The following is a 55,230-nucleotide window of genomic DNA, read 5'->3' on the forward strand; positions in this document are numbered from 1 at the left end:
CGCTGCCGTCGAGCGGGCGCGGGACGGGGAGCGGGGCGATCGTGGCGCTGGTGCTGGCGGTCGTCGCGGGCCTGACCGCGAATCCGGCGGCGGCGGTCGGGATGGTGTGCGTCGCGCTCGTGCTGGCGGGGCTCGCGCTGCACCAGGCGACTCTGCGCGGACGCGTGCCGACCGGACCGCCGGCGCTGGAGCGGACAGCGCGCGCGGTCGCGGAGGCGTACGTCGCGCTCGGCGAGATCGCACCGGCCAGCGCGGCCAGCCTCGCCTTCGCGCCGCGGCTCGGCGGGCGGATCCGCGTCGCGCTCGCCGCAGGCACGAGCGAGGAGAACCGCCGCTTCGCCGGCGCGCTGGAGGAGGCGATCGGCAGCGCGACCGCACACCGCTACCTCGTCAGCCGCCCGCTCCCGCGCCCGGCGCCAGGCACTCGCGCCACCCGCCCGCGCCCGGCGCCGGATCATCGCGCCACGCGTCCGCGCCCCGCGTTCGCCACTCGCGCCACCGCCGCGCAGCCTCACTCCGCGCTCTCCACCGCCATCCGCGCCGCCCGCGCGATCGCCGGGCGGGAGCAGCCGGAGCTGCACTGGCATCCGGTCCCGTCCGACCTCGGCCGCAACCGCGCCCGCGCGGACGCCTATGCGAACGCCTGGCGCGCGCAGGTCGCGCCGGAGGGGACGCTTCAGTACACCGGCGGCAGCGAGGAAGGGCGCGCGCTGCTGCTGCGAGCAACGGACGAGCCGGCCGCGTACGCGGCCAGCCATCGCACCCTCTGGGTCTGACCAGGAACGGCTAGGCCGTGCGGGGACCGGGCGGGTCCGTGGGGCGCAGCTTGCGGCGGGCGTCCTCGGCGGCGCGGCGGGCGAGGCGGCGCTGGGCCAGCTCGTCCATCGACGTCGGCGCGGGGGCGGCCGTCGCACGCACCTTGCGGGCGCGCTCGATCGCGGCGGTGATCTCGGCCGAAGAACGCCCGGCGTTCCGGCTCCAGGCCTCCGGCATGTCGCGGTCGGTTCGCATACCCGCGGAATCGGCAGCCGCTCCACAATCCTTGAATCGAGACCGGAAAACCCGCAAACGTCCGTCCTGACGGCCGGATGCGCGATGCTTCCGACCATGCGCAACGGATCGGTCCGCCGCCTGAGCCGACTCGCCTCGGTCACGCTGCTCGAAGCCCTGCTGCTGCTCCTGCTGGCGGAGGTCCTGCCCGGCTTCAACGCCGACGGCTTCGGCGCCGCGCTGGCGCTCGCGATCCTGCTCGGGCTCGCGAACGCGCTGCTGTGGCCGCTGCTGATCCGGGTCGCGCTGCCGTTCACGGTCCTGACGCTCGGCCTCGGCGCGCTGCTGCTCAACGGCGTCGTGCTGCTCGCGATCGCCGCGATCGACGAGGGCGTCCACGTCCACGGCGTCGGCACCGCGGTCGTCGTGACGCTGGCGCTGACGGCGCTGTCGGCGATCTCGAACGCGATCCTCGCGCTCGACTCCGGCGACCTCTGGTACCGCCATGTCGTCCGCCGGCAGCTGAAGCGGACCCAGCTGGCGGTCGACAGCGACGTGCCGGGGATCCTCTTCCTCGAGATCGACGGGCTCGCGCACGAGATCGCCCAGCGCGCGCTGCGCGACGGCAACGCGCCCGCGCTCGCCCGCTGGCTGCACGACGGCAGTCACGAGCTGAAGCGCTGGGAGACCGACTGGTCGTCCCAGACCGGCGCGTGCCAGGCGGGCATCCTGCATGGCAGAAACGACGACATGCCGGCCTTCCGCTGGTGGGAGAAGGAGCACGGCAGAGCGATCGTCACCAACCATCCGAAGGACGCCGCCGAGCTGGAGCGGCGCGCCTCGGACGGGCGCGGCCTGCTGCACGCCGACGGCGCCAGCCGCGCGAACATCCTCTCCGGCGACGCGCCCCACTCGCTGCTGACGATGAGCACCGTGCTCGACCGCAGACGCCAGGGCCGGCTCGGGCAGGACTACTTCGCCTACTTCGCCAGCCCGTACGGCGTCGCGCTGACGTTCATGCGCTGCCTCGGCGAGATCGTCTCCGAGCGCTGGTCGGCGATCCAGCAGGTCCGCCGCGACGTGCGCCCGCGGATCGACCGCGGCGGCAGCTACCCGCTGATGCGCGCCTTCGGCACCGTGATCCAGCTCGACCTGCAGGTCGCCGCCGTCACCGCCGACGTGCTCGCCGGCCGCCCAGTCGTCTACACGACCTTCCTCGCCTACGACGAGGTCGCGCACCACTCGGGCGTCGAGCGGCCGGAGACGCTCGCGGTGCTGCGGCGGGTCGACCGCGCGATCGCGCGGATCGCCGCCGCCGTCGAGCACGCGCCGCGGCCGTACAGACTGGTCGTGCTCGCCGACCACGGCCAGAGCCAGGGCGCGACCTTCCTGCAGCGCTACCACGAGTCGCTGGAGCAGCTCGTCAGACGGACCTGCGGCGACGGGTCGGTCGCTGCCGCGACGAGCGCCGAGTCCGACGAGAGCCGCGGCCAGCTGCGCGCCGGCATCGCCGAGCTGGGGACGCGGCCCGGCGTCACCGGCAGGGCGGCGAGAAGGCTCGCGGACAGACAGACCGAGAAGGCGCAGCTGGAAGCGGGCGAGCAGCCGCCGGAGATCGCCGTGATGGCCTCCGGCAACCTCGGCCTGATCTCGTTCCCGCGCGAGCCCGGCCGCGTCACGCTGGAGCAGATCGAGCAGCGTCGCCCGGGCCTGCTCGACACGCTCCGCACCCACCCCGGGATCGGCTTCGTGCTCGTCAGATCGGAGCGGGACGGCGCCGTCGTGCTCGGCGCCGACGGCCGTCACCTGCTCGACCGCGGCGTCGTCGAGGGGGAGGACCCGCTGGCGCCGTACGGCCCGCGCGCCGCCGACCACGTCCGCCGCACCGACCGCTTCTCGACCTGCCCGGACATCGTCGTCAACAGCACCTACTGGGCCGACACCGACGAGGTCGCCGCGTTCGAGGAGCTGGTCGGCTCCCACGGCGGGCTCGGCGGCACGCAGGCGCAGCCGTTCGTGCTCCACCCGGCCGAGCTGCCATGGCCGGCCGCGCGCGGCGAGGACGTCGTCGGCTCGGAGACGATCCACCGCATCTTCTGCGGCTGGCTGCACCAGCTCGGCCACGACGGCTACGACGCTTTCACCGGCTAGGGCAGCTCGAAGGACGCGCCGGGAGCGAGCGTCTCGACGCGCGTGCCCGGCGCGACCCGCGCGACGGCGGTCGCGAAGTCGCCGGCCGGCGAGGTCAGCAGGCCGCCGTGGCGGCGGGCGAGGCCATAAGGGAGATAGGTGCCCCAGTGGATCGGGATCGCGACCCGCGGGCGCACGAGCGCGACCGCGCGCGCCGCGCCGCTCGGGTCGAGGTGGCCGGGGCCGAGTGACGGGCCCCAACCCCAGATCGGCACGAGCGCGACCTCGACGCGACCGCGCAGCTCGCCCATCCGCTCGTCCAGGTCGGTGTCGCCGGCGAACCAGATCCCCTCGACCAGGTAGCCGAGCGCGTCGAGCTGCGGCGAGCGCGGCCAGCGTCTCGTCGGGTGCCAGGCGGGGACGACCTCGACCTCGGCCGCGCCGGCGCGCAGCCGCACGCCGCTGCCGACCTCGCGGACCGCGCCGAAGCCGAGCCCGCCGACGAGCTTGCGGCCGCCGAGCGGCAGCACGACCTCGGTCTCGCGCGCGGCGAGCGTCCGCAGCGAGGGGCGGTCGAGGTGGTCGTGGTGCACGTGCGAGACGAGCACCGCGTCGAGCGCCCCGAGCGCGGCGGCGTCCGGCGGCGCCGGCGCGTGCCGCCGCAGATGCGCGACCCGCCCGCGCAGCAGCGGATCGGTCAGCAGCCGCGCGCCGCTGTCGGTCTCGATCAGGACGGTGGCGTGGCCGAGCCAGGTGATCCGTCGCACGCGCCCACTCTCGCAGGCGGCGACGCGGTGCGCAGCGGGTCGGCCTCTGGGGCGGGCGCGTCGGCGGGCTGCGGCGGGGACGCGGCGCGCAGCGGATGAGCCTCCGGCGCGGGCGCGTCGGCGGGCTGTGCGGGCGGCTCCGGATCGCGGAACGGCCGCGCGCCGCCGAGCCAGCGCGTCAGCTCCTCGCCGCTGACGGCCAGCTCGGGCACGCCGCCGCGCAGCGCCCGCCGGCCCAGCTCGGCCAGCGGCAGCAGGCCGGCGGCGGCGCCGAAGACGACGACGTTGCCGCCCTGGCGGCCTCTGATCGTCTTGCGCGTCGCCATCACCGCGGCCTGCTCGAAGACTTCGGCGGCGGCCGCCGCGACGCCGCGCGCGACCTCCAGCGGCGGCACGTCGATCACGTTCGCGGCGAACGCGCCGCCCGGTCGCAGCGCCCGCCGCGCGGCGGCGACGAACTCCAGCGTCGTCAGGTGCGACGGCACGTTCGTCCCGTGGAAGGCGTCGAGCACGACGAGGTCGGCGCTGGCCGGGTCGCGCCGCTCCAGCAGCTCGCGCGCGTCGAGCACGCGCACGCGCAGCCCGCGCTCGCTGCGCAGCCCCAGCTCGGCGCGCGCCAGCTCGACCAGGCCCGGGTCGATCTCCGCCACCTCGTTGCGCGCGCCCGGCCGCGTCGCGAGCACGTAGCGCGGCAGCGTGAAGCCGCCGCCGCCGAGATGGACGACGTCAAGCGGCTCGCCGCGTGGCGCCAGCAGGTCGCAGAGGTCGGCGAAGCGGCGCACGTAGGCGAAGTCGATCGCGGTCGGGTCGCGCAGGTCGACGTGCGAGCAGTCCTCGCCGTCGAGCCGCAGCAGCCGCCGCCACGGCCGGCCGGCCTCGGGGATCACCTGCGCGAGCGCGAACGGCGTCTGCAGCTCGACCGGCTCGCCGGACCAGCGGCGGTCGTCGCGCTCGTGACGCGCGCGAGAGCCGGAGCGGGAGCGGGAGCGCGAGGCCATTCCCAACAGGATGCACGACGGCGGCCGATCGGCCGCCGTCGACGCGGGCGCCGGATCAGGCGACGGCGGCGGCCGCGGCGACGGCGAGTCTGTCGGCGCGGTCGTTGAGCGCCTTGTGCTCGTGGTCGGAGCCGGTCTCATGACCGCGCACCCAGTGCCAGCGGACGTTCTCGTGGCGGGCGATCTCGGCTTCGAGCGCCTGCACGAGGTCCTGGTTCTTGACCGGGTCGCCGCTGGCCGTCTTCCAGCCCTTGCGCTTCCAGCCGGCGATCCATCTCGTCATCGAGTTCAGCATCAGCTGCGAGTCGGTGACGATGCACACCTTGCTGCCGGCCGGCAGCGAGCGCATGCCCTCCAGCGCGGCGGTGTACTCCATCCGGTTGTTGGTCGTGGCAGGATCGCCGCCGGAGTACTCCAGCGGCGAGCCGCCGTCGGCGGGGACGACGATCGCGGCCCAGCCGCCAGGGCCGGGGTTGCCCTTGCAGGCTCCGTCGGTCCACACGAGCGCCTCGCCGAGCAGCTGCTCGACGGGGGTCTCGACCGGTTTGCTTCGTCTGGGGCGGCGGCGGGGAGCTGGTGACATCGGCGCGGAAGGGTAGCGCGCCGGTCGGTCGGCGCGCCCGGCGGGAACGAGACGGACCCGCCCGCCCCCGCCGCCGCCGCGATCAGGCGGGGACGAGGTCGCCGCTGCCGCCCGACCAGCTGCCCGGCTGCGTCGAGCCCTGGTCGTCGCTGTCGGATCTGTCGCTTCTGTCGGCTCTCGGCGCGGGTCTGCCGGCTCTGTCGCCCGGTCTGCCCGGGAAGCCACGGCCGCCCGGGCCGCCCGGCCCGCAGCCCGGCGCGCCGCGGAAGCCTCTGCCCGCTCTGTCGCCTCTGCCCGGGAAGGCGGGCGGTCTCGGCAGGTCGGCGTTGACGAGCGCGGTGATCCGCTCTCTCAGGTCTCTGACGAGCTGGTCGCGGCCTCTCTCGCCGAGCCAGCCGTCGGCGACCGCTCTGTCGAGCCGCTCCGTCGCGGCCGTCACGAGCGCGTCGATCAGGCCGTCGACGTCCTTGCCCTGCGCTCTGGCGACGTCGGCGAGCGATCTGCCGTCTCTCAGCTGCGTCTGCAGCTCGTCCGCGCTGAGGCCGAGGTAGTCGGCGGCGGTTCTGCCGACGTCACCGAAGCCGCCGAAGCCGAAGCCGCGGCCGCCGTGTCCGGGGCCGCCCGGTCCGCCGGGGCCGCCGGGGCCGAAGCCTCTCGCGCCGTCCGGCCCGCTCGGCGGCTGCGGCGCGCTGTTGGCGTCCGGTCTCGACGGGGTGGTGCTGCCGTTGTTGCTGGCTGCGACGGCGACGCCGCCGCCGGTGAGCACGAGCGCGGCTGCCGCGCCGGCGAGCGCACGGCCGGTCAGTCTGCGATTCACGGGGGTTGCTCCTCCGGTTGCTTGCTTGCGTTCCATGGCACCAGCCGGATCTGAGAGCGGCCTAAGAACGCTGAGAGGGTGCTCAGGGATCCCTGGCAGGAGGCTCAGGGGACGAGCAGCGGCGCCAGCTCCTCGAGCTGCTCCAGCTGGCCCTCCAGGGTCGGCGCGAGCGGCTGGATCGCGACGTGGTCGGCGCCCGCCTCACGGTGGGCGCCGAGCTTCGCGACGACCGTCTCGGCGTCGCCCCAGGCGACGAGCGCGTCGACGAGCCGGTCGCTGCCGCCGTCGGCGAAGTCGCGCTGCGCGAAGCCGAGCGTCTCCAGGTTTCTCGTGTAGTTGGGGAGCGTCAGGTAGAGCTTCAGGAAGCCGCGCCCGACCTCGCGCGCCAGCTCCGGATCGCTCTCCAGCACGACCGCGTGCTCGGGCGCCAGCAGCGGCGCGGGGCCGAGCAGCGCGCGCGTGCGGGCGGTGTGCTCGGGGGTGATCAGATACGGGTGCGCGCCGGCGGTGCGATCGCGTGACAGCTCGACCATCTTCGGCCCGAGCGCGGCGAGCACGACCGGCACGGGCGGGTCGGCCTTCGGGCCGGCGTAGCTGGCGCCCGCCTCCGTCATCCCGTCGAGGTAGGCGGTCATCGCGGCGAGCGGCTTGGCGTAGTCGTGGCCGCGCATGTTCACCAGCGGCGCGTGGCTGACGCCGAGCCCGAGCAGGAACCGCTCCGGGTAGGCCTCGCCGAGCGCCTCGGCGGCGTTGACGGTCGCGCGCGCGTCACGCGCCCAGATGTTGGCGATCCCGGTCGCGACCACGAGCCGCTCGGTCGCGCTCAGCAGCAGCCCGGCGTGCGTGTACGCCTCCTTGCCGACCGGCGTCTCGCCGAACCACAGCGCGCCGTAGCCGAGCCGCTCGATCGTGCGCGCCGCGGCGGCGCCCTCGGCGGCGGAGACGGTGGCCAGCGACGACAGCCAGACGCCGGTGGCGCCGATCCGGTCGCGGGCGGTGGGCACAGCACTGGGTTCGCTCATGTGACCCAGTCTAGTTCGACATACGTCGAAACGTCAAAGCCCCAACGCAAAGCGCCCGCATGGCGCGGGCGCAGGGTGCGTCGATGTGACTGCCGTCTAGCGCGCGGCGGAGGGGCGGCGGCCCGCGCTGCTGCGCGGGGTCTGCGTCCTGATGCGATCGCTGACCGCGACCGGGGAGGTGTCGCAGGGGCGCTCGCCGGTCCAGCTCGCGAGCCGCAGGTGCTGCTCGAGCTTCGGCGAGATCGCCGCCAGCAGGTGGTCGGCCTCGTCGGCGATCTCCTCGGCGGGGATCGTCGTCTGCGTGCGCAGGAAGCGCTCGACGACCGAGCGGCGGCGGCGCATCGCGGCCGCCTCGTGGCGGCCGGCGGCGGTCAGCTGCCAGCCGCGCTGGGCGGCTCTCTCGATGTAGCCGTCCCGCGCGAGGCGACGGAGCATCTCGTGGACGGTCGGCGCTGAAAGGTCCAGCGCACGGGCGACGGCGGCCGCCGCAACGGTGTGACGATCGCCTCCAAGCTGGGCGATCGTCTCGAGGTAGCGCGACTCGGCGCGGCTAGGGGACGTCGTCTGCTCCGTCATGGCCCGGAATGATAACGCAAGGCGCTAAAGATAGCCAGCCGTTAAACACAGTCGCGGGGTCGGAATTACGGTCGCCCTAACTTCTGCGGAGTCGCTCAGGCGAGCCCTGCGCGCGCCCCTTCGATCAGCTCGACGATCGTCGCGACGGCGACGTCGATGATCGCGCGGCCCTTGTCGGCGGTCGCGAGCGTCGGGTCGCCGAGCACGGGCGAGTCGGGCGAGAAGGTGTGCCACGGCGTCGGCGAGACGTCGATGTCGGCCGGGAGCGTCGGGCGGTTGGGTCTCGCCAGCTCGATTCTCACGTGCTCGGGCGCGAGGTGGAGCATGTACGACGTCTCCAGCTCGCACGCGTGGAAGTAGGAGGGGTGGACCCGCTGCTCCTCCAGCACCGCCCGCGAGATCTCGCCGATCCCCGGGTAGGTCAGCGACAGCACCTTCATGCCGTGCTCGTCGTGGAGGCGGCGGGCGGCGAGCTTCATCGCGTCGAGGTTGCCCATGTGGCCGTTGACGAAGGCGAGCAGCGGCACGCCCTGCGCGAACAGCGAGGCGCCGATCTCGTAGAGCGCGTTGACCATCGTCTCCAGCGTCAGCGAGATCGTGCCGGCGTAGGCGCTCGTCGACCAGACCTGGCCGTACGGCAGCGCCGGCAGCACGACGCTGTCCGCGACGCGCGTGGAGACCTGGCGTGCGACGGCGTCGGCGAGCAGGTTGTCGGTCGACAGCGGCAGGTGCTCGCCGTGGTTCTCGACCGCGCCGAGCGGCAGCAGCGCGACCGGTCTGCGCGCGAGCAGCTGCTTCACCTCGCCGTCGTTGAGCAGCTCGTAGGAGACGGCCGCGGCGCTCACGCCGTCACCCCGCCGCGGGCCGCGGCGACGGCGGCGACGAACGCCTTCGAGCGCTCCGTCACCAGCTCCCAGTCGCCGTCGCGCAGCGCGGTGGCCGGGGCCAGCTCGCCGCCCGCGGCGACGGCGAGCGCGCCGGCCGCGAACCACTCGCCGACATTGGCGGCGCTGACGCCGCCGGTCGGCAGGAACGACAGCTGCGGGAACGGCGCGCGCAGCGCCTTCAGCAGGGCCGGGCCGCCGAGCGAGCCGGGGAACAGCTTCACGACGTCGACGCCGAGGCGGCGGGCGCGCATCACCTCGGTCGGCGTCACGGCGCCGGCCATCACGACGCGGCCGGTCGCCCTCATCGCCGTGACCAGCTCGTCGTCGAGGCCGGGCGAGACGAGGTACGCGGCGCCGGCGTCGGCGGCCTCGGCCGCCTGCGGCGGGTCGAGCAGCGTGCCGGCGCCGAGCACGACCGTGTCGCCATGGCGCGCGCGGATCCCAGCCAGCGCGGCCGGCACGTCGGGCGTCGAGTAGGTGATCTCGATCCCGCGCACCCCGCCGGCGACGAGCGCGTCGGCAGCGTCGATCGCGGCCTGCGCGGAGGGGGCGCGGACGACGGCGAGCACGCCGGCGGCGCGCAGCGCGTCGAGGGTCTGAGCGTGGTCTGCAACGGCAGCGGCGGTCATGCGGAGACGGTCTCCTCGGGGGCGGTGGTGGCGGGGAGCGCGACGGCGGCGCGGCGCGCGGAAGAGCGGTAGATCGCGTCGAGCACGCGGATCACGTCGCGCGCCTGCAGCAGCGACGCCTGCGACGGCGCGGCGCCGGAGCGGAGGCGGTCGAGCAGCGCGTCGAGCTGGCGGTCGTAGGCGGGGTCGGGGACGAGCGTCAGCTCGTGGCCGGCGGGGCTCGGCCAGGTCTGCTCGTGGCGGCCGGCGGCGATCCCGGCGGCGGCCGTGCGCAGCTCCAGCGTCAGCGACGGCGGCACGGGGCGGACCTTCAGCGTGCCGTTGACACCCTGGAACTCCAGCCACCAGTTGTGGACCCAGTCGCTCGACTCCCAGGCGGTCACGTCGAGCGTCGCCAGCAGCGTCGGGTAGCGCAGCAGCGCGCCGCCGACGTCCTCGTACAGCAGGCGGCCGACCGCGGCCGTGTCGTCGGGCAGCGGATCGGCGAACAGGTCGCGCTTGACGACGTCGGAGCGGACGACGGTGCCGGCCGGCAGCCGCTCGACCATCCCCATCACCTCCGACGGGACGCCGAGCGCGTCGACGATCAGCTGCAGCATGTGGCAGCCCTCGGTGAAGACGACGCCGCCGAGGTCGCCGGGGACCGACTGCCACAGCTCGTCGCCGCAGCCGATCGGGCAGCCGCAGTTGAAGCGGGCGAGCGTGATCTGGCCCAGCGCGCCGGAGGCGAGCAGCTCGCGCATCCGCGCGATCGAGGGCGAGTGGTGCAGCTGGTAGGCGATCTCTACCTCGACCTCGTGCTGGGCCAGGCCGCTGACCATCCGCTCCATCTCAGCGAGGCCGGACGCGCCCGGCTTCTCCAGCAGCAGTGCCCGCACGTGCGGCGCCGCGGCGAGCGCGAGGTCGGGCAGCTCGGTGTCGAGCGCCTCGCTCACGAGCAGGTCGGGCTTCAGCGCGAGCAGCTCGTCGAGTGATGCGAAGCGCCGCAGCCCGGTCTCCGACGCGAAGCGCTCCGCGAGCCCGGCATCGCTTTCGTGAAACCCCAGCAGCTCGACGTCCGCGCGCGCCCGCAGCTGCGCGACGCGCACGAACACGTGCGGGTGGCGGATCCCCGCGACGGCGGCGGTCAGGCCCATCAGTACGGCGCCGTGAAGCTGAAGTAGCGGCGCGGGTTGTGGACCAGCAGCGTCTCCACGACCTCATCCACTCTCGCGTCGGTGTACCCGCGCTCGCCCAGCTCCGAGCGCAGCCGCGGCACCCACGTCTCCAGCACGAATCTGAGCCCCGGCCCGCGCTCGTAGGCGTACAGGTCGGACTGGCGCGCGAGGTCGCCGCCGAGCAGCAGCTGCTCCAGGTGGCCGGCCTCGATCAGCGCGATCGTCGCGTCGACGCGGTCAGACTCCGGCCCGTACTTGACCTTCGACAGCTGGTCGAAGGAGAGGAAGACGCCGGTCGCGGCGACCTGGCGGTGGTACCAGGGGTCGACGTTGCGGGTCAGGTGCGCGACCGCGAGGCGGCGCACGTCGACGCCCTCCTCGCGCATGATCTCGACCTGCTCCAGCGCCATCGTGCCGGCCTCGGTGTGCGAGTGCAGCGGCGCGCCGGTGCGGCGGTGGGCGCGGGCGGCGGCGCGCGCGACCCGCTCCTCGGCTTCGGAGATCGAGTTGTAGCCGGTGCCGAACTTGATCACGCCGCCGCGCACGCCGGTGTCGCCGATCCCCTCGGTCACCTCGCGCACCATCAGCTCTTCGTACTGCTCGGTGCTCCAGTCGCCGGCGCGGTCGCGGAACCAGAGGCCCTTGTTGAAGCCGGCGGTGGCGATGATCTGCACGCCGGTCCGCTCGGCGATCGTCTTCAGCGCGGCGGCGTCGCGGCCGTAGTCCCAGGCGCTCGCCTCGTACATCGAGACGCCGCCGGCGGCACGGAACAGCTCCGTCTCGAGGATCGCCTTGTCGAGGTCGAGGATCACGAGGTCGGGATCCTTCTCGGCCATCCACTGCGGCGGGGTCGCGATCAGGTGCTCGTGGGCGTAGGTGACGCCGAGCTGCTCGGGGGCGATGTCCCCGGTGACGGTGCGGATCATCAGACGGTTCCTTCGGGTGCTTGCGAAGAGGAGGAGTAGGCGAGCGCGAGCGCGCGGGCGGCGGCGTAGCGCTCGCGGCGGGCGGCCCAGGCGGCGGCGTGCCGCGGCCGCGGGGCGACCGCGCCGGCGACGCGGCCGACGGCGCTGGCGGGCAGCGGATCGCCGAGCGCGTCACGCGCCAGCAGCGCGGCTCCGACGGCGGAGACGTCGTGGCTGGAGAGGATCTCGACCGGCGCGCCGAGCACGTCGGCGAGCGTCTGGACCCAGGCGCCGATGTTCGCGCCGCCGCCGGTCGCGACGACGCGGGCGGCGGCGTCGGGGCCGACCAGCTCGGCGATCGTCTTCAGCTCGAAGGCGATCGCCTCGAACAGCGCCAGCGCGATCCGCTCGCCGCGCACGTGCGGCGTGAGGCCGAGCAGCGCGCCGCGCAGGTGCGGGGCGAAGGCGGGCGAGCCGGCGCCGGAGAGCTGCGGCACGAAGACCAGCTCGTCGTCGGGGTCGGGGATCACGGCGTCGCCGTCCGGCAGCGCCAGCGTGCCGCCGACGAGCGTCCGCAGCCAGTTGAGCGCGAGCCCGCCGGTCAGCAGCGAGGCGAGCGCGAAGGCGCCGCGGCCGCCGGGCAGCGGGTGCAGCGTCAGCTTGCCGATCCAGTCGTCGTGGAACGCCTGCGGGCTGGCGAGCGGCGCGATCGCGGTGACGGAGGTGCCGAGCGACAGCGCGAGCGTGCCGGGCTCGACGGCGCCGGCGCCGAGCGCCGCGGTCGCCATGTCGCCGCCGCCGACGGCGACCGGGATGCCGGCGGGGAGGCCGGTCGCGCGCGCGGCCGCGTCGGTCAGCATGCCGCGCACCGCGCCGCCGTCTGCGAGCGGCGGGAAGAGCGCGGGATCGAGCCCGGCGCGCGCGATCAGCTCGCGGTCCCAGTCGCCGCTCAGCGCGTCGTGGACGAGCGCGTTGTGCGCGTCGCTGCCGTCGCTGACGAGCGCGCCGGTCAGGCGCAGCCCGATGAAGTCCTTCGCGTGGACCCAGACCCGCGCGCGGGCGAAGGTCGCGGCGTCGTGGTCGCGCAGCCACAGCAGCGCGGCGAGCGACGACATCGTCGTCACGGGGTGGCGCGAGCGCGCGGCCAGGTCGGCGCGCAGCGCCGGGTCGAGCGCGGCCAGCTCGGCGGCGCCGCGCGGGTCGGCCAGCAGCGGCGCCGGCCGCAGCGGCTCGCCGTCGCCATCCAGCAGCACGACGCTGCTCATGTTGCCGGAGAGGCCGACGGCGGCGATCTCGCGCAGCGGCGTGCGCAGCTGCTGCAGCGCGGCCAGCGTCGCCTCCCACCAGCCCTGCGCGTCGGCCTCGACGGCGCCGGGGGTGGGGACGAGCGCGTGCGCCGTGCTGACCGACTCGACGACGCTGCCGTCGCCGGCCAGCACGAGCGCCTTGACGCTGGAGCTGCCGACGTCGATGCCGATCACTCGCCCTGCGGGCTCGGATCGGTCGCGCGAACTCGCCGGGGGCTCCTTCGCGCCGCGCGTCACGTGGCCCCCGTCGCGGGCAGGTCCGCGCGCAGCTCGACGTCGCGCGCCGGGGCGGCGTCGCCCTCGCCCGGCAGCAGCGTCACGCGCACGCGGTAGGCGTCGGCGCGCATGTACGAGCGCACCAGCTCGACCGCCTGCCCGTCGGCCAGGTAGGCGACACGACGGGAGCGCAGCAGCGCGCGGTCGACCGGCACGTGCAGCCTCGTCGCCAGCTCGGCGGTCGCGTTCAGCGCGCTGTACTCCTCGTCGGCCCAGGTCGGGCGGCCGGCGGTCCCGTAGCGGGCTTCGAGGAAGGCGTAGAGCGAGCCGGCGGCGATCGCGTCGCGGTCGATCTCGGGGTAGCGGTCGGCCCGCAGCGCGGAGGCGATGTGGACGACCGGCCGCTCGTCGGCCAGCACGGTCCGCTCGATCGCCCATATCGCGGCGCCGGGCTCGATCCCGAGCGCGGCGGCCGTCTCGTGGTCGGCGGCGCCGCTCTCGCAGCGCTCGATCCGCTCGCGCGTGCTGTGGCCGGCGCGCTCGAGGTCCTCGGAGAACGACGGCAGCTTGCCGGCGTCGAGCGAGCGCGTGAAGGAGCCGGGGGAGGGGCTCGCCTTGAACGTGCCCGACCCCTGCACGCGCACGACGAGGTCGCGATGCTCCAGCTCGCGCAGCGCCTGCACCGCGGTGCCGCGGCTGACGCCGGCCCGTCTGGCGATGGCGGTCTCCGACGGCAGCCGCGTCCCGACCGGCAGCGACTCCAGGTGGGCCGCGAGCTGTTCGGCGATCTGGCGGTAGATCGGCACGCCGCTGGTCGTGTCGACCGGAGCGAGCGCCTCTGCCTGCAGCGTTGCCGTCGGATGCTCCATCGATCCCTCCATGTCGATCCGGCGAGCGAGCGCCCGCCGGCGATTCTCAGCGCCCAGCACTGCCGGACCCCCGTCCGGACAAGCGGCGATTCACCAGCATCATCCCGATCAGGACGGCGCCCTGGACGACGTACTGGACCGCCGAGTCGACGTTCAGCGTCTCGAGGATCGTCGTCAGGAAGACGAGCACCGCGACGCCGGCGAACGCGCCGGCGAGGCGGCCGATGCCGCCGCTGAAGGCGACGCCGCCGATCACCGCCGCCGCGACCGTCTGCAGCGTGTAGCTGTCCGCGCCCGAGACCGACGGCGAGCCGGTGTAGGCGGTCAGCGCGACGCCGGCGATCGCGGCGCAGATCCCGCTCAGCACGTAGGCGCCGACGACGTAGCGCGAGACCGCGACGCCCGACAGCCACGAGGCGCGCGGCGAGGCGCCGGCCGCGTAGAAGCGGCGGCCCCAGGTCGTGCGGTAGAGCAGGAACGCGACGACCGCCCAGACGGCCAGCCACAGCACCAGCCACCAGGGCAGGATCGAGCCGAAGACCTTCGCGTCGGCGGCCGACTGCAGGCCGGGTGCGACGCCGCCCTTCGGCTGGCCCTCCGTGTAGACGTAGTAGCCGCCCTGCACGATCGTGCCGACCGCGAGCGTCGCCAGCAGCGGCGGGATCTTCGCGCGCGCGACCAGCAGGCCGTTGACGAGGCCGACGAGGCCGCCGGCCGCGAGCGCGACCGCGATCCCCTGCACGATGTTGCCGTCCTGGCCTCTCATCTGCGCCGAGGATGTGACGGACGCGAGGTTCATGACGGGGCCGATCGAGAGGTCGAGGCCGCCGGACAGCAGCACGACCGTCTGCCCGATCGCGGCGATCCCGAGCTGCGCGTTCTGGCCCAGGATCGTGAGGATCCGCTGCGGTTCCCAGCCGCCCGGCGTCGCGACCGCGAAGGCGGCCAGCAGCGCCAGCGCGAGCGCGTAGGAGACGAGCAGCTCGCGGCTGCGCAGCAGCCTGCGGCGGAGCGCCCCGCGCCGCTCGCTGCGTTCGGGCGGAGCGGTGACGGCGCTCATCTCGCACCGTCCTTGTCCGCGCCGGCGCCCTTGCGCCAGCCGCCGCGCGCCATCGTCAGCAGGCCGCTTGGCCGCCCGGCCGCGTGGTAGGCGGCAAGCGTCGCGATCAGGATCACGCCCTTGGCGATGTACTGCCAGTAGGAGAAGACGCCGGCGAGGTTGAGCAGGTTGTCGGTCAGCGCCAGCAGCAGCACCGCCGGGATCACCGCCAGGACCGAGCCGCGGCCGCCGGTGACGGCGATCCCGCCGATCAGCGCGGCGGTGATCGCGTCGAGCGCGAACGGGTCGCCGACGTTCGGGTCGCCGGAGTAGATCCGCGCGACCAGCGCGAGCCCCCCGAGCGCGGCGAACAGGCCGGAGACGGAGTAGGCGATCAGCAGCGTGCGGCGGACCGGCAGGCGCGCGCGGCGGGCGTGGCCCTCGTCGCCGCCGACGGCGAACAGCGCCCGGCCCCAGCGCGTCTCGGCGCTTGCCAGCCACAGCAGCGCGACGCCGGCCAGCGCCAGCAGGAAGGTCAGCGGGACGTGGCCGAAGACGGTCGTCAGCGGCGTCAGCAGGTCGGCGGGGACGACGCCGCCGGGCTGGCCGAGCACGAGCAGCGCGACGCCTCTGAAGATCGCCATCGTGCCGAGCGTCATCACGAGCGGGTTGACGCCGGAGACGACGCCGACCCCGTTCAGCAGGCCGCCGGCGATCCCGACGGCGAGCACGATCGCGACGACCGCACCGGCCGAGCTGGAGGAGGCGGCCGCGAGCACGGTCGCCAGCGACATCATCGAGCCGACCGAGAGGTCGATCCCGGCGGTCGTGATGACGACCGCCTGGCCGGCCGCGACGAGCAGCAGCGGCGCCATCTGGAACAGCAGCGACTCGACGTTGGTCGAGGAGCGGAACGGCTCGGAGACGACGGCCGCGACCACGACCGCGAGCGCCGAGACGAGCGTGATGAACAGCGCCGGCTTGAGCCCGGCGAGGGTCGTGGTGCCGAGCGGGGTGGAGCGCCGCGCGGTCGCGTGGGTCAGCGCGCTCATCACGCCGCCCCGGCTGCAAGGGTCATGATCTCTTCCTCGGTGGCGGAGTGCCCGGGCACGCTGCCGCGCACGGCGCCCTCGTACATCACGTGGATCTCGTCGGCGAGCCCGATCAGCTCGAGCATGTCGGTCGAGACGAGCAGCACGCCGACGCCTCTGTCGGCCAGCTCGCGCAGGACGCCGTAGATCTCGGCGCGGGCGCCGACGTCGACGCCGCGCGTCGGGTCGTCGAGCACCAGCAGGCGCAGGTCTCTGACGAGCAGCCAGCGGCCGAACAGGACCTTCTGCTGGTTGCCGCCCGACAGCTCGCCGACGCGCTGCTCCAGCTCCGCGAAGCGCAGTCTGAGCCGCTCGACGACGGGCTGGATCGCGCGCTTCTCGTTGCCGTTGTCGAGCAGGCGGGTGGGGTGGAGGCGATGGGCGGCGGCGACCGTCAGGTTCTCGGCGATCGACAGCGGCAGCATCAGGCCGGAGGTGCGGCGGTCCGGCGGCACGAACGCGACGCCGGCGGCGATCGCCTCGCGCGGGCTCTTGAAGCCGCCGTTCGCGCGGGTGGAGCCGTCGAGCACGAGGCGCCCGGCGCGCGGCTTGCGGACGCCGGCCGCCAGCTCGGCGACGACGTGCTGGCCGTGGCCCTCGAGGCCGGCGATGCCGACGATCTGGCCGGGGCGGATCGCGAAGCTGACCTCGCGGACGCCGTGGCCGCTGACCTGCTCGAAGCGCAGGACCGGCTCGGCCTCGGGGCGGTCGGCGGAGCGCTCGGGGTAGAGCTGCTCCAGCTCGCGGCCGACCATCGAGGCGACGAGCGACTCGCGCGTGTAGTCCGCGGCGGGGCCGGCGCCGACGAGCGCGCCGGAGCGCATCACGGCGATCTCGTCGGCGAAGCGGAAGACCTCTTCGAGCCGGTGCGAGACGAAGATGACGGAGGTGCCCTGCGCCTTCAGCCGCTCGGTCGCGGTGAACAGCAGGTCGACCTGGCTCGGCTCCAGCGACGAGGTCGGCTCGTCGAGGATCAGCAGGGCCGGATCCAGCGCGACGGCGCGCGCGATCTCGACCAGCTGCTGCTCGGCCGGGCTGAGCCGCTCGACGACCGTGTCGACGTCGAGCGCGACGCCGATCCGGTCCAGCGCCGCGCGCCCGTCGGCGCGCAGCCTGCGGTTGTTGACGGGGCCGCCGGGGAACAGCCGCGGCTCGCGGCCGAGGCCGAGGTTCTCGGCGACCGTCAGCAGCGGGAAGAGGCTCAGCTCCTGGTGCACGACCGCGACGCGGCCGTCGACGGCGACGCTGCCGGAGCCGGGCTTCAGCTCGCCGGCCAGCATCGCCATCAGCGTCGACTTGCCGGCGCCGTTCTCGCCCATCAGCGCGAGCGTCCGCCCGCGGCCGAGCGTCAGCGAGACGCCTCTGACCGCGTGCGTCGCGCCGAAGCGCTTGTCGAGCTCGTCGCAGACGAGCGTGTACGGCGACCCCGTGGGGCCGCCGTGCGCGCTGCTCACGTCGATCGGCTCAGCGATCGAAGAGCGCTCTGATCTGGGCATCGTCGAGTCTCGTGTCGACCCAGAAGCTGTCCGGCAGGTCGGTGCGGACGTATCTGTCGAGCGTCGAGCTGGTGATCGGCGCCGGGTTGACGAGGTTGACCTTTCTGACCTCGTCGCCTCTGAGCAGGTTGAGCGTCTGCGTCAGCGCCTCGGAGCCGACCCACGTCGGGTTGACGACGCCGATCGAGTCGAAGCTTCTGTCGCCGCTTCTGGCGAGTCTGTCCCAGACCTTCATCAGGCCGTTGTTGTTCTCGCCCGTCATCGGCACGAGCGGGTGGCCGGCGGCTCTGAACGCCTGGATCGCGCCGAGCGTCATCGCCCCGCCCTGCGACCAGACGCCGTCGACGTCGGGGTGGGCGGCGAGCATGTTGGAGACGGCGGTCTTCGCTCTGGCGGTGTCCCAGGCGGCGTGCGCGTCGGCGACGACCTTGATGTCCGGGTATCTGTCGAAGACGTCCTTGGCGCCCTTCCAGCGGAGCGTGTCGGTCGAGAAGCCGGGCAGGCCGTTGAGGACGTAGATGTTGCCTCTGCCGCCGAGCTTGTCGACGAGCCACTCGGCGCCGGTTCTGCCGAAGACGACGTCGTCGGCGCGGACCTCGGCGGCCGTGTCTCTCGTGTCCGCCTGGGCGGCGACGAGGATCACGGGGATGCCAGCGCGGTTGGCCTGCTGGATGACCGGGACGCTCGCCGACGGCGAGATCGGGGTCATGATGATCGCGTCGACTCTGCGCGAGATCATCGACTGGACGTTGGAGATCTGCTTCTGGACCTGGTTGTCCGACTGCGTGTAGACGACGTTCTCGATGCTGTCTCTGTTGCGCTCGACAGCGGCTCTGAACTCCTCGGCGAGCTGGGTCGACCAGCTGTTGCCGAGCCAGTAGACGTCGTAGCCGATCGTGAATCTGCCGGTCGGGTCGGCTCTCGTGGTCGCGGCTCCACCGCCGGAGGAGGACGAGCTGCCGCATCCAACGGCGGTCAGCGCGACGGCGGCGACGGCGGCGACCAGGGGCAGGCGCCGCCGCAGGGGCGTGAACAGCATGGGTCTCTCGGTCTCCCTCACGGTGTGGAGCCGCCGCGGTGCATCGGGGAATGGGGACGGCGGCCCCGTTCGACGGAACGTGAGGCGAAAGTATCCACATGACAAGTCGACTAGTCAAGTAGTCGACTGCGCCATTTGGTCAAAGTCGTCTGGACATCTGCACGAAGCCTCTGCCGGCGTGCGCACGAGCGCACCCTCGCGCGCGCCGCGGCGGCCGTAGGCTCCCGCGCATGAGCTACACCGTCCTTTCCGCCGCCGACGCCTTCTGGCGCCCGTCGAACCAGCTCGGCGTCCTCAACACGGACCTCGCCAAGCAGCTCGGCGCGACCGCGATGGGCGCGCGCATGTGGCACCTGAGACCGGGCCAGGCGTCGACCTGGCACCGCCACGGCGAGGAGCAGGAGCTGTACGTCGTGCTGGAGGGGACGGGCCGCGTGCGGATCGGCGGCGGCGCGGCGGAGGGCGAGGCCGGCACCGCGGAGGTGGCCGGCGCGGAGCGCCTCACGCTCCCGCCGCTGTCCGCCCTGCTGGTCCAGCCGCGGACGCTGCGCCAGGTCTTCAACGACACCGATGCGGACGTCCTCTGGCTCGTCGTCGGCGCCCCGCCCGAGCCGGCCAACACGCTCGAGATGACCCCCGAGCGGCTTGCCGACATGTACCCCGAAGGCCCCAGATCGCTTCCGCCCGAGCTGCGCGGCTGACCCCTCAGATCTGGGGGCGAAAAGTCACAGATAGTTGGTGTTGAGCAGGCCTTTCTCGCGGCGTAGCCTCGTCAGCATGACCGAGATCGCCACCTCCGCCGCCCCGCCGAGCGCCCCCACCGCCGAAGAGATCGCCGCCTGCAATCCCGAGTGGGACGAGGAGCTGGCCCGCGAGTACCGCGAGGCCTACACCCGCATACCCGAGACCGAGGAGGAGCGCAGGTGGACCGCCGTGGCGACCCGCGCAGCGATCCTCGCCGATCCGCCATGGTGAGCCGCGGCGACATCTGCTGGATGGATCGGCCGGACATCGGTCGTCGTCCGGCATGCGTCCTCACGCGCAACGAGGCGATCCCGGTGCTCACGAAGGTGACGGTCGCCATCGTGACCAGCACGATCCGCGGCAACAAGACCGAGGTCCACCTGACGCGAGAAGACGGCGTCTCGCGCGACTGCGTGATCAGCCTCGACAACCTCTTCACCGTCGAGCGCGATTCGCTCGAACGCCCGATAGCCCACCTCTCGGCGACGAAGATGATCGAGGTCTGCCGGGCGTTGGACCATGCCGCCGGCTGCGGCCGCCGCTGAAGAAGAAGCAGGGCGGCCGCAGCCGGGGGATGGTTGCCGTGGCGCTGCCTCCCGTCAGCGCCAGGGCATGCGCCGTCCCGCCGGCCCGGAGGAGAGAAGGCCGGCGGGACGGGAGCTTGGTGCGGTGGGTCAGTGCACGATGAACGAGCTGCGGCTGGCGATCCGCGAGCCGAAGACCCGCGTCCGCACGACCAGCTTGCCGCTGCCCGACGGCGCTCTCACGTGCAGCGTGTAGGCGCCGGTGCGGCGGTTGACGAGCGTCTTGCCGGTCGTTCTCAGCAGCGGCGATCTGCGGCAGGCCGCTGCGCCCGCGCCGCCGTAGGCGCGGATCCGCGTCACTCTGCCGAGCCGCGTCAGGTCGACGCGGCCGCTGATGGTGACGGTCGTGCCGCGCACGCTCACGCCGGTGACGACGTTGGCGCGACGCAGCCGCACGACCGGCGAGCGCTTCGTGCCGACGACCGCGCGGTAGCCGGCCGCGAGGCGGGCTCTCGCCGTTCTCGGGGCCGTCACGACGACGCGGAAGGCGCCCTTCGAGCTGCTTCTCGCGCTGCCGACTCTCTTGCCGGAGAGGTCGACGATCGTGACCGTCGTCCCCGGCGCGAAGCGGGTCAGGCCGGCGACCGTCACGCGCGTGCCGCGGAGCGTCACGTCGGTGAGCACGACGTCGCCGCCGAAGCACTGCTGCAGGACCGTGCCGAACTGGCCTGGATCGGTGATCGGCAGGGCGCCGTCACCGCCGCCGGGGTTGGTCGGATTCGTGGGGTTCGTGGGATTGGTCGGGTTTCTGGGCTCGTCGGGCGGGTTGACGACCGGCGCTCTGCGCGTGTACGGGGTCGACGGCGTCGTGGCGCTGTTGCCGGACGCGTCGGTCTGCACGACGCGGATGCTGTAGTCGCCCGGCGTGTCGGGCATGTCGACCGTCGCCGTGCCGCCGCTGGCGACCGGGACTCTGAGGACGACGTTGCCGTTCCCGTCGAGCACCTCGATCACGGCGGTCGCCGCGTCCGGGGCGCGTCTGAACGTGACCGTCAGCGCGTCCGGGTTGTCGCCGGTGACGGTCGGCGCGGGGCCGGCGTCGGGGGCGACGGTGTCGAGCGTGACGGTCGTCGCCGGCGTCAGCGAGGCGATCCCGTTTCTGTTCTCCTGCCGCACCTGGACGGTGTAGTCACCGTCGAGGGCCGGGAGCGTGATGCCCGCGCTGCTGCCGGCGACCGGCACGCTCGCGACGAGGTTCCCGCCTCTGTCGTAGACGAGGATCGTCGCGGTCGTCGTCTCCGGGTCGCGCGTGAACGAGACCGTCCGCTCACGGCTGTTGCCGGCGCCGGTCACGGTCGGCGCCGGGCCGGGCACCGGGGCGCCGCGGTCGAGCGTCGCGCCGGTGCCGGGCGTCGTCGCGCTGTTGCCGGCGGCGTCGGTCTGTCTGACCTGGATCGTGTAGTCGCCGTCGACGTCCGGCAGCGTCACTCTCGCGCTGCCGCCGGCCGGGACGGCCACGGTCGCGACGACTCTTCTGTTCTGGTCGAGCACCTCGACCTGCACGCTGGCGGCGTCCGGGGCGCGGGTGAAGCTGACGTCGCGGTCACGCGAGGTCACGCTGCCGGTCACCGTCGGCGCCGGGCCCGGATCGGGCGCGGCGCGGTCGAGCGTCACCGGGGTCGCCGGCGAGTCGGCGACGTTGCCGGCGTCGTCGGCCTGCTCGACGCGGATCGTGTAGTCGCCGTCGAGGTCCGGCAGCGTCACCGTGCCGGTCGAGCCGGTCGCGACCGGTGCGGATGCGACGACGCTGCCGCCTCTGTCGAGCACCTGGATCGTGACTCTGGTGGCGCTCGGGTCGCGCGTGAAGTCGACCGTGCGGTCGCGCGCGTTGTCGGCGCCTCTGACGGTCGGCGCGGGGCCGGCGTCGGGGGCGGCGCGGTCGAGCGAGATCGCCGTCGCCGGCGTCGTCGCGCTGTTGCCGGCGGCGTCGCTCTGTCTCACCTGGACGGAGTAGTCGCCGTCGGCGTCGGGCAGTCTGATCGCGGCGCTGGAGCCGGACGGAACCGGCACCGTGTCGATCACTCTGCCATCTCTGTCGAGCAGCTCGACCGACACGTCGGTCGCGCTCGGGTCACGCGTGAACGAGACGGTGCGGTCGCGGCTGTTGCCGGCGCCGGTGACGGTCGGCGCGGGGCCGGCGTCAGGCGCGACGCGGTCGAGCGTGACGCTCGTCGCCGGCGAGGTGGCGCTGTTGCCGGCGTCGTCGGTCTGTCTGACGCGGATGCTGTACGTGCCGTCGGCGTCCGGCAGTCTGATCGAGCCGGTGGAGCCGGTCGGGACCGTGACGGTGTCGATCACTCTGCCGCTTCTGTCGAGCACCTCGATCGCGACGGTCGACGCGCTCGGGTCGCGCGTGAAGTCGACCGTGCGGTCGCGGTCGTTGCCGGCGCCCGTGACGGTCGGCGCAGGGCCCGGATCGGGCGCGACGCGGTCGAGCACGATGCTCGCGGCCGGGGAGGTCGCGCTGTTGGTCGCGGCGTCGGTCTGTCTGACGCGCACGCTGTATCCGCCGTCCGTGTCGGGCAGTCTGATCGAGCCGGAGGAGCCTGACGGCACCGTCACGGTGTCGATCACGGCGTTGCCGGCGTCGAGCACCTCGATCACGGCGCTGGTCGTCTCCGGATCGCGCTGGAACGAGACCTCGCGGTCGCGGCTGGTCGAGGGGCCGGTGACTGTCGGCGCCGGGCCTGCGCTCGGCGGGACGCGGTCGAGCGTCACCGGCGTGCCGGCGCTGACCGCGCTGTTGCCGGCGAGGTCGGCCTGTCTGACGCGGATCGTGTAGGCGCCGTCGGCGTCCGGCAGCGTGATCGTGCCGTTGTTGCCGAGCAGCACGGTCGAGGTCGCGACGACGGTGCCGGTTCTGTCGAGCGCCTCGATCGTCGCGGTGACGGTCGTCAGGTCGCGGTCGAACGTGACGCTGCGGTCGCGGCTGTTGCCGGCGCCCGTGACGGTCGGCGCGCCGCCCGCGCTCGGCGCGGTCGTGTCGAGCGTGACCGGGTCGCTGAGGACGGTCGCGGCGTTGCCGGCGGCGTCAGTCAGCGTCAGCCGCACGCGATAGTCGCCCTCGGCCACGCCGAGCTGGACGACGGCGGTGCCGCCGAGCGCCGCGACCGGCGCGCCGACGTCTCTGCCGCCGCTGTCGATCACCTGCGCGGTGGCGGCGACGACGTCGCCAGGCACGACGAAGCTGACGTTGCGCTGCGTGGAGGAGGAGACGGCCGGCGTCACTCTCAGGTCGACGGCGCCGGTCGCGGGCGCGACGCGGTCGAGCACGGCCGGGACGGTCGAGCTGGTCGAGGTGACGCCGTTGGTGTTCGTGCGCACGACGCGGACCTGGTAGGTGCCGTCGGCGTCGGGCAGCACGATCGCGACCGAGCCGGTTCTGGCCGTGTCGTCGACGGCGTCGAGGACGGTCGTGCCGGTCGCGTCGAGGATCTCGACTCTCGCGTCGGTGACGTCGCCGGCGCGGTCGAACGTGACGGTGCGGTTGCGGCTGTTGCCGGCGCCGGTGACCGTCGGCGGCGCGTTGCTGGGCGCGGCCGGCGCGACGAAGGTCGCGTCGTTGGTCTGGACCGTGCCGTCGGCGTTCTGGGCCGTGACGCGGTAGTGGTACGTCGAGCCCGCGGTCAGACCGGCGAGCGGGACGGTGAAGGGCTGCGAGCCGGTGCCGTTGACGGTGACCGGCGTCGTGGTCGTGCCGTAGGAGGCGGTGAGGCCGTAGTCGACGGTGACCGAGGTCAGCTGCCCGGCCGGGTCGACGGCGCCCTCGATGCGGGGCGCGCCGGTGCCGGGGAAGTTCGCGGTGAGGCCGGTCGGCGGCTCGAGGTCGACCAGTCTCAAGACGACGTTGTCGAGGTCGACGTTGCCGGAGGTGACGGCCGAGACGGCGGTCGAGAGCGCGACGCCGAGCTGGATTCTGTAGGTGCGGCCGTTGACGATCGTCCCGGGCGGGATCGTCGCCTGGACGGTGCTGAAGCTGGAGGAGGCGGCCGTCAGCGGGACGGACGCGATCGCTCTCGTTCTGGTGCCGTCGGCGACGTCGACGAGCGTCATGTCGAGTCTGACCGAGCCGATCGCGAGCAGCGAGGCGATCTGCGGACGCACGTCGACCGACAGCGTGCCGGTGTCCGTCGTGGTGGCGACGAACGACGGCGAGGTCCAGTTGATCGTCGTGGTGGAGAGGACGCCGAGCAGCGTGCCGAAGCTGTCGCGCAGGTAGCCGTCGCCCGCGCCGCCGGCGCCGCCGGTCGACTGGTAGGTCGGGTTGGCGGACGGGCAGGTCACGCCCGGTATGCAGACGAGCCCGTTGTAGTCGACGGCGCTCGACCAGCCACCGTTGGTCGTCGCGAAGGTGCGTGCTTCCGCTGGCGACGGTTGAATCGTCACCTGGGCGGCCGAGGCCGTCCAGGTGTGTGCGGCGAGAAGCGCGAGCGCGACCAGCGCGACGCGAACCGCGTACCTCCGTGACATGAAGTTCTCCCTAGTCGTCTGTACCCCTGCGATGACGGAGCCCGGCCTGCCCGCCGGTTCCGCCCTGCCTTCACATCGGCAGACGATGGCACGCGGATTACCGGATTATGGGTGTCCATGCGCCAAATTATTTGATTGTCGAACTCATGCTTTGAGGGAGAATCGCTAATGCTGCACAAACCTCATCATCGATTTGCGCGGCGGGCGCACGCCGCGCCGTGCCCTGCGATGCGTGTGCCGCTGCGCACAGTGCCGCCCTTGAGGGCGCGAGTAAGTTAGATCTGTGACGAACCGGCACCTCCACCCGCGGCTCGTGCTGCTGCTCGCGCTCGCCTGCGGCATCGCCGTCGCCAACCTCTACTACGCCCAGCCGCTGCTCGACACGATCGCGAGCAAGCTCGGCACCTCCAGCGGCGTCGCGGGGCTCGTCGTCACCTTCTCGCAGGTCGGCTACGCGGCCGGCCTGCTGCTGCTCGTCCCGCTCGGCGACCTCGTCGAGCGCCGCACGCTCGTCGTGCGCCTGCTGCTGCTGTGCGCGGTCGCGCTCGCCGGCTGCGCGCTGGCGCCGTCGATCGGCCCGCTGGCGCTCGCGATCGCCGTCGTCGGGCTGACCTCGGTCGTCGCGCAGGTGCTGATCCCGCTCGCCGGCGACCTCGCCGCCGACGACGAGCGCGGCAAGGTCGTCGGCACGATCATGAGCGGGCTGCTGATCGGCATCCTGCTCGCCCGCACCGTCTCCGGGTTCGTCGCCGAGCTGGCCGGCTGGCGCGCGATCTACGTGCTCGCCGCCGTGCTGATGGTCGCGCTCGCGTTCGCGCTGCAGCGCGCGCTGCCGGTCCTCGGCCCGCGCACGCAGAGCAGCTACGGGCAGGTGCTGCGCTCGGTCGGCACGCTCGTGCGCAGCGAGCCGCTGCTGCGCCTGCGGATGGCGTACGGGATGCTCGGCATGCTCACCTTCACGCTGCTGTGGACGGCGCTCACCTTCCTGCTCAGCGGCGCGCCGTACCACTACTCCGACGGCACGATCGGCCTCTTCGGCCTCGCCGGGCTCGTCGGCGCCTTCGCAGCGCAGGGCGCCGGGCGGCTCGCCGACCGCGGTCTCGCGCGCGCCGCGACCGGCTGCTTCTGGGCGGCGGTGCTCGTCGGCTGGCTGCTCGCCGACCTCGGCGGCAGCTCCGTGATCGCGCTGATCGCCGGCCTGCTGATCCTCGACGCGGGCGTGCAGGGCCAGCACATCACCAACCAGTCGGTGATCTACTCGCTGCGGCCCGACGCCCGCAGCCGCCTCACGACCGCTTACATGACCGGCAACTTCACCGCCGCCGCGGTCGGCTCCGCGCTCGCCTCGGCGCTCTGGGACGTCGGCGGCTGGGGGCTGATCAGCGGCGTCGGCGTCGGCACGACGGTCGTCGCGCTCGGCCTGTGGGCGCTGGAGCGGCGGCGCGTCAGCGCGCCCGATCGGCCCGCGGCAGTGCAGCCACAGCCGCATCGCGGCTGACCGCGGCGATCTCGCGCGGAACCTCGCCGAGCTTCACCTTCGCGGTGAACGCCAGCTCGCTCCCGAGCGGGCGGAAGAAGTCGTCGTAGTGGGTCGGCACGACGACCTGCGGGTCCAGGCGCGGCAGCACGCGCTCCCAGTAGCGGGGCGTCACGCTGCGGCCGGCGACGCCGGCCAGGAAGAGGTCGACCGGCTCGCGTCTCAGCGCTGCGTCGTCGAGGTCGGCGCTGCCCTGGTGGTAGAGCGAGCTGCCGCCGACCTCGATCCGGATCCCGTAGACGGCGCCGCAGCGGTAGGCGCCGCAGCGCAGCCCGTCGAGCGCCTCGCAGGTGAGCGGACCGTCCATCGGCACCTTGCGGCCGAACAGCAGTCTCGAATGACGGCTGGGGGTGAAGGAGACGACGAACGGCCCCAGTTCGTAGCGGCGGTAGTGCTCGACCTCGACGGCGAGCCGGCCGAGGCCGTGCAGCCGCATCAGCGCGCCGAGCGAGTCGGAGCCGTAGGCGGGCGCGTCGTGGCGGGCGCAGATCGCCGGGGCGTCGACCGCGTGGTCGAAATGCGTGTGGCCGACGAGCACGCCGACGACCTTCGCGCTGCCGCCGTCGCCCGGCTGCAGGTGGCGCTCGACCAGCTCCCGGCGCGGGAGCGCGACCTTGCGCAGCAGCAGCTCGCGCAGGCTGACACGCGAGACGTACGGGTCGATGAAGAGCGAGGCGCCCTCGTAGGTCAGGCGGTAGCCGGAGACACCGAGCCAGGTGACCTCGAGGCCGGGCGGGAGCGGGAGCGGCGTGCGCTCCAGCTCCGCGAGCGCGGCACGCTGCTCGGCCGTCTCGGCGGCGCGGCTCATCTGCGCGGGGCGCCGAAGGACATCCGCGCGTCCGGCAGCACGACCGCCAGGTGGCGCCCGGACAGCAGCCAGCTCGGCAGCGACGGCCCGCGGCTGGCGAAGTCGATCGTCGCGAGCTGGAGCCGCCCGCGCACGCCCATCGGGATGTCCAGCTCGCGGCCGTCGGGCGTCAGCTGGATGTCGCGCAGCGGGAAGCGGACCGGCAGCCCGCGCCGCCGCGGCGTCACGGTCGCGCTGACCTCCCAGGCGGTCGGGCCGTGGGTGCTCTCGCCGCGGACGCGGAAGACGTGCCGGCCGAGCCGCTCGGGCGGGTCGGACCACTCGAACGCGGCGAGCGTCTTCGGCAGCGCCCAGTTGGCGCGGCCGCCGTGGATCGAGGCGAGCGAGTCGACCGCGATGAACGGCACGACCGCCGCCGGCAGCGGGGCGCGCGCCAGCAGCAGCGGCGAGGCGAGCACCTCGCTGTAGGGGCCGACGGGCGTGTCGAGGTAGCGGATGAAGGCGCCGATCGTCAGCGGCAGCGTGCGCTCGCCTTGCAGACGGTCCGGCAGCTGCGCGGCGGCGCCGGGCGCGGCGCGATGGAACCACAGCACCGCCTGCACGCGGGTCTCCCACGGCGCGGGGGCGGAGCTGTCGGGCAGGCGGGTGGCGAGCGCGTCGCCGAGCAGGGACTCGGGCACCCCGTCGACGCGCTGCAGCGGATTGGCGACCGTCGTCATCGCGCTAAGCGTTCCACATTGGCCAGACAGCCAGTCGCGCTTGCTCGCACGAGCCCGTCGCGACGTCCCCGGGTTGCGCGCGCGGCGCGTGCTCGTCCGCCGCCGCGCGGATAGGCTCCCGCCATGTCAGACGAGCGCGGGCGGTTCATCGTCCTGGAGGGGATCGACGGAGCCGGCACGACGACGCAGGCGGCGCTGCTCGCCGACGCGCTGCGCGAGCGGCTCGGCGTCGCGGTCGAGCTGACGCGCGAGCCGACCGACGGCCCGCTCGGCAGGCTGCTGCGCGAGGCGCTGAGCGGCCGCGCGCCGCTCGATCCGGTCACGCTCGCGCTCGCCTTCGCCGCCGACCGCGCCGATCACGTCCACAACCCGCGGACGGGGATCGAGGCCGCGCTCGCCGCCGGACACTGGGTCGTCAGCGATCGCTACGTGCTGTCGTCGCTGGCCTACAACCGCGGCGGCGCAGTCACGGCCGACTGGCTGACGGCGATCAACCGCCACGCGCTCGCCCCGGACCTGACGCTCTTCCTCGTCGTCGACCCGCAGCTGGCGCTGGAGCGGATCGCGGCGCGCGGGGGCGAGCCGGAGCTGTTCGAGACGCGCGAGCAGCTGGTCGCGATCGACCGCGCCTACCGCGAGCTGATCGGCGACGGCGCGGTCGACGGTCCGCTGCTGCCGCTCGACGGCGCCGCGCCGGTCGACGAGGTCGCGGCGGCAGTCTGGCGCGCCGCCGCGCTGACAGCCCGGTAGGTACGCCAGTACAGTTCGCGGCCATGGCCGGATCGAGAGACGAACCCGCCGCATCGCCGCCGAGAAAGCCCGCGAAGCGCAGCGCCAGAGCCGACCCCGCCGCGCGCAGCGCGAGAGGCAGAGCCAGACGCGCAGCCGGAGACGCCGCCCTGGCGGACGACGCGTCGCCGACGAGCGCGGCGCGCGCGAGACGGCTGGAGCGGGCGCGTGCGGCCCGCGCCGCGACTCCCGACGGCCCGAGACGCAGACCGCGCGGGCCCAACGACCCCGGCCGCCGCGACAGGATCGCGACCGCGGCACTGCGGGTCGCGCTGGAGCAGGGCGTCGGCGCCGTCTCGCACCGCAACGTCGCGGCGATCGCGGAGGTGCCGCTCGGCTCGACGACCTACCACTTCAGCGGGCTCGACGACCTGCTCGTGGCGGCGATGGAGCAGGCGGTCGCCGCCTACGCCGAGATGCTGGTCGCCTGGTCGGACGCGATAGCCGACGGCGCCGACCTCGCCGATGCCCTCTGCGACCTGATCGAGGCCGGGCTCACCGACGGCCGCGAGCGCGTTCAGGCCGAGTACGAGCTGTACCTGACCGGCCTGCGACGCCCGGCGCTGCATCCGGTCGCGCGCGCCTGGTGCGACATGCTCGCGATCGTGCTCAGCCAGCACGTCGACGAGGAGACCGCGCGCGAGCTGGCGATCGTCGTCGACGGCGTGATCGTCAACGCGCTCGTGACCGGCGGCACGCCGAGCCGGCGCGATCTCTACGAGCTGCTGCGCAAGGTCGTCGGCGAGCTGGTGTAGAGCACCGCCGCGACGGCGGTCGCGAGGTTGAGGCTGGAGACGCCGTCGCGCATCGGGATCCGCACGCGCATATCGGCTCGCGCCAGCAGCGCGTCGCTGAGCCCGTGCCGCTCGGTCCCGAACGCGAGCACCGCCCCGGCCGGCAGCGGCGCCGACCCGAGCGGCTCCCCCTCCGGGTCGAGCGCGACGAGCGGCCGCGGCGACGGGTCGAAGACGACGGCGTCGCGCCCGCCGGCCGCGACGCCGTCCCCGACACGCCCGACCGGCAGCGCGAAGTGCAGCCCGGCCGCTCCCCGCAGCGCCGCCGGATCCCACGGATCTCGCGCGCCCGTCGTCACCACGCCCGCCGCCCCCGCAGCCGCCGCGACCCGCACGACCGCTCCGACGTTGCCGAGATGGCGCGGATCCTCCAGCAGCACCACGGGCGCATCCTCCCCCTGCAGGAGGGAGGGCAGCGAGAACGCTGGCCGCCGCGCGATCGCGACGATCCCGGTGTGGGGCGGGCGGGGGAAGCCGAGCGCGCGCAGCTCCGCGGGCGTCATCGGCGTGACGAGACGCGCCATCGCAGCGCCGACGTCGGGTGCGAGCGCGTCGGTCAGCTCGGCCAGCGTCGCCGGATCGGAGGTCACGGCATGCGTGACGGAGGCGCCGAAGCGGAGGGCGTGCTTCAACGTGTGGAAGCCCTCCAGGATCGCCAGCGACGCGTCGTCGCGGGCGGCGGCGAAGGAGGCGGCGAGCGCAGCGTTCGTCACGCCCGCCGCTCCGCTGCTGCAGACTGCCTGCGGCTCAGGCTCAGCGCGGGCCGCGGCCGCGGCGCTCGCTGCGCTCGCCGGCGCCGGGCGGCGCGACGTAGGGGAGCAGCGCCAGCTCGCGAGCGCGCTTGACCGCTCTGGCGAGCAGCGACTGGTCGCGACGCGAGAGACCCGTCATGCGACGGCCCTTGATCTTGCCGCGCTCGGTCAGGAACTGTCTGAGGCTGTCCGGATTGCGGTAGTCGATCGCCGCGGCGACGTCCTTGTGGACGCTGCGGCGCTTGCGTGATGCGTCGGCCGTCGGCTTGCGACGACGGCTCTTGGAAGGCGCGGGCATCCGACCATTGTACGTCACGGCAGATCGATCGGACAGAATGGGGCCGAAGCGGCCCGCGCGGAGGCCCGGTGCGAGAGGATGACGAGCATGCACCAGAGCGACTACGCCGCCCGCGACGGGCTCGCGCTCGCCGCACTCGTCGCGGCGAGAGAGACGACGCCGGCGGAGCTGCTGGAGACCGCCCGTGTCCGCGCCCGTGAGGTCAACCCGCGCATCAACGCGGTCGTGCGCTGGATGGACGGGATCGCCGAGGAGCGCGCCGCCGGCCCGCTCGACGGCCCCTTCGCCGGCGTCCCCTTCCTGCTGAAGGACCTCGGCCAGGAGTACGCCGGGATCGCCTCGGCCTCCGGCTGCCGCGCGCTCGCGTGGACGCCCGCGGTCGAGCACGCGACCGTCACGGAGCGCTGGCTGAGAGCCGGCCTCGTGATCTTCGGCAAGACCAACACGCCGGAGTTCGGCGCGAAAGGGATCACCGAATCGGAGCTGTACGGCCCCGCGCGCAACCCGTGGGATCCGAGCCGCACGCCCGGCGGCTCCTCCGGCGGCGCCGCGGCGGCGGTCGCGGCCGGGATCCTGCCGGTCGCCGGCGCCAGCGACGGCGGCGGCTCGATCCGGATTCCCGCCGCCTGCTGCGGGCTGTTCGGCCTCAAGGCCGGTCGCGGCCTCGTCCCCAACGGCCCGCGCGCGACCGAGCCGCTGCACGGTGCCGCGACCGACGGCGTGATCTCGCGCAGCGTGCGCGACTCGGCCGCGATGCTCGACCTGCTCGCCGGCGCCGACGCAACCGCCGCCTACGCGCCCGCCCGCACCGAGCGCCCGCTGCTGGAGGAGGTCGGCCGCGAGCCCGGCCGGCTGAAGGTCGGCGTCGTCTCCAGCTCGGCGATCAACCCGCATCCGCACCCGCAGGCGGTCGCGGCGGTGCAGGACGCGGCGAAGCTGCTGGAGTCGCTCGGCCACGACGTCGAGCCGGTCGCGACGCCGTACGACGACGCCGCGCTCGCGCGCGACTTCCTGACGCTGTGGTTCGTCTACGTCGCCTGGGAGGTCGAGGAGGTCAAGCGCCTCACCGGCGCCGGCGACGACGGCTTCGAGCAGGACACGCTGATCATGGCCGCGCTCGGCCGCAAGGTCTCCGGCGTCGAGCACTGCGCGGCGCTGGAGCGACGCCACGAGCATGTCGCCGCGCTGGCGAGATTCCACCAGCGATACGACCTGCTGCTGACGCCGACGCTCGCCGAGCCGCCGCCGAAGGTCGGCGCCTTCGACACGCCGAAGGCGCTCAGACCGCTCGCGGCGACGCTCTTGAAGACGAGAACGGCCGGCGTGCTCGCGAAGCTCGGGATCGTCGACAGAATGATCGACGACAACCTCGGCTGGGTCCCGTTCACGCAGCTGGCGAACCTGACCGGCCGCCCGGCGATGAGCGTCCCGTTGCACTGGACGCCCGACGGCCTGCCGCTCGGCGCGCAGTTCGTCGCGCCGCTCGGCGGGGAGGGGATGCTGGTGCGGCTGGCGGCGCAGCTGGAGGAGGCGCGCCCCTGGTTCGAGCGCCGCGCGCCGCTCTAGCCGGCGCGCTCCACGCGCCGCCGCAGGTTCGCGAACTGGCGCGTCTGCATCACCCAGTGCGACGGCTCGAGGAAGGCGACGCTCATCAGGGGACGCAGCAGTCGCGGCCGCAGTGCCCAGTAGCCGCTGACGACGAGGCGGGTGCGGTCGCCCGGCAGCGCGTGCAGTTGGAAGCCCCACAGCGAGTCGGTGAAGCGGCGCGGGCGCGCCGGCGTCGTCGTGTCGAACGGGCGCCCGCGCAGGTCGAGCGCCATCCGCAGCCCGAGGAAGCGCTCCGGCTCCAGCGCCGCGACCTCCCACCACTCGCTGCCGTCCGGCTTCGCGAGCAGGCGGTCGCCGACCGCGATCTGCTGCCACTCCGGGTGCAGCCGCTCGGCGCTGCGGCGGCCGAAGTCGTCCAGCCGGTCCCAGCTGTACCAGCCGGCGCGATCGACGCCCATCTGCGTCAGCCACGGCCACACGTCCGCCGGCGGTGCGTCGAGCGTCACCGCCATCGTCGCGCTGCGCACGCCGCCGGGGATCAGGTCGGCACCCGGGAACGGCCGCTCCAGCTCCTCGGCGGTCGCGCCCCAGCGCAGCATGCGCGGCCGGACGGCGAGGACGTAGACGCCGACGAGGGCGGCTGCGAGCGTGGTGGCGCGGGCGGTGGTCGGCATGGCGCCGATGCTAGGTGCTGCCGTCCGCGCCGCAATCCGTAGAGGCCCGCAGCCGGGACGCGTGATTCCCGCTCGCGCGCGGCGCGCTAACGCGGACCGTTCAAGACGCTCTTGAAGACCTCGGCGGCGGTCCCCTTCAGCGCCGCCGGCGTCCCGCCGCTCTCGACCACGTAGGCGACCAGCTCTCTGAGGCCGCCGACGAGCATCAGGGCCGTGTCGTGCGCGACCGGCGGCACGCCCGAGCGGCGCATCTCGTCGGTGTCGACGAGCCTCATCACGAGCTTCGCGAACGCCTCCAGCGCGGCCCGCTGTCTGGCGCTGCCGACGTCCCCGAGGCCGGGGATCTCGCGGATGAAGCTGACCGTCAGCTGCGGCTCGGCGGCAATCGCGTCGAGATAGGCGGCGAGCGCGACCTCGACCTGCCGCTCCCACGGCGCGCCCGGGTCGACGGTGCGCAGCACGTGCTCGATCAGCACGTCCCCGAGCGCGTCGAACAGCGCCAGGAAGCAGGCGTCGCGATCCTCGAACTGCTCGTAGAAGGAGCGGCGCGAGGTGCGCGCGTGGCGGACGACGTCGGTGATCGTCGTCGCGCGGTAGCCGCGCTCGGTGATCGACGCCGCCAGCCCCGCGATCAGGCGCTCGCGGTGGCCGGGTCCGTCGGGCAGCTTGGGAATCGGGGGCGCGCTCATGTCGAGCGCGACACGCTACCGGCCGGGGCCGACCCCAGCCGCCTGTCGGTCCGGCGTCAGCCCGCCGGCGGCCTCCGCGAGCAGCTCGTAGGAGCGCTGCCGCGCCTGCTGGTCGTGGATCGCGGAGACGACCATCAGCTCGTCGGCGCCGGTCTCCTCGACGACCCGCTCCAGCCCCTCGCGCACCGTCTCCGGCCCGCCGACGATCGAGTACGCGAGCATCCGCGACGCCTGCGCCTTCTCCAGCGGGCTCCAGTACGCCTCGATGTCGTCGATCGGCGGCTGGTACGGGCCGGGCCGGCCGCGGAAGAGGTTCGTGAAGCCCTGCTGGACTGTCGTGAACAGCCGCCGCGCCTCCGCGTCGCTGTCGGCCGCGACGACGTTGAGGCCGACCATCGCGTAGGGCTTCGCGAGCTGGTCGGAGGGCTGGAAGGTGCCGCGGTAGGTGTCGAGCGCCGCGTGCAGCTCGGTCGGCGCGAAGTGCGAGGCGAAGGCGTAGGGGAGGCCGAGCATCGCCGCCAGCTGGGCGCCGAAGGTGGAGGAGCCGAGGATCCACAGCGGCACCTCGCTGCCGGTGCCGGGGAAAGCCTGGATCCGCTGGCCGGGCTGCAGCGGGCCGAGCAGCGCCTGCAGCTCCTTGACGTCCTGCGGGAAGGCGGCGGCAGCGGTCACCTCGCGCCGCAGCGCGCGCACGGTCGTCTGGTCGGTGCCGGGAGCGCGGCCGAGGCCGAGGTCGATGCGGCCGGGGAAGAGCGCGTCGAGCGTGCCGAACTGCTCGGCGATCACGAGCGGCGAGTGGTTGGGCAGCATGATCCCGCCGGAGCCGACGCGGATCGTCTCGGTCGCGGCGGCGAGATGGCCGATCACGACCGAGGTCGCGGCGCTGGCGATCCCAGTCATGTTGTGGTGCTCGGCGACCCAGTAGCGGGTGTAGCCGAGCCGCTCCGCGTGGCGGGCGAGGTCGGCGCTGTGCAGCAGCGCCTCGCGCGGCGTCGAGCCGGCCATCACGGGGACGAGGTCGAGGACGGAGAGCGGAGGGGTCATCGCTGCCTTGGTTCGAAGAAGATCGAAGAAAGATCAGCGTAGCGGACGGCGCGGGCGCCGCTCGCGTCAGCGTCCCGGCCGCCCGGGCGGCGCTTCTCTGCTTGCGCCAACGTGTCTGTCGAGCCAGGCGTTCATCGGCTCCAGCGCGCCCCAGACGCGCTCGACGTGTCTCAGCCCGGCCTTGGCGGTGATCCCGGTCTCCTTCGGCGCCAACCGGTCGCCGGCGATCAGCATCTTGTGGCGCAGCAGGCGGACGCGCGGATGGTGCGGGTCGATCCCGCGCGGGGCGCGCTTGAGCGTCTCGCCGAAGACCTCGACCCCCGCGGCCTCGACCTGCGCGACCGCTTCCACCAGCGCCGGGCCGCTCTTCTCCGACAAGACGGCGGCGCGGTAGCGCTCGAGCTGGTCGCCGAGCAGCACGTAGTAGCCCCCGCCGGCGAAGAGCCCGTCGGCCGAGATCTCGGCGTAGAGGCCGGCGTTGGAGCCCGGCCGCTCGACGACCGCGCCGTACGTGCGCGTCTTGTACGGCGACTTGTCGTGCGAGAAGCGCGTGTCGCGGTTCTGGCGGGCGAGCTTGGCGACGCCGCCGTCGCGCTCGGCGCGCTGCTCCAGCAGGCTTTCGAGCGGGCCGCGCACCTGCGTCTCGTACGTCGCCTTGTTGGCCTGGAACCAGTCGCGCTCGTTGTGGTCCGCGAGCTCCTCGAACCAGGCGAACGCTTGGGATCTGAAGCCGCGGAATCTCGTCATGCGCTCGCTTCCAACCTCGGTGGCAGGCCGAACTCCCCGAACAGGGCGGGGTAGAGGAAGTGGTGCAGGCCGCTGATGCGGTCGCCCGCGGTCTCGACCACGACGATCGCCCACGGCTCGTACGGACCCTCGGGCGTCGGGTGGTAGATGCCGACGGCCGGCCCGCCGTTGGCCTGCGTGACGAGCAGTCTCGAGCCCTCGCAGTGGGCGCCGGTGGTCGTCATGAAGCGGGTGATGTCGTCGGGCCCGGTCAGCCACAGCGGGAACGGCGGCATCGAGAAGGCCGCGTCCTCTCTCAGCAGCTGCACGAGCGCGCTCATGTCGTAGGCCTCGAACGCGGCGACGTAGCGGGTCAGCAGCGCCTGCTGCTCGGCGTCGGCCGCGCCGGCGGCGGCCGCGCCCGCGTCGGCGCTCGTCGCGAGCGGGTCGAGCTCGAGCTGGTCGATCGTCGCGCGCGCCCGCTGCAGCGCGCTGTTGACCGACGCGACGCTCGTGTCGAGCAGCTCCGCGACCTCGCTCGCCTGCCATCGCAGCACCTCGCGCAGGACCAGCACCGCGCGCTGCTTCGGCGGCAGGTGCTGGAGCGCGGCGACGAACGCCAGCCGCAGCGTCTCGCGATGCTCGGCGAGCGCCGCCGGGTCGGCCTGCTCGGGCAGCACGCGCGCGTCGGCGATCGGCTGCACCCAGGCGCTCTCCGGCAGTCCGGCGCCGAGCGCCGCGTCGGCACCCGAGGAGGGGCCGAGGTCCATCGGCGTCGCGCGCCGCTGCGCGCTGCCGAGGATGTCGAAGCAGACGTTGGAGGCGATTCTGTACAGCCACGACTTGAGTGCGCCGCGCGCCTGCAGTCTGTCGGCCGAGCGCCAGGCGCGGACCATCGTCTCCTGCACCGCGTCCTCGGCCTCCGAGCCGGAGCCGAGGAGGCGGTAGCAGTAACCGGTCAGCGCCCGGCGGTGGGACTCCAGCTCCAGCTCGAGCGCGGCACCGGCGGGTGAGGTTCCAGACACGAGAGCCATCCTATGACCCCGCCCGGCCGGTGCGAGCCTGTCGCTCCGCCAACTGTCCGATCGGAAGCCGGATCAGCTCTCCTGCGGCGCCGGCGGCATCTGGCTCATGTCCATGTAGATCAGCTCCCACGCGTGACCGTCGAGGTCGGCGAACGAGCGGCCGTACATCGGGCCCTGGTCCATCGTCGGCTTCCAGTCGGACGCGCCGGCGGAGAGCGCTCTCTCGGCGAGCTGGTCGACCTCCTCGCGCGAGTCGCACGAGAGCGCGGTGATGAACTCCGTCACGGCCTTCCCGTCGGCGACCGTGCCGTTGGTGAACTCCTGGAAGCGCGGCTCGGTGATCACCATCGCGTAGATCTCCTCGGAGATCACGATGCAGGAGGCGGTCTCGTCGGTGAACATCGGCTCGTGCGCCCAGCCCAGCGCGGCGAAGAAGGCGATCGAGGCCTGGAGATCCTTGACCGGCATGTTGACGAACACCTTGCGGCGCATGGGCGAGTCCTTTCGGGAGGTCTGCCGCCGCGCTCCGTGATGGCGCGGCGTCTGTCGGGTGCAAGGACGAAGCGTCCCGGCCGAACTCATCGGGCGATCAGGAGCTGGCGCGTACACGCTCGCCTCGCATGCGAGACGCGTCGCGCTCCTGATCACGCCCGCGGCGGGCGGGACTCCGCGCCTGCCGGTCGCTTCGCTATCCTTCGCGCTCCCGCGCCTGGGTAGCTCAGCTGGTTAGAGCGCAGCACTCATAATGCTGAGGTCGGGAGTTCGAGTCTCCCCCCAGGTATCGCAGCGAAGCGCCGGCCCGCAAGGCCGGCGCTTCGTCGTTCTGGGCCCCAGATCCGCAGGCGACGTGCCCGCCCATTGTCCGCCGATCCGGCAATTCGTGCAGCGACCGCGCCAATTCATTAACGTTGCTCCATGTCTGCCGCAACTGCCCGCAAGGGCGTTCAACCGACCCCTGCCGCACTCGCCCCGACGGTCGCTGCGGCGACCGTCTTCGTCGCCTCGGGCGCGGTGCTGGTGCTGGAGATCCTCGCCGTCCGGCTGCTGGCGCCGTACGTCGGGCTGACGCTCTCGACGACCACCTCGATCATCGGCGCGGCACTCGCCGGGATCGCGATCGGCGCCGCCGCCGGCGGCCTGATGGCCGATCGTCGTGAGCCACGGCAACTGCTCGTGTGGCTATTGATCGGGGGCGGTCTGCTGGCATTGCTGACCGTTCCCGTCGTGCGCGCGCTCGGTCCCGGCGCGCGGGGGAAGGGGGATGCGGCAGCGCTCGGGATCACGCTGCTGGCGCTCGTGCCGAGCGCTGCGGTGCTGAGCGCGATCTCGCCGACCGTCGCGCGGATGCAGGTGCGCGACCTCTTGACGACCGGCACGATCGTCGGGCGGCTGTCGGCGTTCGCGACCGCTGGCGCGCTGCTCGGGACGTTCGGCACCGGCTTCGTGCTCGTGCCGCTGATGCCGGTCAGCGCCGCGGTGCTGGCGACCGGCGCGCTGCTCGTCGTCGGTGGGCTCGCGCTCGGGCTCGCGGGCGGTTCGCTGCGGGCGCCGGCGGCCGTCGCAGCAGCGGCCGCGGCGGTCCTGCTGGCGCTCTTCGGCGCCACGCGCGAGTCGCCCTGCGACACCGAGACGACCTATCACTGCGCCTCGGTGATCGTCGCGGCCGACAACCCGAACGCGCGCGAGCTGATCCTCGACGACCTCCACCACTCCTACGTCGACCTGAAGAACCCGGCCCACCTCGAGTACGGCTACACGCAGTGGATCGGCCACGCGATCACGGCGCAGGCGCCCAGCAGAGATGCTCCGCGTGACGTCGTCTTCGTCGGCGGCGGCGGCTTCACGCTGCCGCGCTGGCTGCTGGCGACCCACCCGGGGTCCAACGCGCACGTGCTGGAGGTCGACGGCCGGCTGGTCGACCTCGACCGCGAACGGCTCGGGCTCAGAACCTCGCCGCAGCTGCAGGTGACCGTCGGCGACGCGCGCATGACGATGCGCGACCGGCCGACCGCGAGCGCAGACGTCGTCGTCGGCGACGCCTTCGGCACCTACGCGGTCCCGTGGCACCTGGCGACGCGCGAGTGGATCGGCGAGGTCAAGCGGGTGCTGAAGCCGGGCGGCCTCTACGCGCTGAACGTGATCGACGGCGGCGAGCTGAAGCTGATGAGAGCCGAGACCGCGACGGTGATGGAGCAGTTCAGAAACGTCTGGATGGTCAACGCCCCCGGCGCCGACGCGCGGCCCGGACAGGGCAACGCCGTCCTGCTCGCGTCCGACGGCCCGCTGCCGGATCGGGTCGCCGGCTCCAACGCCTGGAACGGGACGAGCTTCAACCGGATGGCGCTCGAGCACTGGGTCGGCGACGCGACTCCGCTGCGCGACGAGCTGGCGCCGACCGATCAGCTGCTCCAGACCTCCTGATCGCCCGTCACACGTCACCTGGCGCGCCCGCGGCCTCCAGCGGCGTGCGCTGACAGCCGATGGAGTTTCCAGGCCGTTCGCGGCGCCGGATGCTCCCGAGTTGGCCCACCGAAGTTGACGTGAACCGCCAAGACGGGAAGAACAAGACGGGCCGGCCGCCGTGCGGGCGGTGGAGCCGGGCAGGCAAGACGACCAGGAACGTGGAGGCAGGGTGACCACGCAAGAGCCGATCGTCGTGATCGACGACTCGCTCGTCATACGACGGCTGGTGGAGACGATCCTCACGCGCGCAGGGCGCGAGGTGCACGCATACGCGAACGCGGCCGACGCGCTCGCGCGGCTCGGCGACGGCGCGCAGCCGGCGCCCTCGGTCGTGCTGCTCGACGCGCTCCTGCCGGACATGGACGGCGCCGCCGTCCACGCCGAGCTGAAGCGGCGCCACGGCGCGGCGACACCGCCGGTCGTGTTCGTCTCCGGGCTCGCGCGCGAGGAGCTGCCGCCGGCCGACGGCTACGTCCACAAGCCGTTCACGCCCGAGAGACTGCTGGCGGCCGTGGCGGCCGCCGAGGAGGCGGCATGAGCGCCGCGGAGCCGGACGGGCCGGCCGTGACCGGCGAGCCCACGGCCGAGCTGGCAACGGTGACGCCGGCGGCGTCCCCGTCCGCGCCCGCGAGCGCCGGCGTCGACCGCGTCGTCGTGCTGATCCTGCTGGCCGGCGCCGCCGCGCTCGCGCTCACGCTCTGGATCTTCAACTCGACGCTGGCGGCCGAGCGCGACCACACGCGCGCCGTGCTGGTCGCCCAGCACGTCGGCCGCGACCTCTCCAACGCCAGCATCGCGATCCACGAGGCCGCCGCCGGCGCACCGCTGGTGCGCAACGCGAACGTGATCGACGAGCGCGTCGCCAACGCCGAGGCGTACATCCGCGGCGCGCTCGGCGACGGGCAGACGACCGGCAGCGACATCGGCCGCGTCCACGACCCCGACATACGCCTCTGGATGACCGACCTGGCGGCCGCGATCGCCAGCTTCCGCAGCGACCTCGGGCCGGCGCTGGCGCCGACCGCGAGCACGCCGCAGCGCGCGCTCGCCGCCAGTCGCATCGACACGCTGCGCAGACGCAACGCGCAGGTCGTCCGCTACGTGCAGGAGAAGATCGACGACGACCGCAGCCGGGACGACCTGCTGCGGATCGCGATCATCGCGCTCTTCGTCGTGATGTTCGGCGGGCTCGCCGCGTCGGTCGCGCGCAACCGCCGCGCGCTGCGCCGCATCAACGCCGGGCTGCGCCGCAGCGTCGAGCAGCGGACCTCGCAGCTCGCCTCCAGCGAGCAGCGGATCCGCGTCGTGATCGAGTCGTCGCTCGACGCGCTGATCGTGATGGACGGCGACGGCACGGTGCGGGAGTGGAATCCGCGCGCGGAGGAGCTGCTCGGGCTCACGCGCGACGAGGTCGTCGGGCGGCCGTCGCCGCGCGAGAGGGTTCCGCCGAAGGTCTGGGCGCACACCGAGGCCGCCCACCAGCGGTATCTGGAGACCGGCGACCCGGCCGTCTTCCACGCCCGCATCGAGGACGTCGCCGAGCACGTCGACGGGACGCGCATACCGGTCGAGGTGACGGTCTCGGCGGCGCTGGTCGGCGGTGAGCTGATGATCAGCCGCGTCGTGCGCGACATCGGCGAGAGGGTTGCGGCACGCGCGGCCGTCGAGGCCGCGCGCGACGCCGCCGAGCGGGCGGCGCAGGCGAAGTCGGCCTTCCTCGCGACGATGAGCCACGAGATCCGCACGCCGATGAACGCGATCGTCGGCATGACCAGCCTGCTGCGCGACAGCCCGCTCGACGAGCAGCAGCGCAAGCACGTCGAGACGATCCGCATGAGCGGCGACCAGCTGCTGGCGATCATCAACGACATCCTCGACTTCTCGAAGATCGAGTCCGGCAAGCTGGAGCTGGAGGACCACGCCTTCGCGCTGCGCGAGGTGATCGAGTCCTCGCTCGACCTGCTCGCGCCGCAGGCGGCGGCGAAGCAGATCGACCTCGGCTACCTGCTCGAGACCGACGGCTCGACCCGCCTCGTCGGCGACTCGACGCGGCTGCGCCAGATCCTCATCAACTTCCTCTCCAACGCGGTCAAGTTCACCAACCGCGGCTCGGTCACGATCCACGGCCGGCTGACCGAGATCGGCAGCGACGGCACGCCCGGCTCCGAGCGCGCGCGGCTGCGGCTGGAGGTGCGCGACACCGGCATCGGGATCCCGCCCGACAGGCTGCAGACGCTGTTCCAGTCGTTCACGCAGGTCGACGCCTCGATCACGCGCAAGTACGGCGGCACCGGCCTCGGGCTCGCGATCTCCAAGCGGCTCGTCGAGGCGATGGGCGGGCGCGTGACGGTCGAGAGCGAGATCGGGATCGGCTCGACCTTCGCGATCGACCTGGTGCTGCCGCGCGTCCCAGGCCCCGACCCGGTGTCCGCCGACGTGCCGGAGCTGCTGACCGGCTGCCGCGCGCTGATCGTCGACGACAACGCCGTCAACCGCGAGCTGCTGGAGGCCCAGCTGACCGGCTGGGGGATGGAGACCGTCTCCTACGAGCGGCCGGCCGACGCGATCGCGCTGGTGCAGGCCGGCGACTGGTTCGACGTCGCGATCCTCGACATGGCGATGCCGGAGATGGACGGCATCAGACTGGCCGACGCGCTCGCGGAGGCGACCGGCTACACGCTCCCGATCGTGCTGCTGTCGTCGATCGGCGGCGTCGACCCGGCGATCGCGCGCGGCCGTCTCGCCGCGACGCTCTCCAAGCCGGTCAAGCCGGTGACGCTGCGCAACGCGCTCGCGACCGCCGTCGCCGGCGAGGCGCCGAGCCCGGCCGCCGCCGAGACGCCGCCGCAGATACCGTCGCTGACGCAGCCGCTGCGGATCCTCGTGGCGGAGGACAACCTCGTCAACCAGCAGGTCGCGATCGCGACGCTGGAGCGGTTCGGCCACCGCGTCGACGTCGCCGCCGACGGCGTCGAGGCGGTCGCCGCTGTCCACCGCCAGGAGTACGACCTCGTGCTGATGGACGTGCAGATGCCGAACCTCGACGGCCTCGAGGCGACGCGCCGGATCCGCATGGAGCTGGAGCCCGAGCGCCAGCCGCGGATCGTCGCGATGACCGCCAACGCCTTCACCGAGGACCGCGAGGCCTGCATCGCGGCCGGGATGGACGACTTCCTGACGAAGCCGGTCGGGCGCGACGACATGGCGCGGATCCTCGCCGGCACGCCGGTCGAGCGGGCGCGCGGCCTGGGTGACCTCGCCGACGTCGCGGTCGCGGACGTGCCGATCGTGGACGCCGGCAGGCTCGAAGCGGCGACGGCCGGCGACCAGGGGCTCGCGGAGCTGCTGATCGACCTGCACGAGGAGGAGGGCACCGCGCTGCTGGCGCAGCTGCGGATGGCGGTCGAGAACGGCGACCTCGACGCGCTGCGCGGGGCCGCCCACACGCTCAAGAGCGCCAGCGCCTCGATCGGCGCGATGAGGCTGGCGCGCATGAGCGAGTCGCTGGAGCACGAGGCGAGAGCGGGCCACGTCGCCGACGCGACCGAGCGGGTCGACGAGCTGGTCGACGTCTTCGGCCGCACCCAGGTCGAGCTGGCGCGGCTGCGCACGGGCGAGGGCTGAGGCGGCTCAGCCCGCGGCGCGACTGCGGCGGGTGCGGCGGTCGTCGCCCGCGCTGCTCGCGGCGGGCGCGTTTCAGCGGCCGAGCTGCTCGCGCACGGCCGCGGCGAGGCCGCTGACCGTCCACGGCTTGGCGACGTGGGCGCGGGCGCCCAGCTCGCGCGCCTGCGCGACCGCCTCCGCCTCGCCGTGACCGGTCACCATCACGACGCGCAGGTCGTCCGGCAGCGCCCGCAGCACCTCGATCCCGCTGCGCGACGGCAGCTCCCAGTCGAGCAGCACGAGCGCCGCCCGCAGCGCCGGCCGCTCGCCGGCCAGCAGCCGCACCGCCTCGTCGCCGTCGGCGATCCAGCGGACGCTGTAGCCGCGCGCGGTCAGCGCCGTCTGCGCCAGCTCGCCGAGCAGCTCGTCGTCCTCGACGAGCGCGACGTCGACGGCGTCGGCGGGCGCGTCGGGCGGGGCGGCGTCGGCGGGCGGCGCCGCGGGCGGGGCGGGCACGGCCGGCTCGCGCGGCGGGGCGGGCTGCGGCGGCGGGCCGGTGCCGACGCGGTTCTCCAGCTCCGTCGCCAGCGCCACCAGCAGCGGCACCGAGGCGGGCGTCACGCGCTGCTTGAAGCGCAGCTCCAGCGCGCGCGCCGCGGCGCCCGCGGCGTCGAAGCCGAAGCTGCCGAGCGAGCCGGCGAGCTGGTGGGCGAGCGAGCGGGCCTGCTCGCGCGTCTCGTCGTCGACGGCGCCCTCGGAGAAGGCCGTCACCAGCTCGCGCAGCGTCGCGACTTGGCGCAGCAGCTCGGGGCGCAGCTCCGCCCACAGCTCGACCAGCTCGTCTGGCACCTGCTCCGACACGCCGGCAATTGTTCCATCGACGGCGCCTGAGAGGATTGGCCGATGCGCTGCTTCGGCGACGGCGACCCGCTCTACGAGCGCTACCACGACAGCGAGTGGGGCTTTCCGGTCCGCGGCGAGCAGGCGATGTTCGAGCGGATCTGCCTGGAGGCGTTCCAGTCCGGGCTCGCCTGGATCACGATCCTGCGCAAGCGCGAGGGCTTCCGCGCCGCCTTCGCCGGCTTCGACCCCAAGCGGGTCGCGGCGTTCGGCGACGACGACGTCGCGCGGCTGATGGCCGACGCCGGCATCGTCCGCAACCGCGCCAAGATCGAGGCCGCGATCGCCAACGCCCGCGCGGTCCTCAGACTGCGCGAGGAGGGGGTCGACCTGGCCGAGCTGGTGTGGTCGTTCGCACCGGCGCAGGCGCCGCCGGTCGCCGACAGCCTCGGCGGCCTGCCGGCGATCACGGACGAGTCGAGAGCGCTCGCGAAGGAGCTGAGACGGCGCGGCTTCCGCTTCGTCGGCCCGACGACCGCCTACGCCGCGATGCAGGCCTGCGGCCTCGTCAACGACCACGTCGCCGGCTGCCCGACCCGCCCCGCCGCCGCGGCGGCGCGCAGAGCCGCGCTCGCCGCCTGACGCCGCCCGCCGGCGCGGCCTCAGCCGTCGAGCACGCTGAAGCCGATCCCCGCCGCCTGCAGCCGCTCGCGCAGCGGGTCGCCCATCGCGACCGCCGTCGTCAGCTGGCCGGCGCGCTCGGGGAGCGCGTCGTGGGCGAGGCAGAGGGCCGACTCGGCGAGCATCTTCGACGTCTCGGTGTAGCCGGGGTCGCCGCCGCTGACCTCGGTCACGACGCGCGTGGCGCCGTCGCCGGTCGCGCCCTCGAAGCGGACCTTGAACCAGCTCTGCGCGCGCGTGGCGTCGCTCGGGCCCTGGCCGGAGCCGAGCCGCTTGGTCAGCTGGTCGCGCACCGGCTTCAGCTGCGCGGCGAGCACCAGCGACGGCAGCGCCACGCCGGCGCCGATCGCCATCGGCAGCCGCTTCATCGCGGCGTAGTGGCCGTAGGTGAAGTCGGGGCCGTAGCGGTCGAGCGCGCGGGCGGAGCGGAGCACGACCTGCGGGTCGATCGTCGGCAGCGGCAGCGCCCAGCCGACCTTCCCGCCGACGTGCGCAGGGAGGCCCCGCTCGCCGTGCACGCGCCGTCCTTCCGGCCGGCCTTCGGCAGCACGTCGCGCGGACGCCACCTGCGCGGAGGAGCGCATGTGCGAGAAGGCGGTGAGGGCCGAGTCGAGCGTGCCGCCGGAGAATCTCGCCCCGGCGCGCACGTAGGCTCTGACCGTCAGCGGGACGCCCTCCGGCAGCTGCTGGACGGTGAAGAGCGCGCCGAGGTCGTGCGGGATCGAGTCGAAGCCGCAGCAGTGGACCAGCCGCGCGCCGCTCGCCAGCGCGGTCGCGTGGTGTCTGACGTACATCAGGTCGACGAACTCCGGCTCGCCGGTCAGGTCGGCGTAGTCGGTGCCGGCGGCGGCGCAGGCGGCGACGAGCGGCTCGCCGTAGCGGATGTAGGGGCCGACGGTCGAGGCGACGACGCGCGTCGACTCGGCCAGCTCGCGCAGCGACGCTGCGTCCTCGACGTCGGCGTGCAGCAGCGGCACGTCCACCCCGAGCCGCTGCGCCAGCGCCGCGAGCTTGTCGCGATTGCGGCCCGCAAGCGCCCAGCGGGTCGCGCCCGGGGCGGCGCCGTCGGTCACGCCGCTGCTCGCCGGCGCGGCGCCGGTCGCGGCGCGGCGGGCGAGGTAGTCCGCGGTCAGCGCGCCGGTGAAGCCGGTCGCGCCGAGCAGAATGACGTCGTACGGGCGCTCGCCCGCTGCAGGACTGGCCATGCGGCCAAACCTACCGGCGGCGCCCGTGCAGTGCGCCGCCTCAGCCGGCGGCGGTCAGTCGCGCGACCTCTTCGTCACTGAGTCTGAGGTCGGCCGCCGCGACGTTCTGCTCCAGGTGCGAGACGGTGCTCGTGCCCGGAATCGGCAGCATCACCGGCGAGCGCGCGAGCAGCCAGGCGAGCGCGACCTGGCCGGTCGTCGCGTCGTGCGCGGCGGCGATCTCGGCCGCGACGCCGCCCGGCTCGGCGAGCTTGCCGGCCGCCAGCGGGAACCACGGGATGAAGCCGATCCCCTCGCGCTCGCAGTAGTCGAGCACGTCCTCGGACTCGCGGTCGGCGAGGTTGAATCTGTTCTGCACGGTCGCGACGTCGAAGTGGCGGCGCGCCGCCTCGATCTCCTCGACGTTGACCTGCGAGAGGCCGAGGTGGCGCACGAGCCCCTCGTCCTGGAACTTCTTCAGCTCCGCGAACTGCGCCTCCTGGTCCTCCTCGGAGTCGATGCGGTGGAGCTGGTAGAGGTCGATCCGCTCGACGCCGAGCCGCCGCAGCGACAGCTGCACGCACTGGCGCAGGTAGGCCGGCCGCCCGACCGGGATCCACTCGCCCGGACCCTGGCGCGTGAAGCCGCCCTTGGTCGCGACGATCGTGCCCGCGTCGTAGGGCGCCAGCGCCTCCGCGATCAGGTCCTCGGAGATGAACGGCCCGTAGGAGTCGGCCGTGTCGACGAAGTCGACGCCCAGCTCCGGCAGCCGCCGCAGCACCCGCAGCGCCTCGTCGCGGTCGCGCGGCTCGCCCCACGTCCCCTCGCCGACGATCCGCATCGCGCCGTAGCCGAGGCGCGTCACCTCGAGGTCGCCGCCGATCTTGAACGTCCCGGATGCTGCAGCAGTCGTGCTCATGCGCATGAACATACCCCTGCTAGCTTGCCGCTCATGAGCCCCGATCTTGAACGCGCGCTGATCACCGTGATGGAGCGCTCCCTCGCACTCAGACATGGCGAGAACGTGCTCGTCATCGGTGACCCCAGATCGCGCGAGCTGGCGGAGGCGATGCGCGACATGGCCGCCCGCTACGGCGCCGACGCGGTGCTGGCGCTGATGGACGAGCGCGAGAACGACGGCACCGAGCCGCCGCCGCCGATCGCCTCCGCGCTGCTCGCCTGCGACGTCTACCTGGCGCCGACGACGAAGTCGATCTCGCACACGAGAGCGCGCAAGGCGTCCAACGACAACGGCTCGCGCGGCGCGACGCTGCCGGGCGCGACCGCCGACATGATCGCCCGCGTGATGGGCGTCGACTTCGCGACGATGAAGGAGCGCACGCTCGCCGTCACGGAGCTGCTCACCAACGCCGACGAGGCGCACGTCTCCTGTCCGCGCGGCTCGGACCTGACGCTCGACCTGAGCGGTCGCAAGGGGATGGCCGACATCGGCGAGATGACGCGCGCGGGCACGTTCGGCAACCTGCCGGCCGGCGAGGGCTTCATCTCCCCGCTGAGCGGCAGCGGCGAGCTGGTCGCCTCCTCGCTGGCGCCGATGGGGATCTCGCCGGAGCCGGTGATCCTGACCGTCGCCGACGGCCACCTGACCGCCGCCAACGGCCCGGTCGGCCCCGAGTTCTTCGAGCGCCTCAGCAAGCACGGCCCCGACGGCACCAACATCGCCGAGCTGGGCGTCGGCACCAACGACGCCGCGACGCTGACCGGCAACATCCTCGAGGACGAGAAGATCCTCGGCACCGTCCACGTCGCCTTCGGCGCGTCGATGGGGATCGGCGGCACGATCTCGGTCCCGATCCACCTCGACGTCGTCGTGCTCGAGCCGACGCTGACCGTCGGCGGCACGACCGTGCTCGACAACGGCAGATGGATCCTCTGACGACGCTGCTCGCCGTCCCGAACGTCTCCGAGGGCCGCGACGACGCTGCGATCGACGCGATCGCGGCGGCCTTCGCCGGCGGCGGCGCCGGGGTCGCGCTGCTCGACGTCCACCGCGACCCCGACCACAACCGCTCGGTCGTGACGCTCGCCGGCGCTCCCGGCCAGCTCGCACCGGCGCTGGCGGCGGGCGCGGCGGAGGCGGCGCGGCGGATCGACCTGCGCGCCAACGACGGCGTCCACCCGCACGTCGGCGCGCTCGACGTCGCGCCGGTCGTCTTCCTGCGCGCGCAGGATCGCGGCGCCGCCTGCGCCGAGGCGCTGCTGGCGGCCGACCTGATCGCCCGCCAGCAGATCCCGGTGATCGCCTACGGCCTGCTGGCCGAGGGGCGCACGCGCGCGTTCGTCCGCCGAGGCGGCCCCGCGGCACTGGCGCGGCGGCTGGAGGCGGGCGAGCTGGCGACCGACTTCGGCCCGCGCGCGCCGCACCCGACCGCCGGCGTGACGCTCGTCGCCGCGCGCCCGCCGCTGGTCGCCTTCAACGTCACGCTGCAGCCGCCCGCGACCGTCGAGCGCGCGCGGGAGATCGCCGCGCTGATCCGCGAGGGCGGGGCGGAGGGCCTGCCGGGGCTGCGCGCGATCGGGCTGGAGCTGGAGCGCGCCGGCGAGATCCAGATCTCGATGAACGTCGAGCGGCCCGAGCTGACGCCGCTGCACGCGGTCGTCGCGGCGATCGCCGCGCACGCGCCGCTGGCCGCCGCGGAGCTGGTCGCGCTCGCGCCCGAGGCGGCCTTCGAGCGCTTCCCGCCCGACCTGCCGATCCCGGGCTTCGACCCGCAGCGTCACCTGATCGAGGCCGCGCTCCGCCGGGCCGCCTCGTAGGCTGCCGGCAACATGCGTTCTACTCCGCTTTCAAGAGCGGCGCTTGCGGGCGCCGCATCGCTGCTGCTCGCGGCCGGTCTCTTCGCCGGCTGCGGCTCCGACGACAGCAGCTCGACGTCCGCCTCCTCGACCCCCGCGACGACCGCGACCGTCTCGCTCGCCGACGCCGCGCAGGCGTACATGCCGATCGACGCGGAGATCAGAGCGATCGGCGGCGACATCGCCACGACGGTCAACGACGCGCCGAACCAGACCGACGACGCGCTCGCCGAGCAGTTCGGCGGCCTGACCGACCGCACGGAGGCGGCCGTCGGCAGACTCGAGGCGCTGGAGGTCCCGGCCGACCTCAGCACCGCGCTCGACAACCTGCGCGAGGCGCTGCAGACCGGCGCCGACGACCTCAGAGACATCGCGGCGGCGGCGAGAGCGCATGACGCGCAGGCCGCGAGAGAGGCGACTCAGCGGCTGATCAGCGACAGCGCCGGGATCAGAGAGGGCCGCGCCGAGGTCAACAGAGCGCTCAGAAGCGCCGGCAGCTGATCCGCGCTCGGGCGGAGGGCGTACCGTGAACAGGTGCCCTCCGTCCGCAACATCCTGCTGCTGACGCTCGCGCTCGCCCTGAGCGCGGTCTCGATCGCCGCCGCGGCCGGGCGCTTCGCGGGCGACCCGACTGACGCGCCGAGCCGCGTCGCGACGCAGACCGCCTACCAGAGCATCAGAGACGATCTCGTGCAGGAGGCCTACGACCTCGAGTTCCTGCTGATCCACGTGCGCCTCAACACGCCGGCCGAGCTGGGCGAGCAGATCAGCGCGCTCGCCGGCCGCAGCCGCGAGCAGGCGCGGACGCTCGCCGCGACCGCGCCGCCGCCGATGATCGCCGACCTCGTCAGCACGCTGCGCGAGCAGCTCTCCGCGCAGTCGCGCGCGCTCGCGCGGCTCGCCGGGCCGGCGCGCGCGCACGGCCCCGACGTCGTCAGAGCGGCCCGCTCGCGGCTGAGAGCCCAGGCCGAGCGGATCCTCGACGCCCGCCGCCGGCTGGCGACGGCGTTCCTCGTCGGCTCCTGAGGCGATCCGTCCATTAGAGTCATAGGCACCAATGGCTCAGACGAAGAAGAAGCGGCAGACCAAGCACCGCGGCAACGCAGCCGGCCAGGTGGAGGCGCGCGGGCGCACCGGCCGCAGACTCGAACCCGGCGAGCGGGGGAGAGACGGCAGACTCGACGCGCGCGCGAGACGGCTGCAGCGGCTCGACACGCCGCCGACGTGGAGAGGCGCGATCAACCGCGCCGGCATCGCGACGCTCTTCTTCTTCCTGCTGCTGGTGCTCTTCTTCAGAGACCAGCCGTTCGCGAGCAAGGTCTTCATCGCGCTCTTCATGCTCGTCGTCTACATCCCGATGGGCTACTACACCGACCTCTTCATCTACAGACGCCGTCAGGCGAAGAGAGCCGGGGGCGCGAAGCCCGCGAAGAGAGACGCGGCGTGATCGAGGTCGCCTCCTTCACCGTCGGGCCGGTCCAGGAGAACTCCTACCTGGTCCGCAAGCAGGGGGCCGACAGCGCCGTCATCTTCGATCCCGGCGACGAGGCCGACCGCCTGCTGGCGGGGATCGAGCAGCTCGGCGTGAGACTGGAGGCGATCCTGCTCACGCACACGCACTTCGACCACGTCGGCGCCGTCGCGCCGCTGGCGAAGGCGACCGGCGCCGAGGTCTGGTGCCCGGAGCTGGAGCGCGACGTGCTGCTCGACATCCAGAGATGGGTGCCGTGGCCGGGCTTCGGCCCGTTCGAGAACTGGGATCCCGAGCACACGGTCAGAGGCGGCGAGCGGCTCACGATCGCCGGGCTCGACTTCGAGGTCGTCTTCACGCCCGGCCACAGCCCGGGTCACGTCACCTGGTCGCTGGCGGAGGAGCAGACGCTGTTCTCCGGCGACGTCCTCTTCCAGGGCTCGATCGGCCGCACCGACCTGCCGTTCGGCGACCACCAGACGCTGCTGCGCTCGATCGCGGGCCTGCTCGACGCCTTCCCCGACGAGACGGTCGTCCATCCCGGGCACATGGGGATCACGACGCTCGGGGCCGAGCGGGCGACCAACCCGTTCCTCCAAGACCTCGTCGCGTAGCCTTCGCGCCGATGGCTCAGAAGCTTCAAGCCCCGCGCGGCACGTACGACGTGCTGCCCGACCTCGCCGCTCGGCGCCACGACGTCGAGCAGATCGCCCACCACGTGCTGGGCGCCGCCGGCTACCGCCGCATCGAGACGCCGGTATTCGAGTCGACCGACCTGTTCGCGCGCGGCGTCGGCGCCTCGACCGACATCGTCCAGAAGGAGATGTACACCTTCGAGGACGGCGGCGGCCGCTCGATCACGCTGCGCCCGGAGGGGACCGCGCCGATCGCGCGCGCCTACCTCGAGCACGGCATGCAGAAGCTGCCGCAGCCCGTGAAGCTGTGGTACTTCTCCAGCTTCTTCCGCTACGAGCGGGCGCAGGCGGGCCGCTACCGCCAGTTCTGGCAGATCGGCGCCGAGGCGATCGGCTCGGCCGAGCCGGCCGTCGACGCCGAGTGCATCCTGCTGCTGGCCGAGCTGCTGGAGGCGTTCGGCGTCAAGGGCGTGCGGCTGCGGATCGGCTCGCTCGGCACGCCCGCGACGCGCGCCGAGTACAGAGCGGAGCTGCAGGCCTACCTGCGCGCGCACCAGGAGCAGCTCTCGCAGGAGGTCGTCGACCGCATCGACCTCAACCCGCTGCGCGCCTTCGACGCCGACCACCCCGGCACGCGCGAGGTGATGCAGGGCGCGCCGCTGCTGCTGGACCGCCTCACCGGCGAGGACGCCGACCACTTCGCCGAGGTGCGCGCGCTGCTGGACGGCGCCGACCTCAACTACGAGGTCGACCCGACGCTCGTGCGCGGCCTCGACTACTACGCGCGCACGCTGTTCGAGTTCACCAGCGACGCGCTCGGCGCCCAGTCGGGCGTCGCCGGCGGCGGCCGCTACGACGGCCTGATCGAGCAGATCGGCGGCCCGCCGACGCCCGGCATCGGCTGGGGCGCGGGCGTCGAGCGGATCCTGCTGGCCGCGGGCGAGCGCCCGGCGCCGCCGCCGCTGTGCGACCTGTTCGTCGCCTACACCAGCGACGCCGGCCGCCGCGCCGGCTTCGAGCTGGCGCTGGAGGCGCGCCGCGCCGGGCTGTCGGCCCAGCTGGAGCTGGCCGGCCGCTCGCTGAAGGGCCAGTTGAAGCAGGCCGGGCGGATCGGCGCGCGCAGCGTCGCGATCGTCGGCGAAGACGGCAGCACCGCTCAGCTGAAGGACATGGAGAGCGGCGAGCAGGACGAGATCGAGCTGCAGCGGGTGATCCCGCTGGTACTGCGAAAGGGAAAGACGCTGGCATGAAGACTCCGCGCCCGAACGGCTACCGCGACGCCTGGGCCGGGGAGCTGACCGCCGCCCGCGCCGACCAGCCGGCGCGCGTCGCCGGCTGGGTCCACCGCCGCCGCGACCACGGCGGGCTGATCTTCATCGACCTGCGCGACCGCTCCGGGATCGTCCAGCTGACCTTCCACCCGGACCGCGCGCCGGAGGCGCACGCGCTCGCGCACTCGCTGCGCTCCGAGCACGTCGTGACCGCGACCGGCACGCTCGTCCGCCGCGAGGAGGCGAACGTCAACCCGAACCTGCCGACCGGCGAGGTCGAGCTGCTCGTCGACGAGCTGACCGTCCACGCCGCCGCCGACACGCCGCCGTTCCCGATCGACGAGGACGGCTACGTCGACGAGACGCTGCGCCTGCGTCACCGTGCGCTCGACCTGCGCCGCACGGGGATGCAGGAGACGCTGAAGCTGCGCCACACCGTCACCGCGACGATGCGCGGCGTGCTCAACGAGCGCGACTTCCTCGAGATCGAGACGCCGAGCCTGACCCGCTCGACGCCGGAGGGCGCGCGCGACTACCTCGTGCCGGCGCGGATCGACCCGGGCTCCTTCTACGCGCTGCCGCAGTCGCCGCAGCTGTTCAAGCAGCTGCTGATGGTCGGCGGCTTCGAGCGCTACTACCAGATCGCCCGCTGCTTTCGCGACGAGGACACGCGCGCCGACCGCCAGCCCGAGTTCACGCAGCTCGACCTCGAGCTGTCGTTCGTCGACGAGGACGACGTGATCGAGACGATGGAGGCGGTGATGGGCGCGATCTTCGCCGCCACCGACTTCGAGGTCGCCGCTCCCGCATGGCCGCGGATGTCGTACGCGGAGGCGATGCTGCGCTTCGGCTCCGACCGCCCCGACACCCGCTTCGGGCTGGAGATCGCCGAGCTGGGGGAGATCTTCGCGGGGACCGAGTTCAAGGTCTTCGCCGGCGCGCTCTCCGGCGGCGGCGTGATCCGCGGCCTCAACGCCGGCGCGCGCGAGCTGCCGCGCAGAGAGCTGGACATCCTCACCGAGCTGGCGAGACAGAACGGCGCCAAGGGCCTCGTGTGGGCGTTCGTGCAGGAGGACGGCACGTGGCGCTCGCCGGTCGCGAAGGCGCTCTCGGCGGCTGAGATCCAGTCGGTCAACGAGGCGCTGGAGGCGACCCCGGGCGACCTGCTGCTGGTCGTCGCCGACAGCGCGAGGATCGCCGCGCAGTCGCTCGGCGCGCTGCGGCTCGACCTCGCCGAGCGCTTCTCGCTCGTGCCCGAGGGCCGCCACGACATCCTCTGGGTCGTCGACTTCCCGATGTTCGAGCAGACCGACGACGGCTGGACGGCGATGCACCACCCGTTCACGGCGCCGACCGGCGACCTCGACGGCGACCCCGGCGCGATCATGTCGCGCGCCTACGACCTCGTGCTCGACGGCTCCGAGATCGGCGGCGGCTCGATCCGCATCAACACGATCGACGTGCAGAGAAAGATCTTCGGGATCATCGGCTTCAGCGAGGAGGAGGCGCAGTCGCGCTTCGGCTTCCTGCTCGACGCCTTCCGCTACGGCGCCCCGCCGCACGGCGGCATCGCGATGGGCGTCGACCGGATCGTGACGCTGCTCGCCGGCCGCGACTCGATCCGCGACGCGATCGCCTTCCCGAAGGCCGCCTCCGGCAGCGACCCGCTGACCGGCGCCCCCGCGCCCGTCGACGACGCGCAGCTGAGAGAGGTCGGCCTGAGAGTGTCGGTCTTCAGAGCGCCGCCGGCAGCTCAGCCGCAGGGCTGAGCCGCGCCGCCGCGGTCGCCGCGGCGGCGCGCTCTACACTCGCTGGTCGTGGATCGCGAGCTGTTCGAGCACCACCTGATCTCCCGGCACGGGCACGGGCGCGCGCCTGCGGGTGCGGCGCTCGGCGTCGCCGGCACGAGACTGTGCGGCGACGTCGTGCGGGTCGCGCTCGCGCTCGACGCGGGCGGGACGCGCGTCGGCGCGCTCGGCTGGGAGGCGGAGGCCTGCGGCGCGACGCTCGCGGCGCTGAGCGCGACCGCGGAGCTGGTCGAGGGGATGGAGCTGCGCGCGGCCGCCCGGCTCGGCGCGCACGACCTCGCCGAGCAGCTCGGCGGGCTCTCCGCCGGCAAGTTCCATGCCGCCGAGCTGGTCGCCGACGCGCTCGCGCGGGCACTCGGTACGGCCGTACGCGAACAGGGCGCGCTGCCCGGCCCCGCTGACGGCGAGCGGACGCTGGTGGCGATGTCCGGCGGCGTCGACAGCGCCGTCGTGGCGCTGCTGGCGGGCCGCGACGGCGGTGACGCGGTCGCCGTCACGCTGGAGCTGTGGGCCGACGAGGAGAACGACGGCGAGCGCTCCTGCTGCTCGGCCCAGGCGGTCCGGCATGCGCGCGCGCTCGCCCACCGGATGGGCCTGCCGCACTTCACGCTCGACCTGCGCGCGGAGTTCCGCGCCGGCGTCGTCGACCCGTTCCTGGAGGACCACCGCGCCGGCCTCACGCCCAACCCCTGCATCCGCTGCAACGGCCACGTGCGGCTCGACGCGATGCTCGACTTCGCCGACCGCCTCGGCGCCGCGACGCTGGCGACCGGCCACTACGCGCGCGTCGAGGCCGGCGCGGGCGACGGTGCGCCGCCGCTGCTGCGGGCCGCTGTCGACGCCTGGAAGGACCAGACCTACATGCTCGCCGCGCTCGCGCCCGGCTCGCTGGCGCGGATGCGCTTCCCGCTCGGCGAGCTGACGAAGCCGCAGGTGCGCGCGCTGGCGGCCGAGGCCGAGCTGCCGGTCGCCTCCAAGCCGGACTCGCAGGACCTCTGCTTCCTCGCCGGCACCAGCCGCTCCGAGTTCCTCGTCCGCCACGCCGGGATCGAGCAGCAGCCGGGGGAGATCGTCGACAGCAGCGGCCGCGTGCTCGGGCGCCATCGCGGCCATCAGGGCTACACCGTCGGCCAGCGCAGAGGGCTCGGCGTCGCCGCCGAGGAGCCGCTCTACGTGCTGCGGACCGAGGCGGCCGGCAACCGCGTCGTCGCCGGCCCGCGCGCCGAGTTGGAGACGACCTCGGTGCCGCTGCGCGGCGCGCGCCTGCACCGCGACGGCGCCCGCGTCGACCGCGTCAAGCTGCGCTACCGCGCCAAGCCGCTGCCGGCGCGGCTGGTCGGCGAGCCGGCCGCCGGCGCCCACCGGCGGCTGGAGGTCGCGCTGGAGCAGCCGGTCGACGGCGCCGCGCCCGGCCAGCTCGCCTGCCTGCTCGACGGCGACGTCGTGATCGGCTGGGCGACGATCGACCGCCCGCCGCTCGCTCAGTCGTCGTCGTCCGGGTAGTAGTTGGTGTCGCCGATCACGATCCCTCTGCCGGCGGCGTCGGGCTTGCCTCTGCTGCGCTCGATCCCGATCGTCTCGGTCGCGACTCTGCCGTCGAGGTAGCGGAAGCGGATCGCGCCGCCGGCGAGGATCTCGTACGTGCCGGTCTTGTCCGGCGGCATGCTGCTGCCCCACACGAACGGCGTGCTGGTGCCGTCGCCCATCGTCGTCGTGGTGCTGTTGGAGCGCATGAATCTGCCGTCGGCTCTGAGCGCGAACAGGTAGTGCCAGGTCGTGCAGCCCATGATCAGCCCGCACATGCCGCTGAAGCCGCGGTGCTCGAGGTCGGCCTCGTAGCGGGCGCCCGCGCTCGGGATCGTCAGCTCCCAGTTGAAGTCGAGCTCGCCGAGCGTCACGTCGCCGTCCTTGGCTCTGAACGTGCCGGCCAGCGAGCCGACCGTCAATCTGCCCGACCTGGCGTCGTACGTATACGGTCTGCAGCCCTCGTCGGTCGCTCTGCCCTTGTCGTCGGTGACCGTCGTGGGCCCCGTGCACTTCGGTCGGCCGGCGGGAGGGAAGCCGTAGTACGCCCACCTGTCGTCGACGAACCAGACGGCGTGGTTGTCCCAGGCGTACATCGGGTCGATCTCGGTGCCCCAGAAGTAGCGGCCGGCGAGCGGGCCGGTCAGCGCCGGTCTCGGTCTCGGCGCCGTCCCTCTTCTCGGTGACGGCGTCGGCGCACGCTTCAGCTTCAGCGCCACCTGGCCGCTGGCGGAGAGCCTGCCAGCGGCGGCCGCGCGGAAGCGGACGCTGCCGGCGCGGGTCGCGCGGACCTTGACGGTGAGCGTGCTCGCCTTGCCGGCCTTCAGCGTCTTCAGCGCGCGCGTGCCGGGACGCTTGCGCGGCGCGCCGGCGACCTTCACGGTGACGCCGCGCGTGCCGCTGACGGTGACCGTCGTCCGCTTCGCGTCGGCCGTGCCGCCGTTGACGACGCGCAGCTTCAACGTCGTCCAGCGGCCCTTCGCGACGACCCGCGTCGCCGTGCCGACGACCCCGGCGGACAGTCTCGCGACCTTCCTCACGACCGCTCTTCTGGCCGGCGTCGGCGGGGGCGGGTTGGTGGTGGTCGTCGTCGGGCCGGGGGCGGGGGCCGGAGCGGTCGGCGCCGGATCGGGCTGCGGCTGCGGGGTTGCGACCGGCGTCAGCGCGAAGCCGTCGACTCTCTTGACGACCGCGCTGCTGGAGCCGTCGCTGAC

General features: G+C 73.7%; 54 protein-coding genes and 1 tRNA gene (2 of these 55 only partly in view). 23 read left to right on the forward strand and 32 right to left on the reverse strand.

From position 1 onward, the window contains the following. Nucleotides 1-776 carry the end of a DEAD/DEAH box helicase family protein gene (locus tag Q7L73_RS01000; protein WP_304691220.1) on the forward strand. Its footprint begins 2,575 nt before the window's first position, so only the last 776 of its 3,351 coding nucleotides appear in the window; the start codon falls outside the window, past its left edge; the stop codon is at nt 774-776. A gap of 10 nt (nt 777-786) precedes the next feature. Here Q7L73_RS01000 and Q7L73_RS01005 read toward each other — a convergent pair whose 3' ends face one another. Continuing rightward, complete coding sequence (locus Q7L73_RS01005; RefSeq protein WP_304691221.1) at nt 787-1,011, reverse strand: hypothetical protein; 225 nt, start codon at nt 1,009-1,011, stop codon at nt 787-789. Between the two features lie 96 nt (nt 1,012-1,107). On the opposite strand from Q7L73_RS01005, the gene Q7L73_RS01010 reads away from it, so the two are divergent. After that, a complete protein-coding gene (locus tag Q7L73_RS01010) occupies nt 1,108-3,141 on the forward strand; it encodes a phage holin family protein (protein ID WP_304691222.1) in 2,034 nt (677 codons plus the stop codon). Here the strand turns inward: Q7L73_RS01010 and Q7L73_RS01015 are convergent. From Q7L73_RS01015 to Q7L73_RS01090, 16 genes are all read right to left on the reverse strand, one after another. Further along, nucleotides 3,138-3,887, reverse strand: a complete 750-nt coding sequence (locus tag Q7L73_RS01015) for an MBL fold metallo-hydrolase (RefSeq protein WP_304691223.1) — start codon at nt 3,885-3,887, stop codon at nt 3,138-3,140. The two genes, Q7L73_RS01010 and Q7L73_RS01015, sit on opposite strands and share 4 nt — an antisense overlap. Continuing rightward, nucleotides 3,848-4,885 (reverse strand): spermidine synthase, encoded by a 1,038-nt coding sequence (locus Q7L73_RS01020; protein WP_304691224.1) that lies wholly within the window; start codon nt 4,883-4,885, stop codon nt 3,848-3,850. Before Q7L73_RS01020 ends, Q7L73_RS01015 begins: the two co-directional genes overlap by 40 nt. Nucleotides 4,886-4,940: 55 nt before the next feature. Further along, nucleotides 4,941-5,468: a ribonuclease H gene (locus Q7L73_RS01025; RefSeq protein WP_304691225.1), complete on the reverse strand. Its 528-nt coding sequence runs from the start codon at nt 5,466-5,468 to the stop codon at nt 4,941-4,943. An 82-nt stretch (nt 5,469-5,550) separates the two neighbouring features. Then, nucleotides 5,551-6,285 (reverse strand): hypothetical protein, encoded by a 735-nt coding sequence (locus Q7L73_RS01030; RefSeq protein ID WP_304691226.1) that lies wholly within the window; start codon nt 6,283-6,285, stop codon nt 5,551-5,553. Between the two features lie 104 nt (nt 6,286-6,389). Continuing rightward, the gene (locus Q7L73_RS01035; protein ID WP_304691227.1) at nt 6,390-7,307 is read right to left on the reverse strand and encodes a TIGR03620 family F420-dependent LLM class oxidoreductase; all 918 of its coding nucleotides are present in this window, start codon (nt 7,305-7,307) and stop codon (nt 6,390-6,392) included. Between the two features lie 96 nt (nt 7,308-7,403). Next, nucleotides 7,404-7,883 (reverse strand): metal-dependent transcriptional regulator, encoded by a 480-nt coding sequence (locus tag Q7L73_RS01040; RefSeq protein ID WP_304691228.1) that lies wholly within the window; start codon nt 7,881-7,883, stop codon nt 7,404-7,406. A gap of 95 nt (nt 7,884-7,978) precedes the next feature. Next, a complete protein-coding gene (locus Q7L73_RS01045) occupies nt 7,979-8,728 on the reverse strand; it encodes a creatininase family protein (protein WP_304691229.1) in 750 nt (249 codons plus the stop codon). Further along, the gene (locus tag Q7L73_RS01050) at nt 8,725-9,399 is read right to left on the reverse strand and encodes a bifunctional 4-hydroxy-2-oxoglutarate aldolase/2-dehydro-3-deoxy-phosphogluconate aldolase (RefSeq protein ID WP_304691230.1); all 675 of its coding nucleotides are present in this window, start codon (nt 9,397-9,399) and stop codon (nt 8,725-8,727) included. The genes Q7L73_RS01045 and Q7L73_RS01050 overlap by 4 nt, the downstream gene beginning before the upstream one ends. After that, nucleotides 9,396-10,535: a Gfo/Idh/MocA family protein gene (locus Q7L73_RS01055; protein ID WP_304691231.1), complete on the reverse strand. Its 1,140-nt coding sequence runs from the start codon at nt 10,533-10,535 to the stop codon at nt 9,396-9,398. Before Q7L73_RS01055 ends, Q7L73_RS01050 begins: the two co-directional genes overlap by 4 nt. Beyond that, nucleotides 10,535-11,482, reverse strand: a complete 948-nt coding sequence (locus tag Q7L73_RS01060; protein WP_304691232.1) for a phosphotriesterase — start codon at nt 11,480-11,482, stop codon at nt 10,535-10,537. The genes Q7L73_RS01055 and Q7L73_RS01060 overlap by 1 nt, the downstream gene beginning before the upstream one ends. After that, nucleotides 11,482-12,942, reverse strand: coding sequence for an FGGY family carbohydrate kinase (locus Q7L73_RS01065; RefSeq protein WP_304691233.1), 1,461 nt, complete (start codon nt 12,940-12,942; stop codon nt 11,482-11,484). Before Q7L73_RS01065 ends, Q7L73_RS01060 begins: the two co-directional genes overlap by 1 nt. Before the next feature lie 59 nt (nt 12,943-13,001). After that, nucleotides 13,002-13,853 carry a GntR family transcriptional regulator gene (locus Q7L73_RS01070; protein WP_304691234.1) on the reverse strand — a complete coding sequence of 284 codons (852 nt, stop codon included), beginning with the start codon at nt 13,851-13,853 and terminating at the stop codon, nt 13,002-13,004. A 46-nt stretch (nt 13,854-13,899) separates the two neighbouring features. Beyond that, nucleotides 13,900-14,913, reverse strand: a complete 1,014-nt coding sequence (locus tag Q7L73_RS01075; protein ID WP_304691235.1) for an ABC transporter permease — start codon at nt 14,911-14,913, stop codon at nt 13,900-13,902. Next, the gene (locus tag Q7L73_RS01080; protein WP_304691236.1) at nt 14,910-15,944 is read right to left on the reverse strand and encodes an ABC transporter permease; all 1,035 of its coding nucleotides are present in this window, start codon (nt 15,942-15,944) and stop codon (nt 14,910-14,912) included. The genes Q7L73_RS01075 and Q7L73_RS01080 overlap by 4 nt, the downstream gene beginning before the upstream one ends. Beyond that, the gene (locus Q7L73_RS01085; protein ID WP_304691237.1) at nt 15,944-17,437 is read right to left on the reverse strand and encodes a sugar ABC transporter ATP-binding protein; all 1,494 of its coding nucleotides are present in this window, start codon (nt 17,435-17,437) and stop codon (nt 15,944-15,946) included. Before Q7L73_RS01085 ends, Q7L73_RS01080 begins: the two co-directional genes overlap by 1 nt. 10 nt (nt 17,438-17,447) lie before the next feature. Beyond that, on the reverse strand, nt 17,448-18,518 hold the full coding sequence (locus tag Q7L73_RS01090) for an ABC transporter substrate-binding protein (RefSeq protein WP_304691238.1): 1,071 nt from the start codon (nt 18,516-18,518) through the stop codon (nt 17,448-17,450). A 230-nt stretch (nt 18,519-18,748) separates the two neighbouring features. On the opposite strand from Q7L73_RS01090, the gene Q7L73_RS01095 reads away from it, so the two are divergent. From Q7L73_RS01095 to Q7L73_RS01105, 3 genes are all read left to right on the forward strand, one after another. Continuing rightward, a complete protein-coding gene (locus Q7L73_RS01095) occupies nt 18,749-19,219 on the forward strand; it encodes a cupin domain-containing protein (RefSeq protein ID WP_304691239.1) in 471 nt (156 codons plus the stop codon). Nucleotides 19,220-19,295: 76 nt separating this feature from the next. Continuing rightward, nucleotides 19,296-19,493: a hypothetical protein gene (locus tag Q7L73_RS01100; RefSeq protein ID WP_304691240.1), complete on the forward strand. Its 198-nt coding sequence runs from the start codon at nt 19,296-19,298 to the stop codon at nt 19,491-19,493. Further along, complete coding sequence (locus Q7L73_RS01105; protein WP_304691241.1) at nt 19,487-19,807, forward strand: type II toxin-antitoxin system PemK/MazF family toxin; 321 nt, start codon at nt 19,487-19,489, stop codon at nt 19,805-19,807. Before Q7L73_RS01100 ends, Q7L73_RS01105 begins: the two co-directional genes overlap by 7 nt. 129 nt (nt 19,808-19,936) lie before the next feature. On the opposite strand, the gene Q7L73_RS01110 is transcribed toward Q7L73_RS01105, so the two are convergent. After that, nucleotides 19,937-24,316: an Ig-like domain-containing protein gene (locus Q7L73_RS01110; RefSeq protein ID WP_304691242.1), complete on the reverse strand. Its 4,380-nt coding sequence runs from the start codon at nt 24,314-24,316 to the stop codon at nt 19,937-19,939. A 283-nt stretch (nt 24,317-24,599) separates the two neighbouring features. Between Q7L73_RS01110 and Q7L73_RS01115 the strand changes: the two genes are divergently transcribed. Then, the gene (locus tag Q7L73_RS01115) at nt 24,600-25,814 is read left to right on the forward strand and encodes an MFS transporter (protein ID WP_304691243.1); all 1,215 of its coding nucleotides are present in this window, start codon (nt 24,600-24,602) and stop codon (nt 25,812-25,814) included. Here Q7L73_RS01115 and Q7L73_RS01120 read toward each other — a convergent pair. Then, nucleotides 25,762-26,661, reverse strand: coding sequence for an MBL fold metallo-hydrolase (locus Q7L73_RS01120; RefSeq protein WP_304691244.1), 900 nt, complete (start codon nt 26,659-26,661; stop codon nt 25,762-25,764). The genes Q7L73_RS01115 and Q7L73_RS01120 overlap by 53 nt on opposite strands. Further along, on the reverse strand, nt 26,658-27,380 hold the full coding sequence (locus Q7L73_RS01125; RefSeq protein WP_304691245.1) for an acetoacetate decarboxylase family protein: 723 nt from the start codon (nt 27,378-27,380) through the stop codon (nt 26,658-26,660). Before Q7L73_RS01125 ends, Q7L73_RS01120 begins: the two co-directional genes overlap by 4 nt. A 123-nt stretch (nt 27,381-27,503) precedes the next feature. On the opposite strand from Q7L73_RS01125, the gene tmk reads away from it, so the two are divergent. Then, a complete protein-coding gene (tmk, locus tag Q7L73_RS01130) occupies nt 27,504-28,130 on the forward strand; it encodes a dTMP kinase (RefSeq protein WP_304691246.1) in 627 nt (208 codons plus the stop codon). A gap of 23 nt (nt 28,131-28,153) precedes the next feature. Continuing rightward, nucleotides 28,154-28,924, forward strand: a complete 771-nt coding sequence (locus Q7L73_RS01135; protein ID WP_304691247.1) for a TetR/AcrR family transcriptional regulator — start codon at nt 28,154-28,156, stop codon at nt 28,922-28,924. Here the strand turns inward: Q7L73_RS01135 and Q7L73_RS01140 are convergent. Together Q7L73_RS01140 and rpsR are read right to left on the reverse strand one after the other, a co-directional pair. Then, nucleotides 28,885-29,676: an RNA methyltransferase gene (locus tag Q7L73_RS01140; protein ID WP_304691248.1), complete on the reverse strand. Its 792-nt coding sequence runs from the start codon at nt 29,674-29,676 to the stop codon at nt 28,885-28,887. The two genes, Q7L73_RS01135 and Q7L73_RS01140, sit on opposite strands and share 40 nt — an antisense overlap. Nucleotides 29,677-29,716: 40 nt before the next feature. After that, nucleotides 29,717-30,013 carry a 30S ribosomal protein S18 gene (rpsR, locus tag Q7L73_RS01145; RefSeq protein ID WP_304691249.1) on the reverse strand — a complete coding sequence of 99 codons (297 nt, stop codon included), beginning with the start codon at nt 30,011-30,013 and terminating at the stop codon, nt 29,717-29,719. Between the two features lie 87 nt (nt 30,014-30,100). On the opposite strand from rpsR, the gene Q7L73_RS01150 reads away from it, so the two are divergent. Beyond that, the gene (locus Q7L73_RS01150; protein ID WP_304691250.1) at nt 30,101-31,579 is read left to right on the forward strand and encodes an amidase; all 1,479 of its coding nucleotides are present in this window, start codon (nt 30,101-30,103) and stop codon (nt 31,577-31,579) included. On the opposite strand, the gene Q7L73_RS01155 is transcribed toward Q7L73_RS01150, so the two are convergent. From Q7L73_RS01155 to Q7L73_RS01180, 6 genes are all read right to left on the reverse strand, one after another. Continuing rightward, nucleotides 31,576-32,235 carry a hypothetical protein gene (locus tag Q7L73_RS01155; RefSeq protein ID WP_304691251.1) on the reverse strand — a complete coding sequence of 220 codons (660 nt, stop codon included), beginning with the start codon at nt 32,233-32,235 and terminating at the stop codon, nt 31,576-31,578. The two genes, Q7L73_RS01150 and Q7L73_RS01155, sit on opposite strands and share 4 nt — an antisense overlap. Nucleotides 32,236-32,321: 86 nt before the next feature. Further along, nucleotides 32,322-32,924 carry a TetR/AcrR family transcriptional regulator gene (locus Q7L73_RS01160; RefSeq protein ID WP_304691252.1) on the reverse strand — a complete coding sequence of 201 codons (603 nt, stop codon included), beginning with the start codon at nt 32,922-32,924 and terminating at the stop codon, nt 32,322-32,324. 15 nt (nt 32,925-32,939) lie between these two features. Beyond that, nucleotides 32,940-33,968 carry an LLM class flavin-dependent oxidoreductase gene (locus Q7L73_RS01165; RefSeq protein ID WP_304691253.1) on the reverse strand — a complete coding sequence of 343 codons (1,029 nt, stop codon included), beginning with the start codon at nt 33,966-33,968 and terminating at the stop codon, nt 32,940-32,942. 66 nt (nt 33,969-34,034) lie between these two features. Then, nucleotides 34,035-34,715: a DUF2461 domain-containing protein gene (locus tag Q7L73_RS01170; RefSeq protein ID WP_304691254.1), complete on the reverse strand. Its 681-nt coding sequence runs from the start codon at nt 34,713-34,715 to the stop codon at nt 34,035-34,037. Continuing rightward, complete coding sequence (locus Q7L73_RS01175) at nt 34,712-35,728, reverse strand: sigma-70 family RNA polymerase sigma factor (RefSeq protein ID WP_370552403.1); 1,017 nt, start codon at nt 35,726-35,728, stop codon at nt 34,712-34,714. Before Q7L73_RS01175 ends, Q7L73_RS01170 begins: the two co-directional genes overlap by 4 nt. A gap of 63 nt (nt 35,729-35,791) precedes the next feature. Next, nucleotides 35,792-36,211, reverse strand: a complete 420-nt coding sequence (locus Q7L73_RS01180; RefSeq protein WP_304691256.1) for a VOC family protein — start codon at nt 36,209-36,211, stop codon at nt 35,792-35,794. 215 nt (nt 36,212-36,426) lie between these two features. Here Q7L73_RS01180 and Q7L73_RS01185 point away from each other — a divergent pair. The 4 genes from Q7L73_RS01185 (at nt 36,427) to Q7L73_RS01200 (ending at nt 41,806) form a co-directional block, all read left to right on the forward strand. Continuing rightward, a tRNA-Met gene (locus Q7L73_RS01185) sits at nt 36,427-36,500 on the forward strand. A gap of 134 nt (nt 36,501-36,634) precedes the next feature. Next, nucleotides 36,635-38,140 carry a fused MFS/spermidine synthase gene (locus tag Q7L73_RS01190; protein WP_304691257.1) on the forward strand — a complete coding sequence of 502 codons (1,506 nt, stop codon included), beginning with the start codon at nt 36,635-36,637 and terminating at the stop codon, nt 38,138-38,140. Between the two features lie 211 nt (nt 38,141-38,351). After that, nucleotides 38,352-38,720, forward strand: coding sequence for a two-component system response regulator (locus Q7L73_RS01195; protein ID WP_304691258.1), 369 nt, complete (start codon nt 38,352-38,354; stop codon nt 38,718-38,720). Further along, nucleotides 38,717-41,806: a response regulator gene (locus Q7L73_RS01200; RefSeq protein ID WP_304691259.1), complete on the forward strand. Its 3,090-nt coding sequence runs from the start codon at nt 38,717-38,719 to the stop codon at nt 41,804-41,806. The genes Q7L73_RS01195 and Q7L73_RS01200 overlap by 4 nt, the downstream gene beginning before the upstream one ends. Before the next feature lie 72 nt (nt 41,807-41,878). Here Q7L73_RS01200 and Q7L73_RS01205 read toward each other — a convergent pair whose 3' ends face one another. After that, nucleotides 41,879-42,646, reverse strand: coding sequence for a response regulator (locus Q7L73_RS01205; RefSeq protein WP_304715473.1), 768 nt, complete (start codon nt 42,644-42,646; stop codon nt 41,879-41,881). Nucleotides 42,647-42,688: 42 nt separating this feature from the next. On the opposite strand from Q7L73_RS01205, the gene Q7L73_RS01210 reads away from it, so the two are divergent. Further along, the gene (locus Q7L73_RS01210; RefSeq protein ID WP_304688453.1) at nt 42,689-43,267 is read left to right on the forward strand and encodes a DNA-3-methyladenine glycosylase I; all 579 of its coding nucleotides are present in this window, start codon (nt 42,689-42,691) and stop codon (nt 43,265-43,267) included. 20 nt (nt 43,268-43,287) lie between these two features. On the opposite strand, the gene Q7L73_RS01215 is transcribed toward Q7L73_RS01210, so the two are convergent. Together Q7L73_RS01215 and Q7L73_RS01220 are read right to left on the reverse strand one after the other, a co-directional pair. Continuing rightward, on the reverse strand, nt 43,288-44,511 hold the full coding sequence (locus tag Q7L73_RS01215) for a trans-acting enoyl reductase family protein (RefSeq protein WP_304688454.1): 1,224 nt from the start codon (nt 44,509-44,511) through the stop codon (nt 43,288-43,290). 40 nt (nt 44,512-44,551) lie between these two features. Continuing rightward, entirely contained in the window at nt 44,552-45,409 is an 858-nt protein-coding gene (locus Q7L73_RS01220; protein ID WP_304688455.1) for an aldo/keto reductase, read from the reverse strand. Nucleotides 45,410-45,442: 33 nt separating this feature from the next. Between Q7L73_RS01220 and Q7L73_RS01225 the strand changes: the two genes are divergently transcribed. From Q7L73_RS01225 to mnmA, 9 genes are read left to right on the forward strand one after another with little or no spacing between them, the layout of a single operon-like run. Beyond that, a complete protein-coding gene (locus Q7L73_RS01225) occupies nt 45,443-46,387 on the forward strand; it encodes an aminopeptidase (RefSeq protein ID WP_304688456.1) in 945 nt (314 codons plus the stop codon). Beyond that, nucleotides 46,375-47,268: a hypothetical protein gene (locus Q7L73_RS01230; protein WP_304688457.1), complete on the forward strand. Its 894-nt coding sequence runs from the start codon at nt 46,375-46,377 to the stop codon at nt 47,266-47,268. Before Q7L73_RS01225 ends, Q7L73_RS01230 begins: the two co-directional genes overlap by 13 nt. Nucleotides 47,269-47,280: 12 nt before the next feature. Further along, entirely contained in the window at nt 47,281-47,808 is a 528-nt protein-coding gene (locus tag Q7L73_RS01235) for a hypothetical protein (protein ID WP_304688458.1), read from the forward strand. Between the two features lie 33 nt (nt 47,809-47,841). Then, nucleotides 47,842-48,333, forward strand: coding sequence for a hypothetical protein (locus Q7L73_RS01240; RefSeq protein ID WP_304688459.1), 492 nt, complete (start codon nt 47,842-47,844; stop codon nt 48,331-48,333). A gap of 31 nt (nt 48,334-48,364) precedes the next feature. Next, the gene (locus Q7L73_RS01245) at nt 48,365-48,754 is read left to right on the forward strand and encodes a hypothetical protein (protein WP_304688460.1); all 390 of its coding nucleotides are present in this window, start codon (nt 48,365-48,367) and stop codon (nt 48,752-48,754) included. After that, on the forward strand, nt 48,751-49,392 hold the full coding sequence (locus Q7L73_RS01250) for an MBL fold metallo-hydrolase (RefSeq protein WP_304688461.1): 642 nt from the start codon (nt 48,751-48,753) through the stop codon (nt 49,390-49,392). Before Q7L73_RS01245 ends, Q7L73_RS01250 begins: the two co-directional genes overlap by 4 nt. A gap of 11 nt (nt 49,393-49,403) precedes the next feature. Continuing rightward, on the forward strand, nt 49,404-50,663 hold the full coding sequence (gene hisS / locus Q7L73_RS01255; protein WP_304688462.1) for a histidine--tRNA ligase: 1,260 nt from the start codon (nt 49,404-49,406) through the stop codon (nt 50,661-50,663). Next, complete coding sequence (aspS, locus tag Q7L73_RS01260) at nt 50,660-52,453, forward strand: aspartate--tRNA ligase (RefSeq protein ID WP_304688463.1); 1,794 nt, start codon at nt 50,660-50,662, stop codon at nt 52,451-52,453. The genes hisS and aspS overlap by 4 nt, the downstream gene beginning before the upstream one ends. Nucleotides 52,454-52,501: 48 nt before the next feature. Beyond that, complete coding sequence (gene mnmA / locus Q7L73_RS01265) at nt 52,502-53,995, forward strand: tRNA 2-thiouridine(34) synthase MnmA (RefSeq protein ID WP_304688464.1); 1,494 nt, start codon at nt 52,502-52,504, stop codon at nt 53,993-53,995. Here mnmA and Q7L73_RS01270 read toward each other — a convergent pair. Further along, on the reverse strand, nt 53,974-55,230 hold the 3' portion of the coding sequence (locus tag Q7L73_RS01270; protein ID WP_304688465.1) for a hypothetical protein. Its footprint extends 408 nt past the window's final position; the window shows 1,257 of its 1,665 coding nt (coding positions 409-1,665); its start codon lies beyond the right edge, outside the window; it ends in the stop codon at nt 53,974-53,976. The two genes, mnmA and Q7L73_RS01270, sit on opposite strands and share 22 nt — an antisense overlap.

Origin of the sequence: Conexibacter sp. CPCC 205762, assembly GCF_030646155.1 — a bacterium.
Taxonomy (GTDB): Bacteria; Actinomycetota; Thermoleophilia; order Solirubrobacterales; family Solirubrobacteraceae; genus Conexibacter.

Coding starts and splice junctions, on each gene's coding strand:
- Q7L73_RS01005 (WP_304691221.1), bottom strand. CDS start 1,011: ATGCGAACCGACCGCGACATGCCGGAGGCCTGGAGCCGGAACGCCGGG.
- Q7L73_RS01010 (WP_304691222.1), top strand. CDS start 1,108: ATGCGCAACGGATCGGTCCGCCGCCTGAGCCGACTCGCCTCGGTCACG.
- Q7L73_RS01020 (WP_304691224.1), bottom strand. CDS start 4,885: ATGGCCTCGCGCTCCCGCTCCCGCTCCGGCTCTCGCGCGCGTCACGAG.
- Q7L73_RS01025 (WP_304691225.1), bottom strand. CDS start 5,468: ATGTCACCAGCTCCCCGCCGCCGCCCCAGACGAAGCAAACCGGTCGAG.
- Q7L73_RS01035 (WP_304691227.1), bottom strand. CDS start 7,307: ATGAGCGAACCCAGTGCTGTGCCCACCGCCCGCGACCGGATCGGCGCC.
- Q7L73_RS01040 (WP_304691228.1), bottom strand. CDS start 7,883: ATGACGGAGCAGACGACGTCCCCTAGCCGCGCCGAGTCGCGCTACCTC.
- Q7L73_RS01050 (WP_304691230.1), bottom strand. CDS start 9,399: ATGACCGCCGCTGCCGTTGCAGACCACGCTCAGACCCTCGACGCGCTG.
- Q7L73_RS01055 (WP_304691231.1), bottom strand. CDS start 10,535: ATGGGCCTGACCGCCGCCGTCGCGGGGATCCGCCACCCGCACGTGTTC.
- Q7L73_RS01060 (WP_304691232.1), bottom strand. CDS start 11,482: ATGATCCGCACCGTCACCGGGGACATCGCCCCCGAGCAGCTCGGCGTC.
- Q7L73_RS01070 (WP_304691234.1), bottom strand. CDS start 13,853: ATGGAGCATCCGACGGCAACGCTGCAGGCAGAGGCGCTCGCTCCGGTC.
- Q7L73_RS01075 (WP_304691235.1), bottom strand. CDS start 14,913: ATGAGCGCCGTCACCGCTCCGCCCGAACGCAGCGAGCGGCGCGGGGCG.
- Q7L73_RS01080 (WP_304691236.1), bottom strand. CDS start 15,944: ATGAGCGCGCTGACCCACGCGACCGCGCGGCGCTCCACCCCGCTCGGC.
- Q7L73_RS01090 (WP_304691238.1), bottom strand. CDS start 18,518: ATGCTGTTCACGCCCCTGCGGCGGCGCCTGCCCCTGGTCGCCGCCGTC.
- Q7L73_RS01095 (WP_304691239.1), top strand. CDS start 18,749: ATGAGCTACACCGTCCTTTCCGCCGCCGACGCCTTCTGGCGCCCGTCG.
- Q7L73_RS01100 (WP_304691240.1), top strand. CDS start 19,296: ATGACCGAGATCGCCACCTCCGCCGCCCCGCCGAGCGCCCCCACCGCC.
- Q7L73_RS01105 (WP_304691241.1), top strand. CDS start 19,487: ATGGTGAGCCGCGGCGACATCTGCTGGATGGATCGGCCGGACATCGGT.
- Q7L73_RS01110 (WP_304691242.1), bottom strand. CDS start 24,316: ATGTCACGGAGGTACGCGGTTCGCGTCGCGCTGGTCGCGCTCGCGCTT.
- Q7L73_RS01120 (WP_304691244.1), bottom strand. CDS start 26,661: ATGAGCCGCGCCGCCGAGACGGCCGAGCAGCGTGCCGCGCTCGCGGAG.
- Q7L73_RS01125 (WP_304691245.1), bottom strand. CDS start 27,380: ATGACGACGGTCGCCAATCCGCTGCAGCGCGTCGACGGGGTGCCCGAG.
- tmk (WP_304691246.1), top strand. CDS start 27,504: ATGTCAGACGAGCGCGGGCGGTTCATCGTCCTGGAGGGGATCGACGGA.
- Q7L73_RS01135 (WP_304691247.1), top strand. CDS start 28,154: ATGGCCGGATCGAGAGACGAACCCGCCGCATCGCCGCCGAGAAAGCCC.
- rpsR (WP_304691249.1), bottom strand. CDS start 30,013: ATGCCCGCGCCTTCCAAGAGCCGTCGTCGCAAGCCGACGGCCGACGCA.
- Q7L73_RS01150 (WP_304691250.1), top strand. CDS start 30,101: ATGCACCAGAGCGACTACGCCGCCCGCGACGGGCTCGCGCTCGCCGCA.
- Q7L73_RS01155 (WP_304691251.1), bottom strand. CDS start 32,235: ATGCCGACCACCGCCCGCGCCACCACGCTCGCAGCCGCCCTCGTCGGC.
- Q7L73_RS01160 (WP_304691252.1), bottom strand. CDS start 32,924: ATGAGCGCGCCCCCGATTCCCAAGCTGCCCGACGGACCCGGCCACCGC.
- Q7L73_RS01165 (WP_304691253.1), bottom strand. CDS start 33,968: ATGACCCCTCCGCTCTCCGTCCTCGACCTCGTCCCCGTGATGGCCGGC.
- Q7L73_RS01170 (WP_304691254.1), bottom strand. CDS start 34,715: ATGACGAGATTCCGCGGCTTCAGATCCCAAGCGTTCGCCTGGTTCGAG.
- Q7L73_RS01175 (WP_370552403.1), bottom strand. CDS start 35,728: ATGGCTCTCGTGTCTGGAACCTCACCCGCCGGTGCCGCGCTCGAGCTG.
- Q7L73_RS01180 (WP_304691256.1), bottom strand. CDS start 36,211: ATGCGCCGCAAGGTGTTCGTCAACATGCCGGTCAAGGATCTCCAGGCC.
- Q7L73_RS01190 (WP_304691257.1), top strand. CDS start 36,635: ATGTCTGCCGCAACTGCCCGCAAGGGCGTTCAACCGACCCCTGCCGCA.
- Q7L73_RS01200 (WP_304691259.1), top strand. CDS start 38,717: ATGAGCGCCGCGGAGCCGGACGGGCCGGCCGTGACCGGCGAGCCCACG.
- Q7L73_RS01210 (WP_304688453.1), top strand. CDS start 42,689: ATGCGCTGCTTCGGCGACGGCGACCCGCTCTACGAGCGCTACCACGAC.
- Q7L73_RS01215 (WP_304688454.1), bottom strand. CDS start 44,511: ATGGCCAGTCCTGCAGCGGGCGAGCGCCCGTACGACGTCATTCTGCTC.
- Q7L73_RS01220 (WP_304688455.1), bottom strand. CDS start 45,409: ATGAGCACGACTGCTGCAGCATCCGGGACGTTCAAGATCGGCGGCGAC.
- Q7L73_RS01225 (WP_304688456.1), top strand. CDS start 45,443: ATGAGCCCCGATCTTGAACGCGCGCTGATCACCGTGATGGAGCGCTCC.
- Q7L73_RS01230 (WP_304688457.1), top strand. CDS start 46,375: ATGGATCCTCTGACGACGCTGCTCGCCGTCCCGAACGTCTCCGAGGGC.
- Q7L73_RS01235 (WP_304688458.1), top strand. CDS start 47,281: ATGCGTTCTACTCCGCTTTCAAGAGCGGCGCTTGCGGGCGCCGCATCG.
- Q7L73_RS01245 (WP_304688460.1), top strand. CDS start 48,365: ATGGCTCAGACGAAGAAGAAGCGGCAGACCAAGCACCGCGGCAACGCA.
- hisS (WP_304688462.1), top strand. CDS start 49,404: ATGGCTCAGAAGCTTCAAGCCCCGCGCGGCACGTACGACGTGCTGCCC.
- aspS (WP_304688463.1), top strand. CDS start 50,660: ATGAAGACTCCGCGCCCGAACGGCTACCGCGACGCCTGGGCCGGGGAG.